Annotated in this window: 49 protein-coding genes (2 of these 49 cut by a window edge); 24 read left to right on the forward strand and 25 right to left on the reverse strand. The window is 71.2% G+C overall.

The genetic code is table 11. The features are described from left to right. From AB0H93_RS07005 to AB0H93_RS07025, 5 genes are all read left to right on the forward strand, one after another. Window positions 1–324, forward strand: the 3' end of a protein-coding gene (locus AB0H93_RS07005) for a thiamine pyrophosphate-binding protein (RefSeq protein WP_358568673.1). It extends 1377 nt beyond the left edge of the window; 324 of the gene's 1701 nt are visible here — the last part of the coding sequence; the start codon falls outside the window, past its left edge; it ends in the stop codon at window positions 322–324. 11 nt (window positions 325–335) lie between these two features. Further along, window positions 336–1562: a formyl-CoA transferase gene (frc, locus tag AB0H93_RS07010; RefSeq protein WP_358568676.1), complete on the forward strand. Its 1227-nt coding sequence runs from the start codon at window positions 336–338 to the stop codon at window positions 1560–1562. A 2-nt stretch (window positions 1563–1564) separates the two neighbouring features. Then, entirely contained in the window at window positions 1565–3694 is a 2130-nt protein-coding gene (locus tag AB0H93_RS07015; protein ID WP_358568679.1) for an acetate--CoA ligase family protein, read from the forward strand. Window positions 3695–3873: 179 nt separating this feature from the next. Further along, entirely contained in the window at window positions 3874–5280 is a 1407-nt protein-coding gene (locus AB0H93_RS07020; RefSeq protein WP_358568682.1) for an Nramp family divalent metal transporter, read from the forward strand. Between the two features lies 1 nt (window position 5281). Then, window positions 5282–5692, forward strand: coding sequence for a hypothetical protein (locus tag AB0H93_RS07025; RefSeq protein ID WP_358568685.1), 411 nt, complete (start codon window positions 5282–5284; stop codon window positions 5690–5692). 13 nt (window positions 5693–5705) lie between these two features. On the opposite strand, the gene AB0H93_RS07030 is transcribed toward AB0H93_RS07025, so the two are convergent. After that, window positions 5706–5873 (reverse strand): hypothetical protein, encoded by a 168-nt coding sequence (locus AB0H93_RS07030; RefSeq protein ID WP_358568688.1) that lies wholly within the window; start codon window positions 5871–5873, stop codon window positions 5706–5708. 93 nt (window positions 5874–5966) lie between these two features. On the opposite strand from AB0H93_RS07030, the gene fdhD reads away from it, so the two are divergent. Together fdhD and AB0H93_RS07040 are read left to right on the forward strand one after the other, a co-directional pair. Then, complete coding sequence (fdhD, locus tag AB0H93_RS07035; protein ID WP_358568691.1) at window positions 5967–6800, forward strand: formate dehydrogenase accessory sulfurtransferase FdhD; 834 nt, start codon at window positions 5967–5969, stop codon at window positions 6798–6800. A gap of 153 nt (window positions 6801–6953) precedes the next feature. Then, window positions 6954–8285, forward strand: a complete 1332-nt coding sequence (locus AB0H93_RS07040; protein ID WP_358568694.1) for an MFS transporter — start codon at window positions 6954–6956, stop codon at window positions 8283–8285. On the opposite strand, the gene AB0H93_RS07045 is transcribed toward AB0H93_RS07040, so the two are convergent. Continuing rightward, window positions 8244–8939 carry a helix-turn-helix domain-containing protein gene (locus tag AB0H93_RS07045; RefSeq protein ID WP_358568697.1) on the reverse strand — a complete coding sequence of 232 codons (696 nt, stop codon included), beginning with the start codon at window positions 8937–8939 and terminating at the stop codon, window positions 8244–8246. The genes AB0H93_RS07040 and AB0H93_RS07045 overlap by 42 nt on opposite strands. Before the next feature lie 129 nt (window positions 8940–9068). Here AB0H93_RS07045 and AB0H93_RS07050 point away from each other — a divergent pair, with 129 nt between their 5' ends. Both AB0H93_RS07050 and hpaB read left to right on the forward strand, forming a co-directional pair. Continuing rightward, window positions 9069–9584, forward strand: a complete 516-nt coding sequence (locus AB0H93_RS07050; RefSeq protein WP_358568700.1) for a flavin reductase family protein — start codon at window positions 9069–9071, stop codon at window positions 9582–9584. Window positions 9585–9684: 100 nt separating this feature from the next. Further along, entirely contained in the window at window positions 9685–11136 is a 1452-nt protein-coding gene (gene hpaB / locus AB0H93_RS07055) for a 4-hydroxyphenylacetate 3-monooxygenase, oxygenase component (protein ID WP_358568703.1), read from the forward strand. A gap of 13 nt (window positions 11137–11149) precedes the next feature. On the opposite strand, the gene AB0H93_RS07060 is transcribed toward hpaB, so the two are convergent. Next, complete coding sequence (locus AB0H93_RS07060; RefSeq protein ID WP_358568706.1) at window positions 11150–11734, reverse strand: TetR/AcrR family transcriptional regulator; 585 nt, start codon at window positions 11732–11734, stop codon at window positions 11150–11152. A 49-nt stretch (window positions 11735–11783) separates the two neighbouring features. Between AB0H93_RS07060 and AB0H93_RS07065 the strand changes: the two genes are divergently transcribed. Continuing rightward, window positions 11784–12611, forward strand: a complete 828-nt coding sequence (locus AB0H93_RS07065) for an alpha/beta hydrolase (RefSeq protein ID WP_358568708.1) — start codon at window positions 11784–11786, stop codon at window positions 12609–12611. Between the two features lie 22 nt (window positions 12612–12633). Here AB0H93_RS07065 and AB0H93_RS07070 read toward each other — a convergent pair whose 3' ends face one another. The 3 genes from AB0H93_RS07070 to AB0H93_RS07080 all read right to left on the reverse strand — a co-directional run bounded on the left by AB0H93_RS07070 (window position 12634) and on the right by AB0H93_RS07080 (window position 15808). Next, window positions 12634–13416, reverse strand: a complete 783-nt coding sequence (locus AB0H93_RS07070; RefSeq protein ID WP_358568711.1) for a DeoR/GlpR family DNA-binding transcription regulator — start codon at window positions 13414–13416, stop codon at window positions 12634–12636. Between the two features lie 209 nt (window positions 13417–13625). Beyond that, a complete protein-coding gene (pdxA, locus tag AB0H93_RS07075) occupies window positions 13626–14618 on the reverse strand; it encodes a 4-hydroxythreonine-4-phosphate dehydrogenase PdxA (RefSeq protein ID WP_358568714.1) in 993 nt (330 codons plus the stop codon). Then, window positions 14615–15808 (reverse strand): four-carbon acid sugar kinase family protein, encoded by a 1194-nt coding sequence (locus AB0H93_RS07080; RefSeq protein WP_358568717.1) that lies wholly within the window; start codon window positions 15806–15808, stop codon window positions 14615–14617. Before AB0H93_RS07080 ends, pdxA begins: the two co-directional genes overlap by 4 nt. A gap of 270 nt (window positions 15809–16078) precedes the next feature. On the opposite strand from AB0H93_RS07080, the gene AB0H93_RS07085 reads away from it, so the two are divergent. From AB0H93_RS07085 to AB0H93_RS07095, 3 genes are all read left to right on the forward strand, one after another. Next, window positions 16079–18055, forward strand: coding sequence for a translation factor GTPase family protein (locus AB0H93_RS07085; RefSeq protein WP_358568720.1), 1977 nt, complete (start codon window positions 16079–16081; stop codon window positions 18053–18055). 310 nt (window positions 18056–18365) lie between these two features. After that, entirely contained in the window at window positions 18366–19937 is a 1572-nt protein-coding gene (locus tag AB0H93_RS07090; protein WP_358568722.1) for a BCCT family transporter, read from the forward strand. A 163-nt stretch (window positions 19938–20100) separates the two neighbouring features. Beyond that, window positions 20101–20226, forward strand: a complete 126-nt coding sequence (locus tag AB0H93_RS07095; protein ID WP_358568725.1) for a hypothetical protein — start codon at window positions 20101–20103, stop codon at window positions 20224–20226. Between the two features lie 3 nt (window positions 20227–20229). On the opposite strand, the gene AB0H93_RS07100 is transcribed toward AB0H93_RS07095, so the two are convergent. The 8 genes from AB0H93_RS07100 to AB0H93_RS07135 form a co-directional block, all read right to left on the reverse strand. After that, entirely contained in the window at window positions 20230–24180 is a 3951-nt protein-coding gene (locus AB0H93_RS07100; protein WP_358568728.1) for a HAMP domain-containing protein, read from the reverse strand. Between the two features lie 17 nt (window positions 24181–24197). After that, window positions 24198–24854, reverse strand: a complete 657-nt coding sequence (locus AB0H93_RS07105) for a response regulator transcription factor (RefSeq protein ID WP_358568731.1) — start codon at window positions 24852–24854, stop codon at window positions 24198–24200. A 133-nt stretch (window positions 24855–24987) separates the two neighbouring features. Beyond that, a complete protein-coding gene (locus AB0H93_RS07110; RefSeq protein ID WP_358568734.1) occupies window positions 24988–25407 on the reverse strand; it encodes a CBS domain-containing protein in 420 nt (139 codons plus the stop codon). 293 nt (window positions 25408–25700) lie between these two features. Next, entirely contained in the window at window positions 25701–26831 is a 1131-nt protein-coding gene (gene solA / locus AB0H93_RS07115; RefSeq protein ID WP_358568737.1) for an N-methyl-L-tryptophan oxidase, read from the reverse strand. A 93-nt stretch (window positions 26832–26924) separates the two neighbouring features. Further along, window positions 26925–27689 carry an amino acid ABC transporter ATP-binding protein gene (locus AB0H93_RS07120; RefSeq protein WP_358568741.1) on the reverse strand — a complete coding sequence of 255 codons (765 nt, stop codon included), beginning with the start codon at window positions 27687–27689 and terminating at the stop codon, window positions 26925–26927. Then, window positions 27686–28543 (reverse strand): amino acid ABC transporter permease, encoded by an 858-nt coding sequence (locus AB0H93_RS07125; protein WP_358568744.1) that lies wholly within the window; start codon window positions 28541–28543, stop codon window positions 27686–27688. Before AB0H93_RS07125 ends, AB0H93_RS07120 begins: the two co-directional genes overlap by 4 nt. 21 nt (window positions 28544–28564) lie before the next feature. Next, window positions 28565–29488, reverse strand: coding sequence for an ABC transporter substrate-binding protein (locus AB0H93_RS07130; RefSeq protein WP_358568747.1), 924 nt, complete (start codon window positions 29486–29488; stop codon window positions 28565–28567). A 184-nt stretch (window positions 29489–29672) separates the two neighbouring features. Next, window positions 29673–29936: a hypothetical protein gene (locus tag AB0H93_RS07135; protein ID WP_358568750.1), complete on the reverse strand. Its 264-nt coding sequence runs from the start codon at window positions 29934–29936 to the stop codon at window positions 29673–29675. Window positions 29937–30073: 137 nt separating this feature from the next. Between AB0H93_RS07135 and AB0H93_RS07140 the strand changes: the two genes are divergently transcribed. Next, window positions 30074–31576 carry a glycosyltransferase family 39 protein gene (locus AB0H93_RS07140; protein ID WP_358568753.1) on the forward strand — a complete coding sequence of 501 codons (1503 nt, stop codon included), beginning with the start codon at window positions 30074–30076 and terminating at the stop codon, window positions 31574–31576. A gap of 3 nt (window positions 31577–31579) precedes the next feature. Here the strand turns inward: AB0H93_RS07140 and AB0H93_RS07145 are convergent, their stop codons facing one another. The 4 genes from AB0H93_RS07145 to AB0H93_RS07160 form a co-directional block, all read right to left on the reverse strand. Further along, the gene (locus tag AB0H93_RS07145; RefSeq protein ID WP_358568756.1) at window positions 31580–32938 is read right to left on the reverse strand and encodes a PrsW family intramembrane metalloprotease; all 1359 of its coding nucleotides are present in this window, start codon (window positions 32936–32938) and stop codon (window positions 31580–31582) included. 157 nt (window positions 32939–33095) lie between these two features. Beyond that, a complete protein-coding gene (locus tag AB0H93_RS07150; protein WP_358568759.1) occupies window positions 33096–34520 on the reverse strand; it encodes an amidase in 1425 nt (474 codons plus the stop codon). A 100-nt stretch (window positions 34521–34620) separates the two neighbouring features. After that, window positions 34621–36114 carry a CoA-acylating methylmalonate-semialdehyde dehydrogenase gene (locus AB0H93_RS07155; RefSeq protein WP_358568762.1) on the reverse strand — a complete coding sequence of 498 codons (1494 nt, stop codon included), beginning with the start codon at window positions 36112–36114 and terminating at the stop codon, window positions 34621–34623. Further along, window positions 36111–37412, reverse strand: coding sequence for an aminotransferase class III-fold pyridoxal phosphate-dependent enzyme (locus AB0H93_RS07160; protein WP_358568765.1), 1302 nt, complete (start codon window positions 37410–37412; stop codon window positions 36111–36113). Before AB0H93_RS07160 ends, AB0H93_RS07155 begins: the two co-directional genes overlap by 4 nt. A 154-nt stretch (window positions 37413–37566) precedes the next feature. Here AB0H93_RS07160 and AB0H93_RS07165 point away from each other — a divergent pair, with 154 nt between their 5' ends. Beyond that, window positions 37567–39189, forward strand: coding sequence for a PucR family transcriptional regulator (locus AB0H93_RS07165; protein ID WP_358568768.1), 1623 nt, complete (start codon window positions 37567–37569; stop codon window positions 39187–39189). Window positions 39190–39194: 5 nt separating this feature from the next. On the opposite strand, the gene AB0H93_RS07170 is transcribed toward AB0H93_RS07165, so the two are convergent. Further along, window positions 39195–39803: a TetR/AcrR family transcriptional regulator gene (locus AB0H93_RS07170; RefSeq protein ID WP_358568770.1), complete on the reverse strand. Its 609-nt coding sequence runs from the start codon at window positions 39801–39803 to the stop codon at window positions 39195–39197. 153 nt (window positions 39804–39956) lie between these two features. Here AB0H93_RS07170 and AB0H93_RS07175 point away from each other — a divergent pair, with 153 nt between their 5' ends. The 3 genes from AB0H93_RS07175 (at window position 39957) to AB0H93_RS07185 (ending at window position 42516) form a co-directional block, all read left to right on the forward strand. Further along, complete coding sequence (locus AB0H93_RS07175) at window positions 39957–41522, forward strand: MFS transporter (protein WP_358568773.1); 1566 nt, start codon at window positions 39957–39959, stop codon at window positions 41520–41522. A gap of 545 nt (window positions 41523–42067) precedes the next feature. After that, on the forward strand, window positions 42068–42286 hold the full coding sequence (locus AB0H93_RS07180) for a zinc finger protein (protein WP_358568776.1): 219 nt from the start codon (window positions 42068–42070) through the stop codon (window positions 42284–42286). Beyond that, window positions 42283–42516, forward strand: a complete 234-nt coding sequence (locus tag AB0H93_RS07185; protein ID WP_358568779.1) for a hypothetical protein — start codon at window positions 42283–42285, stop codon at window positions 42514–42516. Before AB0H93_RS07180 ends, AB0H93_RS07185 begins: the two co-directional genes overlap by 4 nt. A 49-nt stretch (window positions 42517–42565) precedes the next feature. On the opposite strand, the gene AB0H93_RS07190 is transcribed toward AB0H93_RS07185, so the two are convergent. The 5 genes from AB0H93_RS07190 to egtA form a co-directional block, all read right to left on the reverse strand. After that, complete coding sequence (locus AB0H93_RS07190) at window positions 42566–42907, reverse strand: hypothetical protein (RefSeq protein WP_358568782.1); 342 nt, start codon at window positions 42905–42907, stop codon at window positions 42566–42568. Between the two features lie 120 nt (window positions 42908–43027). Then, window positions 43028–43999: an L-histidine N(alpha)-methyltransferase gene (gene egtD, locus AB0H93_RS07195; RefSeq protein ID WP_358568785.1), complete on the reverse strand. Its 972-nt coding sequence runs from the start codon at window positions 43997–43999 to the stop codon at window positions 43028–43030. Continuing rightward, a complete protein-coding gene (gene egtC / locus AB0H93_RS07200; RefSeq protein WP_358568788.1) occupies window positions 43996–44757 on the reverse strand; it encodes an ergothioneine biosynthesis protein EgtC in 762 nt (253 codons plus the stop codon). The genes egtD and egtC overlap by 4 nt, the downstream gene beginning before the upstream one ends. Before the next feature lie 3 nt (window positions 44758–44760). Then, on the reverse strand, window positions 44761–46098 hold the full coding sequence (egtB, locus tag AB0H93_RS07205) for an ergothioneine biosynthesis protein EgtB (protein WP_358568791.1): 1338 nt from the start codon (window positions 46096–46098) through the stop codon (window positions 44761–44763). A gap of 18 nt (window positions 46099–46116) precedes the next feature. Next, window positions 46117–47349, reverse strand: a complete 1233-nt coding sequence (gene egtA / locus AB0H93_RS07210) for an ergothioneine biosynthesis glutamate--cysteine ligase EgtA (RefSeq protein WP_358568794.1) — start codon at window positions 47347–47349, stop codon at window positions 46117–46119. A 268-nt stretch (window positions 47350–47617) separates the two neighbouring features. Here egtA and AB0H93_RS07215 point away from each other — a divergent pair, with 268 nt between their 5' ends. The 4 genes from AB0H93_RS07215 (at window position 47618) to AB0H93_RS07230 (ending at window position 53507) form a co-directional block, all read left to right on the forward strand. Beyond that, window positions 47618–48211: a helix-turn-helix domain-containing protein gene (locus AB0H93_RS07215; RefSeq protein ID WP_358568797.1), complete on the forward strand. Its 594-nt coding sequence runs from the start codon at window positions 47618–47620 to the stop codon at window positions 48209–48211. A gap of 96 nt (window positions 48212–48307) precedes the next feature. After that, window positions 48308–50395 carry an FUSC family protein gene (locus AB0H93_RS07220; protein WP_358568800.1) on the forward strand — a complete coding sequence of 696 codons (2088 nt, stop codon included), beginning with the start codon at window positions 48308–48310 and terminating at the stop codon, window positions 50393–50395. A 117-nt stretch (window positions 50396–50512) separates the two neighbouring features. Next, window positions 50513–51892 carry a pyridoxal-dependent decarboxylase gene (locus AB0H93_RS07225; RefSeq protein ID WP_358568803.1) on the forward strand — a complete coding sequence of 460 codons (1380 nt, stop codon included), beginning with the start codon at window positions 50513–50515 and terminating at the stop codon, window positions 51890–51892. A 103-nt stretch (window positions 51893–51995) separates the two neighbouring features. Next, on the forward strand, window positions 51996–53507 hold the full coding sequence (locus AB0H93_RS07230; protein ID WP_358568806.1) for an alpha/beta hydrolase: 1512 nt from the start codon (window positions 51996–51998) through the stop codon (window positions 53505–53507). Window positions 53508–53555: 48 nt separating this feature from the next. Here AB0H93_RS07230 and AB0H93_RS07235 read toward each other — a convergent pair whose 3' ends face one another. Beyond that, on the reverse strand, window positions 53556–55031 hold the full coding sequence (locus AB0H93_RS07235; RefSeq protein ID WP_358568809.1) for a peptide MFS transporter: 1476 nt from the start codon (window positions 55029–55031) through the stop codon (window positions 53556–53558). A 221-nt stretch (window positions 55032–55252) separates the two neighbouring features. Here AB0H93_RS07235 and AB0H93_RS07240 point away from each other — a divergent pair, with 221 nt between their 5' ends. Both AB0H93_RS07240 and AB0H93_RS07245 read left to right on the forward strand, forming a co-directional pair. Continuing rightward, a complete protein-coding gene (locus AB0H93_RS07240) occupies window positions 55253–55813 on the forward strand; it encodes a TIGR03086 family metal-binding protein (RefSeq protein WP_358568812.1) in 561 nt (186 codons plus the stop codon). 182 nt (window positions 55814–55995) lie between these two features. Next, window positions 55996–56635, forward strand: partial view of a hemolysin family protein gene (locus AB0H93_RS07245; protein ID WP_358568815.1) — the 5' portion only. Its footprint extends 698 nt past the window's final position; 640 of the gene's 1338 nt are visible here — the first part of the coding sequence; it begins with the start codon at window positions 55996–55998; its stop codon lies beyond the right edge, outside the window.

The following is a 56635-nucleotide window of genomic DNA, read 5'->3' on the forward strand; positions in this document are numbered from 1 at the left end:
GGCTGGGACTTCGAGACGATGGTGCGCTTCGGCCTGCCGTTCGTGGGCATCGTCGGCAACAACTCGTCGATGAACCAGATCCGCTACGGCCAGATCGCCAAGTACGGCGAGGACCGCGGCCGGGTCGGCAACACCCTCGGCGACGTCGAGTACAGCAAGTTCGCCCAGATGCTCGGCGGCTACGGCGAAGAGGTCCGCGACCCCGACGAGATCGGCCCGGCCCTGCGCCGCGCGAGGGAGTCGGGCCTGCCGTCGCTGATCAACGTCTGGGTCGATCCCGACGTCTACGCACCCGGAACCATGAACCAGACCATGTACAAATGAGGGGCCTTGACATGACTGCACTCGAAGGTGTCCGGGTGCTGGACATGACGCATGTCCAATCCGGACCGTCCGCGACGCAAATCCTGGCCTGGCTCGGCGCCGACGTGGTGAAGCTGGAGGCGCCGACCGGCGACATCACCCGCCGCCAGCTGCGCGACGTCGACGACGCCGACAGCCTGTACTTCACCATGCTCAACTGCAACAAGCGCAGCATCACGCTGAACATGAAGTCCGAGCGCGGCAAGGAGATCTTCGCGGAACTCGTCGCCGGCTCCGACGTGCTGGTGGAGAACTTCGGGCCCGGCACCGTCGACCGGATGGGCTTCAGCTGGGAGCGGCTGCGCGAGATCAACCCGCGGCTGGTCTACGCCTCCATCAAGGGCTTCGGCGACGGCCCGTACACGCACTACAAGGCCTACGAGGTCGTCGCCCAGGCGATGGGCGGGTCGATGAGCACCACCGGCTTCGAGGACGGGCCGCCGCTGGCCACCGGCGCGCAGATCGGCGACTCCGGCACCGGCATCCACACCGTCGCCGGCATCCTCGCCGCGCTGCTGCAGCGGGCGGAAACCGGCCGGGGGCAACGTGTTTCGGTGGCGATGCAGCACGCCGTGCTCAACCTGTGCCGGGTCAAGCTGCGCGACCAGCAGCGGCTCGCGCACGGCCCGCTGCGGGAGTACCCGAACGCCGCCTTCGGCGACGAGGTGCCGCGCTCGGGCAACGCCTCCGGCGGCGGTCAGCCCGGCTGGGCGGTGCGCTGCAAGCCCGGCGGCCCGAACGACTACATCTACGTCATCGTGCAGCCGCAGGGCTGGGCGCCGATCGCGCGGCTGATCGGGCGGCCCGAGTTGGTCGAGGACCCGGACTGGGCCACGCCGGAGGCACGGCTGTCCAAACTGGACAAGATGTTCAGCATGATCGAGGAGTGGACGCTCGGCCTGGACAAGTGGTCCGTGCTGGCGGCCCTGAACGAGCACAACATCCCGTGCGGGCCGATCCTGTCCACCCAGGAGATCATCGAGGACGCGTCGCTGGCCGCCAACGACATGATCGTCACGGTCGACCACCCGCAGCGCGGCGCGTTCAAGACCGTCGGCTGCCCGATCAAGCTGTCCGATTCCCCGGTGCGGGTCGACCGCTCCCCGCTGCTCGGCGAGCACACCGCCGAGATCTTCCGGGACCGGCTGGGCATCGGCGAAACCGAACTGGCCGAGCTGAAGTCGAACGGGGTGATCTGAGCATGGCTTACGACGGTGCCCGCGTGCGGGAGGTGCTCGACGCGGTCCGGGCGGCAGGCCGGGCGGCGCTCACCGCGCCGGAGGCGAAGGCGCTTTGCGACGCCTACGGCATCCCGACCGCCGGGGAGGGCCTCGCGACCAGCGCCGACGAGGCGGTGTCGCTGGCGCGGGAGTTCGGCGGCCCGGCGGCGTTGAAGATCGTCTCGCCGGACATCCTGCACAAGACCGACGCGGGTTGCGTGCTCGTGGACGTCAACGGCGACGAGGCGGTCCGCGCCGGCTACGCGCAGGTCCTCGCCAATGCGCACGCCTTCACCGACAACCCGGCGATCGCCGGAGTTCAGGTGCAGCAGATGGTCGGCGGCCACGAGGTGATCGTCGGCGCCACGACCGATCCGACCTTCGGCAAGGTCGTCGCGTTCGGCCTCGGCGGGGTGCTCGTCGAGGTCCTCAAGGACGTCACGTTCCGGCTCGCTCCCCTGTCCGCGGAGCAGGCGCGCTCGATGCTCGACGACATCGCCGCCGCCGACGTGCTGCGCGGCGCGCGCGGCAGCGAGCCGGTGGACGCCGACGCCCTGGCCGACGTGCTGCGCCGGGTCTCGGACCTGGTGCACGACTTCCCGGAGATCGCCGAGCTCGACCTCAACCCGGTGTTCGCCACCGCCGCCGGGGCCACCGCCGCCGACGTGCGGATCGTCCTGGCGACCAAGGAGAGCGCCCCGCCGGTCCGGCATTCGCCGGAGGCGATCCTGCATGCGATGCAACGGCTGATGAATCCCCGCAGCGTGGCCGTGATCGGCGCCTCCAACGAGGACGGCAAGATCGGCAACTCGGTAATGAAGAACCTGATCAACGGCGGCTACGCGGGCGAGATCCACCCGGTCAACCCGAAGGCCGACGAGATCCTGGGCCGCAAGGCCCACCGCAGCATCACCGACGTGCCCGGCGAGGTCGACGTCGCGGTGTTCACCGTGCCCGCCAAGTTCGTGGCCGCGGCGCTGGAGGAATGCGGGCAGAAGCAGATCGCCGCCGCCGTGCTGATCCCGTCGGGGTTCGCCGAGACCGGCAACCACGAGCTGCAGGCGGAGGTGGTGGAAGTCGCGCGCAAGCACGGGATCCGGTTGCTGGGGCCGAACATCTACGGCTACTACTACACGCCGCAGAACCTCTGCGCGACGTTCTGCACGCCCTACGACGTGCGCGGCGGCGTGGCCCTGACGTCGCAGAGCGGCGGCATCGGCATGGCCATCCTGGGCTTCAGCCGCACCACCAAGATGGGCGTGTCGGCGATCGTCGGGCTCGGCAACAAGTCCGATGTGGACGAGGACGACCTGCTGACGTTCTTCGAGCAGGACGACAACACGCACTGCGTGGCGATGCACCTGGAGGACCTCAAGGACGGCCGGGCCTTCGTCGAGGCCGCCCAGCGGGTCACCAAGAAGAAGCCGGTCGTGGTGCTCAAGGCCGGGCGCACGGATCTCGGTGCCCGGGCCGCCAGCTCGCACACCGGAGCGCTGGCGGGCAACGACAAGGTCTACGACGACATCCTGCGGCAGTCCGGCGTGGTCCGAGCGCCCGGGCTCAACGAGATGTTGGAGTACGCGCGCGGCATCCCGGTGCTGCCCACGCCGAAGGGCGAGAACGTCGTCATCATCACCGGCGCGGGCGGCTCCGGCGTGCTGCTGTCGGACGCCTGCGTGGCGGCCGGGCTGCGGCTGATGGACATCCCGCCGGACCTCGACGAGGAGTTCCGGCGCTACATCCCGCCGTTCGGGGCGGCGGGCAACCCGATCGACATCACCGGCGGCGAGCCGCCCAGCACCTACGAGGCCACCATCCGGCTGGGCCTGCGGGACCCGCGCATCCACGCGCTGGTCCTCGGCTACTGGCACACCATCGTCACCCCGCCGATGGTGTTCGCGGAACTCGCCGCGCGGGTCGCCGAGGAGGCCCGCGCCGACGGTGTCGACAAGCCCATCGTGGTGTCGCTGGCCGGTGACACGGAGGTCGAGAAGGCCGCCGAATACCTCTTCGACCACGGCATCGTCGCCTACCCCTACACGACCGAGAAGCCCGTCGCGGTGCTGGGCGCCAAGTACCAGTGGGCCCGCGCCGCCGGCCTCCTCGGCTGAGTCCGGTGCAGGTGGGCGATTTCGCGCGAAGTCGCCGCTCCCCTGCGGGCATCGCACCGGCTTGAAGAAGTCCAACCAGGGCAAGGAGGTCCGATGTGGACGCTGAGAGAGCGCCCGGGAGAGATCCAGAACCTGTAATAGGACGGGACGAGGTGTGGCGGGCCGGCGGGCTGGAGCCGATGCCGATCCGCAAGCTGCCCGAGTCGCCGCCGTCGGTCCACCTGCTCGGCCCCACGGTGTTCCTGGTCGCGCTCGGGGTCGGCATGGGCGAGTCGTACATGTGGCCCAGGCTGGTGCTGGTCTTCGGCCCCGAGATCCGCTGGCTGTTCCTCATCGGGGTCACGCTGCAGGCCGTGGTGATGCTGGAGATGGCCCGCTACGCGATGGCCACCGGCGAGAGCATCTTCTCCGGCGCCGCGCGGGTGGCCAAGCCGGTGATGTGGTTCTTCTTCGTCACCGCGATCGCCGTCTACATCTGGCCGGGTCACCTGTCGGCGGGCGCGGCGGCTCTGGAGGAGATCACCGGCGTGCCGTGGGTCGTGTCGGCGTGCGTCGGCCTGCTGCTGGTCGGCGTGGTGTTCACGCTGGCCAAGGTGATCTACAACCTGCTGGAGAACGTGCTGTCGGTGCTGATCGGGCTGCTGGTGGTCGGCACCGCGGTGGTGGCCGCGATGGTCGGCGACCTCTCGGACCTGGCCGCCACCATCACCGGGATGTTCCACTTCGGGTACTTCCCGGCGGAGGCGATGTCGCCGTCGTGGTTCCCGGTCGTGGTGGGCTCGATCGCCTTCGCCGGGCCGTCCGGCATGCAGCAGATGTGGTACACGCTGCACCTGCGTGACAAGGGCGCCGGGATGGGCGCGCACATCCCCCGCATCCGCGGTCTGCGGCACGCGGGCGAGGAGGAGGCGATGCCCTCCCGCGGGTTCATGTTCGACACCACCGATCCCGACGAGATGCGCAAGTGGAAGGGCTGGCGGCGCTGGGTCACCTTCGACGCGCTGCTGCTGTTCTGGGGCATCACCATGCTGGTGACGATCTCGTTCACCGTGCTGGCGCAATCCGCTGCGCGGGAGAACCCCGACGTGCGCGGGCTGATCGAGTCCGGGGAGCGGGAGGCCGCGCTGGGCGCGATGGCCGACGCGTTCTCGGCGGCGGGCGGCCCGGTGCTGGGCTCGGTGTTCCTCGGGTTCATCGCGCTGATCGGGCTGAACGCCACGCTGGGCCTGTTCGACTCGTTCTCGCGCGGCCAGGCCGACATGACCTACCACTTCGTGCCGGGTGCGCGGCGCTTCCGGATGTCGCACCTGTACGCGGCGTTCCTGTGGGGCGTCATCGCCTTCGGCATCCTGATCCTGCTGTTCGGCCCGGCGGACGGGCCCGGCGCGATCCTGGACGTCCTCGCGTTCCTGTCCACCTTCGCGATGGGCGCCTACTGCGTGGTGCTGCTGCTGGTGAACAACCGGATGCTGCCGCGCCCGATCCGGCCGCGGTGGTGGAGCAACGTGATCATCGGCTTCGGCGCGGTGTTCTACCTCGGAATGCTGTTCTACAGCCTCGTCGAGTACGGAGTGGTCGTGAGCTGACATGCCATTCAGCAGCCGGACGTCCGCGCCGGGCCTGGTGATCGGGGCGGTAGCGGGGTTGTTCGCCGGGGCGCTCGTGCTGGCCGGCGGGGCGCCGCCGGGGTGGGCCGCGGTCACCGGCCTGATGCTGGCGTTGCCGCTGGCCGCGCTCGGGACGGGCTGCAGCGCCCTGCGGGAGCACGGCGTGTTGCGCGGCGGCGCTTTCGCCCCGGTGGCGCTGTACTGGGTGATCGCCTTCCCGGTCGCCCGGCTCGTCCAGGACGTGGGCACCCGCCTGGTCCTGGACGAGCGGTTCGACTGGCCGCCGCAGCCGCTGGCCTTCCTGGCGTACCAGGCGTTGATCAGCGTCGGGTTCGCGATCGGGTTCGTGTGGGTGCACGAGCGGCTGCTGCCCCGCGGTGCCCCGAGATGACGGCGCCCGCGGCTCAGCGCTCCCGGGCGACCGGTTCGGACCGCGCGCCGCCGGATCGCTGACGATCCGCGCGGCTGGAATCGATCGCGGCGGACGTGGCCAGCCCCAGCATGCGCCCGTCCGCCGCGTAACCGCGCGGCAGATCGGCGAAATGCCGCAGCACGGAACGAAGTATCCGCATTCAGATGCACCTCCCTTCGTGCATACAGTATCCCGTCATTTGTCCGAATAGTGAAGCTCATGTGATCAGTAGCACCTGGATGGGTGATGCCCGGTGGGCCGCGTGACTAGCAGACGACCTGTCATCAGCCTCCGCGACGGCGCGCGCCGGGCACGCCCGGACACGCTCGTCACCGAGGAGCCGCTGGAGATCCGCCTCGGCGGGCGACCGCTGACGATCACCATGCGCACGCCCGGCGACGACTTCGACCTGGCGGCCGGATTCCTGGTCTCCGAGGGCGCGGTGCGCCGCACCGGCGACCTGCTGGGCATCCGCTACTGCGCGGGCGCGACCAGCGAGGGCGCGAACACCTACAACGTGCTCGACGTGGCGCTCGCGCCCGGCACGGCCCCGCCGGAGATCTCGTTGCAGCGCAACTTCTACACCACTTCTTCCTGCGGCGTCTGCGGGAAGGCGAGCCTCGACGCGGTCCGCACCGTCGCGACCTGGCCGGTCCGCGACGATCCCGCCCCGCTGGACCCGGCCGTGCTGATCGCGCTCCCCGACCGATTGCGCGCCGCGCAAAAGGTTTTCGACCGCACCGGCGGCCTGCACGCCGCCGGCCTTTTCGGCCTCGACGGCGAACTGCTGTGCCTGCGCGAGGACGTCGGGCGGCACAACGCGGTCGACAAGGTCGTCGGCTGGGCGCTGCGCGAGGACCGGTTGCCGCTGTCCGCGACGGTGCTCGTGGTCAGCGGCCGGGCGTCCTTCGAGCTGGTGCAGAAGGCCGTGATGGCCGGAATCCCCGTGCTGGCCGCCGTTTCCGCGCCCTCGTCGCTGGCCGTGGACCTCGCCGCGGAATCCGGCTTGACGCTGGTCGGATTCCTGCGCGGCACCAGCATGAACGTCTACGCCGGGGCGCACCGCTTGAGGCTGGTGCCGGCATGAGAGCCCTGTGTCAACCTCAGCCCTCCTCAACCGCACCCCAGGGGACCGTGACGCAAACCAGCCACGAGAAACCACGTAACGGGAGATTGGGCTGAACGCAACCACCACTGTGAATCGCGGAGAGGCGGACCAGTCATGAGAGGGCGGTGGACGATGATCGGCTTGCACACGCCGAACCTCGAGGTCCGCGACCACCACGGCCGCAGGTACCGGGTGGGCGAAGTGCCACGAGAGCTCATCGGGCGTTCCCGCGCGACGGTGCTGTGGCTGTGCTGGCTGCCGATGCTCCTCGTCGGAGCCATGCAGTACGCCTACGGCGCGGCGGTTCCCGCGCTGGCCGCCGGCGGCCACGACACCGGCAACTTGTTCTGGTCGCTGGCCGGATGGGCGGTTTTCCAGGCGGGCGCCGGATTTCCAGTGGCGCACCTGCGGCAGCGCGACCGCGCCGGCCCGCGCTCGGCGATGATCGCCGGCGCCTTCCTCTGCGCGCTCGGCGTGCTGAGCCTGGCGCACGCGCACGCCTTTCCTGGCCTGCTCGCCGGGTACTCCGTGCTCGGCGGCACGGGCGCCGGGCTGGTCTACGCCGCGTGCACTTCGACGGCGGCCAAGTGGTTCCCCGAGCGCGCCGCCTCGCGGGTCGGGTTCGTCACCGGAGCATTCGCGTACGGATCGGTGCCGTTCGTCCTCGCCCTGCTCACCGGGCCGTGGAACGTGACCGCGGCGCTGGACGTCTTCGCGCTCGTGCTGTTCGCCGCGGTGCTCGGCTGCGGCTTGCTGCTGGCCGACCCGCCGCGGCACTGGTGGCCTGCGCACCTCGATCCCCGCGAATGGGCCCTGGCCCGCACCAGACCACCGGCAGCGCGGCAGTACTCGGCGGCCGAGGCACTGCGCACGCCGGTGCTCCCGGTGATGGCGGCGTGCTTGTTCTGCGCCGCAACGGTTTCACTGTTCAACGCGGCGTTCCTGGTGCTGTTCGCCGCCGCTCTGGCGCCCGCTCCGGCCGCCGCAGCGTTCGTCGCGACCAACGGCGCCGGGCGGGCGCTGGCGATCCCGATCGCCGACCGGATCGGCTGCCGGCGCACGCTGCGCTGGGTGGTAACGGTCCAGGCCATCGGTCAGGTCCTGCTGCTGGCAGCGGTTTCGCAGGAATCGGTCGCGCTGGTGATCGCCGGTGCGACGGCGGCGGGGATCGGCGGCGGCGCGTTCTACCCGCTGTTCGCCGCGCTGGCCCGCGAGTACTTCGGCGAGCAGCGCAGCGCCGAGGTGCACGGGCTGGTCTACAGCGCGAAGGCGCTCAGCGGCGTGGTCGGCATCGGTCTGGCCGCCATCGTCGTCGCGCAGTGGGGATCCCCGGCCGCACTGCTGGCCGCAGCGGTGCTTTCGCTGATCGCTTCGGCCTTGTGCGCAGCGCTGCGCCGCCCCGGCCTGCCGAAGACGCTGCCGTCACCCGACCTGGGCACCGATCGCGTTCGCGGCGGCCTGTAGCCGCTCCGCCAGCTCGTCGGGCTCCCGGTCGCTCGACACGTAGACCACGGCCACGGCCGCGCAGGAACCGCGCGACGGGATCGGGACGGCCACCGAGGAAAGGCCCGGGATCACCTCGTCCCGGCTCGTCGCGTACCCCCGCCGACGGGCCTCGGCCACGCGCGCCGCGACGTCCTCGCCCAGCCCCTCCGCCCCCAGCAGCACGAGCAGCGCGACACCCGGCGCGCCGTGCTCCAGCGGATGCCGGGTGCCCGGGTGCTCGGCCACGGTCCCGGCCGCGCGCCGGGGTTCGACGCTGGCGAGCGTGATGCACTCGCCGTGGTCGTGCACCACCACGAAGCTGGTCATCGCCAAATCCGCTGCCACGGCGGCGAGTTCGGGCACCGCGACGCTCTGCAGGTCGCGGGCGACGCCGTGCGCCAGCACCGCCAGTCCCGCGCCCGGCGCGCAACGCCCGGCGGAATCCCGCGCCACCAGGCGGTGATCCTCGAGGGTGCGCACGATCCGGTAGACGATCGAGCGGTGCACGCCGAGGTCCGCGGCGATTTCGTCGATGCTGCGCGGTCGTTCCGCCGCGGCGAGCAGCTCCAGCACCTGGATGCCGCGCGACAGCGTCTGGGACCGCGCCCCGTCGTTCTTCGCCCGTTCGACCATGTCGGCGAACATAGCCGCCCACCCCTTGTGCCGCCGCTCACACGCCACTAGCGTTCCAATAGGGAACATCGAATTCGATTATAGAACACTACGCTTCGGAACGCGGTCGAGCACGAGGTGGTGGTCGAGATGCCAAGACCGGAAACGGCGCGTTCACCCGACGATGTCCACCACCGCCGATTCCGCTCCTGCCTCGGGAGGTTCGCCACCGGCGTCGCGGTGGTCGCCTTCGACGGCGCGACCGGGCGGCACGGCTTCACCGCCAACTCATTCACCTCCGTGTCGATGGACCCGCCGCTGGTGCTCGTGAGCGTTGCGCGCGCCGCCAAGGCGCACGGCGAGCTGCCCGGCCGGCCGTTCACCATCAACGTGCTCGGCGCGGAGCAGCAGGCGCTGGCCATGCACTTCGCCGGGCGGCCGCAACTGGAACCTGCTTGGCTGGACGCGGGCGCGGCCCCGCGACTGGCGGGCGCGCTGGCCCACTTCGAGTGCCACCCGTGGCAGACCTGCGAAGCGGGCGACCACACGTTGCACATCGGCGAGGTCGTCGACTTCGACTACCGCGGCGGCGACCTGCTCGGCTTCGCGGCCGGCCGCTTCGTCACCATCGCCGAACCCTCCCTCGGCCTGGAACACCTGCTCTGAACAGATTTCTCGTAGCGGTGCGAGTGGCGGCTCCCCTGCGGGAGTTGCAGACACCGCCTGCACCGCGGGAACCCCGACTCACGCATGACCTGGAGGAACCATGGGCGCTCGTTCAGGACGGCAGTACCTCGACGACCTCGCGCGGCGGCGCATCCACGTCCAGATCGACGGCGACACCACCATCGGCGGCACCCCGGACCACCCCGCGTTCGCCGGCGTCGCCCGCAGCTACGCCGAACTGTTCGACATGCAGGTCAGCCCCGAGTTCCGGGACGTGCTCACCTACCCGTCGCCGACCTCCGGCGACCGGGTGGGCACCTCGTTCCTGGTGCCCGAGAACGCCGCGGACCTCGCCAGGCGACGCGAGGCGTTCCGCACCTGGGCGAACCGCTCCTTCGGCATGCTCGGCCGCACCGGCGACTACCTGAACAGCTCGCTGATGGCGCTCGGCCGGGCGAAATCCTGGTTCGCGCAGGCCGATCCCGCCTTCGGCGAGAACATCGAGCGCTACTACCAGCAGGTCCGCGAGGAAGACCTGCTGCTCACCCACACGCTGATCCCGCCGCAGATCAACCGGAGCGTCAGCGGCGGCCAGCAGGGCGGCGGCGCGCTGATGGCGCACGTGGTGCGCGAGGACGACAACGGCATCGTCGTGCGCGGCGCACGGATGCTGGCCACCATCGCCCCGATCTCCGACGAGCTGCTGGTGTTCCCGTCCACCGTGCTGCGCGGCACCCCCGAGGACGAGCCCTACTCGTTCGCCTTCGCCATCCCCACCGACACCCCGGGCCTGCGCTTCGTGGCGCGCCAACCGCTGCACGGCAACCGCAGCGCGTTCGACGAGCCGCTGGCGTCCCGGTTCGAGGAGAGCGACTGCGTCGTGGTCTTCGACGACGTGCACGTGCCCTACGAGCGGGTGTTCGTGCTGCGCGATCCCGAGCTGTGCAACGGTTTCTACTCGCGGACCGGCGCGACCACCCACATGACGCACCAGGTGGTGACGCGGACGGTGGCCAAGAGCGAGTTCTTCCTGGGGCTGCTCTCGGAACTGGCCGACGCCATCGGCATCGACGGCTTCCAGCACATCCAGCAGGACATCGCCGAGGTGATCAGCGCGGTGGAGATCGGCAAGGCCCTGCTGCAGTCGGCGGAGTCCCAGGCGACGACGAACGAATTCGGCGTGCACACCCCGCTGTGGGCGCCGCTGAACACGGCCCGCAACTGGTACCCGAAGGCGTCGCAGCGGTTCCCGGAGATCGTCCGCAAGTTCGCCGCCAGCGGCCTGATGGCGCTACCGGGCGAGCAGGACGTCTTCGGCGCGGCGGCGGCGGACGTGCAGAAGTACTTGCAGGGCAAGGCGATCGACGGCCCGGAGCGGGTCCGCCTGTTCAAGCTGGCCTTCGACGCCAGCGCCTCGTCCTTCGCCGGCCGCCAGAACCTCTACGAGCACTTCTTCTTCGGCGACCCGGTCCGGATGGCGGGAGCCCTGGTGAGCACCTACGACCGAACGGACCTCCGCAAGCGGATCCAGGACTTCCTGCACCGCGACTGACGCGCGGGCCGGCCTACCCGTCCGCCGCGGCCGCCACCGGCAGCGACGCCACGTACGCGGCCATGGCGCGACCCGCGGCGAGCAGGGGCTCGGTGCTGCGCTGCCCCCTGGCCAGGAGGAATCCGCCTTCCAACGCGGACAGCAGCGCGTACATCGCGGCGCGGGCGTCGGCATCGGACAGCCCCCTGCTCGCCAGGTAGCGGCCGCCCTCGTCGATCCACGAGGCGATCACCTCGTCCGCGACCTCGCGCAGCTGCGGCTCGACGTCCGCGATCTCGCCGGTGACGGTGCCGACCGGGCACATGTTGGCCCAGCCCGTCTGCGCGAGGTCTTCGGCCGCGGCGGCGAACGCCGCCTCGATCCCGGTGGCCAGGTCGGCGTGCCGGTCCAGCAGGAGCGGCAGCAGCTCGATGTAGGTGGCGCCGGTCTGGCGCAGCGCGGCGGCCGCGACGTCGCGCTTGCCGCCCTTGAAGAAGTGGTAGATCGAACCGGTGGGCGCCCCCGATGCCTTGGCCAGTTGCTGGATCCCGGTGGCGGCGTAGCCCTGCACCCGCAACAGCTCCGCCATCGCGTTCACGATTCGCTGGTCCGTCTTCACCCCAGCATGGTAGAACGGTCTCTCTAGAATGACCATTCTAGGAGGCGGCATGCGCAGCATCGAGATACCGGCGGGCACGGTCGAGTACGACGAGACGGGATCCGGGCCGCCGGTGGTCCTGCTGCACGGGCTGCTGATGGACCACACCGTGTGGGATCGCGTGCTCCCGCTCCTGCCCGGCGGCCTGCGGATCGTGCGGCCGGTCCTGCCGCTCGGCGCACACCGGCGGCCGATGAACCCGGGCGCGGACCTGACCCTGGCCGGGCAGGTGCGGGTGGTGGCCGACTTCCTCGAAGCGCTGGACCTGGACGACGTGACGCTCGTGCACAGCGACTGGGGAGGCGCTCTGCTGCTGACCGCGCGCGGCCTCGACCACCGCGTGGCGCGACAGGTCTTCCTGCCGTGCGAGGCGTTCGACAACTTCCCGCCCGGGCTGCCGGGCGCGATGGTGAAGCTCGCGAGCCGGGTGCCCGGTGGCCTGCGGTTCGCGGCGCGCCAACTCCGGGTGGGCTGGTTGCGCGGGCTTCCGCCGCTGTTCGGCCAGATGGCGCGGCGCCCCGTACCGGACGACCTCGTCCGACGCTGGACCGATCCCCTGCTGCGCGACCCAGGAGTGCGTCGCGACCTCCTCGCCTACTGCCGGGGCTCGTTCGACGGGCCGAGCCTCATCCGGGACACCGAGGCGTTGAGCCGGTTCCGGGGCGAAGCGCTCGTGCTGTGGTCGCCGGACAACCGCGTCATGCCCCCGGAGCACGGCCGCCGCCTCGCCGCCCGCATGCCCCGCGCCCGCTACGCGGAGGTGCCCGGCGCGTACGTGCTCTCGATGCTCGACGAGCCCGAAGCGGTCGCCCGCGAGCTCGGCGAGTTCCTCATCTGACTCATTGCCAACGGTTTCCGCCTCACACCACGACGATCTCGGCGCCCGGCAACGCCCGGAACGGCGCCAGGTCGTCGTCGGTCGCGCCGTCGTCCGTCACCAGCGTCCACATCGCCGGCAGCGGGGCCCAGGCGTTGAACGGCGCCGCACCCAGCTTGCTGCTGTCGGCGAGCACGAAGACCTCGCGGGCGCGGGCCATCATCTGCTCCTTCAGGCGGGTCTGCAGGAGGCTCGCCTCGCAGATGCCCAGCCGCGGATCGAGGCCGTCCGCGCCGAGGAAGACCTTGTCGGCCGTCAGCCGGGACAGGGTGAGCTCCGCCAGCGGTCCGACGAAGCCCTGGCTGATGTGCCGCATCTCCCCCGCCAGCGCGATCACCTGCACCGCGTCGGCGTCGGCCAGCTCCGTGAGCACCGGGATGCCGTTGGTGATCACCGTCAGCCCGGCGCGGTCGCGCAGGTGGTGGGCGAGGCGGCCGGTGGTCGTCCCGGCGTCCAGCAGCACCGTGTCCGGCGCGCCGATGCGCGCCGCCGCCCACCGCGCGATGCGGTCCTTCTCCGCGGTGGCCAGCGCGGTGCGCTGACCGAGCGACGGTTCGGTCGCCGTCGCGGGCATCGCGCCGCCGTAGGTGCGGGCCAGCTTGCCCTGCTCGGTCAGCAGCGAGAGGTCGCGGCGGATGGTGGACTGGGTGACCGCCAGGGATGCCGCGAGCTCCTCCACCTGCACCGCGCCCTGCTCGGTCACCAGCCGCTCGATCAACGCGCGACGCTGGCCCGCGGACATCCGCTGCCCGAAATCAGTGCTCACCCCGCCATCCTTTCAAAAAGGAAGTTCTTGGTAGTAATCCGCGTAGCGGTGCAGGTAGCGGAACCTCAGAGGCCTTCTCGCTCCGGGATCCCCGACTCATGCATGCCCAGCTGGGGCTGTCCTCGCCAGAAGACCTCTGAGAACCCGCGGCGGTGCAAGCTGGGTCCCACGCTGCAAGCGGCTACCGCCGCTTGCAAAACAGACCAAGGTCAGGGGCGGCGGGCGAGTGCCGCGCCCTGGCGCAGGGCCTCGACCAGGCTGCCCGCCTCGGCTCGGCCGGTGCCCGCGATGTCGAAGGCGGTGCCGTGGTCCACCGAGGTGCGGATGACCGGCAGGCCTACCGTGATGTTCACCCCGGCCTCCAGCCCGAGGATCTTCACCGGCCCGTGCCCCTGGTCGTGGTACATGGCCACCACCAGGTCGAAATCCCCCCGGCCGGCGCGGAAGAACACCGTGTCGGCGGGCAGCGGCCCCTGCGCGTCGATGCCGTCCGCGCGGCAGGACTCCAGCGCCGGGACGATCTTCTCCTCCTCCTCGCCGCGACCGAACAGCCCGTTCTCCCCGGCGTGCGGGTTGATCCCGCACACCGCGATCTTCGGCTCCGCGATGCCGGAATCGACCATCGTGCGGTGCCCGCGGCGGACGGTGCGCTCCACCAGGCCCGGATCGATGCGCTCGATGGCGTCGACCAGCCCGATGTGGGTGGTCACGTGGATGACCCGCACCTTGCCGGTGGACAGCATCATCGACACCTCCGGAACGCCGCACAGCTCGGCGAGCAGCTCGGTGTGCCCGGGATAGCGATGCCCCGCGGCGTGCAGCGCCGCCTTGTTCAGCGGCGCCGTGCAGATCGCCTGCACCTCCCCGGCCATCGCCAGCTCGGCGGCCTTGGCCACGTACCGGAAGGCGCCCTCACCGGCCACTTCGGACAGTTCGCCGAACGGCAGGTCCGCCGGGATGATCCCGAGGTCCAGCACGTCGATCACGCCCGTCTCGCCGGTCGCCTCCGCCGGCGAGCCGACGGTCTTGAACCGCACGTCGATGCCGCAGATCTCGGCGGCCCTCGCCAGACGCGCGGCGTCGCCGACCACCACGCAGCGGGCCAGCCCGCGCACCTCGGGCTCCACGAGCGCGCGCACGACCACTTCGGGTCCGACGCCGGCCGCATCGCCCATCGTGACGGCAATGGTGGGCAGGTTCATCCGAGTCCCCTTCCGGAACGCACCGCCGTGATGGCCCGGTGCAGCGTCTCCGGCGTGCCGAAGCCGCCGGCCTTGGTGATGACGTAGCCGGGCTGCGGCTCGGTGCGCGCGAGCACCACGCCCGGTTCCAGTTCGTTGAGCAGCCGCAGGCCTGTGACGCCGCGCCTGCTGAGCACCGCGCGAGCGGTCTCGCCGCCGGTGAGCACGAGCAGCTCGGCGTGTTCCGACGCCGGTGCGCAGACTTCGGCCAGGGCGGTGTTGACGCGGCGGGCCGAGCCGGCGTCGACCGGGCCGTCCACGGTGACGACGACGTCGCCGGTGGCCAGCTCGTCGCGCAGCTGCTCGGCCATCCGCGCCAGTGCGGCGGCGTTCGCGTCGAGCAGGTTCCGGACCGGTAATCGGCGGGTGTGCGGGACCCGCTCGGCCAGGAAGTCCGCCTGTTCGCGGGAGACGTCGTTGGCGCTGCCGACCACCGCCAGCACGCGGCCGCCGACCGGCGGCGGGGGCTCGACCTCGCGGCCCGGCCGCAGCTGCTCGGCCAGCGCATCCGCCAGCCCCGCCGAGCCCACCCAGTACGGCAGGCGACCGCCGGCCGTCCCGGCCGTCACCACGGCCCGCAGGTCGTTCTCGGCCACGGCATCGCAGATCACGACGTCGGCCTCGGCGAGCAGTTCGGCGAGCTTCGCCCGCAGCGCCGCCGCGTTGCCGCGGATCGACGCGAGTGCCACGTGCCGCACCGCCAGCGGCTTGAGCGCCGAGGCGATGTCCACGGGCGGATCGGTGACCTCCGCGGCCCAGGAATTGGTGTGGTGCAACGCGATTCCGCCGATGTGGACGACACCGCCCAGCACCGTGCGCCCGGTCGCCGGGGACGCCGGGCACAGCAGCACCCCGGCGCCGTCGGCGTGCTCGACGAGCGCGCCGATCTCGGCGGCGAGGTTCCCGCGCAGCGTCGAGTCGATCTTCTTGAACACCACCCGCCCGGCTGCGTGCCCGCGCAGCGCCGCCGCGACGCGCTCGGCCGCCTGCACCGGTTCGAGGTGTCGGCTGTCGGTGTCGGCGACGAACACCTCGGCGTCACCGGTGTCATCGAGGGCCAGCAGTGTGCGCATTTCACGCAACGCGAAGGGAACGCCGGAATCACCGGCACCGCTGAGGTCATCGGCCACGACCAAGACTCGCGATCCCATGATCACCTGCTCTTCCGTTCGCCGGAACACATCCGGCCGCCCGTCGCGCGGCCGGCGCCGCGAGCTACACGATAGTGATCGCTGCGCGAATCACGCAATAGTGCGCAGGAATGATGAGCGCAACGCGCAGGACATCGAAAATCGATTGCCGCGCGGTCCTGCCCTCTGCTGCAATCCCGGCGAACCGAGACGAAGGAGAGACCCACATGCGCCGAGCTGCCGTGGCCACCCACCCGGTAATGGCCATCCACGCAGAGGACATGAAGCTCAGTGCACACTTTGAACCTGGGGATCCTGGCGCACATCGACGCGGGTAAGACGAGCCTGACCGAACGGCTGCTGCATTCCGCCGGCGTCATCGACGAGATCGGCAGCGTCGACGACGGCAGCACGCAGACCGACTCGCTCGCGCTGGAGCGGCAGCGCGGCATCACGATCAAGTCCGCGGTCGTCTCGTTCGTCGTCGACGACATCGCGGTCAACCTGATCGACACACCCGGTCACCCGGACTTCATCGCCGAGGTGGAACGCGTGCTGGGCGTGCTCGACGGGGCCGTGCTCGTGGTCTCCGCCGTCGAGGGCGTGCAGGCCCAAACCCGCATCCTGCTGCGAACCCTGCGTCGGCTCGGCATTCCGACGCTCATCTTCGCGAACAAGATCGACCGCCGCGGCGCGACGTACGACCAAGTGCTGCAAGGCATTTCCGCGAAGCTCACGCCGGCGACCGTCCCCATGGGACGCTTGCGCGATCCCGGCACTCCCGGCGCCGAGTTCGCGCCGTTTGACGGCGCGGACGCCGAATTCACCGCCAGGTCGACCGAAGTGCTCGCGGATCACGACGACGACTTCCTGGCCGAGTGGCTCGACGCCGGAACGGCCCTGCCCTACCCGCGGATCCGCCGGGAACTCGCCGCGCAGACCAAGCGGGCGCTGGTGCATCCGGTGTACTTCGGCTCCGCGGCCACCGGCGCGGGCGTGGGCCCGCTGATCGCCGGGGTCCGGGAGTTACTCCCGACGGCCGATGGCGCCGCAGACGGGCCGCTTTCCGGCACTGTGTTCAAGGTCGAGCGCGGCCCCGCCGGGGAGAAGCTCGCTTACGTGCGGATGTTCTCCGGGACGCTGAACACGCGCGACCGGCTGCGGTTCCGCGGCGGCGACGCGGCGAAGGTGACCGCCATCAACGTCTTCGACCGGGGCGGCGCGGCCCGCCGGGCATCGGTCGCGGCCGGTGAGATCGGCGTGCTCCGGGGGCTCGCCGATGTCCGGATCGGCGACGCGGTCGGCGAACCCCGAGCCGGGACGAACCACCGGTTCGCGCCGCCGACGCTGGAAACGGTGATCTTCCCACGCCGCAGGGCCGACCTCGGGGCGCTGCACCTCGCGCTCACCCAGCTCGCCGAGCAGGACCCGCTGATCGACCTGCGGCAGGACGACGTGCGGCAGGAGATCTCCGTCTCGCTCTACGGCGAGGTCCAGAAGGAGGTCATCCAGTCGACGCTGGCCGACGAGTACGGCATCGACGTCGGATTCCGGGAAACGACCACGATCTGCATCGAGCGCCCCACCGGCGCCGGCACGGCGGTCGAGATGATCGGCAAGGGCGGCAACCCGTTCCTCGCGGGGATCGGGCTGCGGGTGCAGCCGCACCCGGGCGTGGACTTCCGGCTGGAGATCGAGCTCGGGTCGCTGCCGTCGGCGTTCATCAAGGCCGTGGAGGAATCCGCGCGCGAGACGCTGCTCCAGGGCATCCACGGGTGGCAGGTGACCGACTGCCTGGTCGCCATGACGTACTCGCACTACCTGGCCCGGCAGAGCCACTCCCACGGCACCTTCGACAAGTCGATGTCCAGCACCGCGGGTGACTTCCGCAACCTGACCCCGCTGGTGCTGATGAGCGCGCTGCAGGACGGCGGCACGGAGGTGTCCGAGCCGCTGCACCAGTTCCACCTGGAGCTCCCGGCCGACGCGCTCGGCACGGTGCTGCCCGTGCTCGCGCGACTACGCGCCGCGCCCGGGACGACGACGATGCGCGGTTCGTCGTGCTTGCTGGAGGGCGAGATCCCAGCGGCGCGGGTGTACGAGCTGCAGCAGCAGCTGCCGGGACTGACGCGCGGCGAAGGTGTGCTCGATTCCGCTTTCGACCGCTACGAACCGGTCCGCGGCGAGATCCCGACCCGCCCCAGGACGGACCGAAATCCATTGGATCGCAAGGAATATCTGCTGCGGCTGCGCGTGGCGGGACGCTGACGACCGGCCGTGTGCTCCGCCACACGGCCGGTCGCCTCCACTGTGGTCGCACCCGGGTGCGGTATAGTTCTCGTTTCGGCGGCGGGCTTTTTCCGCGCGGCAGTTGCCCGGGCCGCCAGCATCGAGGTCCGACGGGACCTCCGGCCGCGATCTCCGACAGGAAGAGCCTCCGCAAAGCCTCCACCTCTGCGCCCGCCGTCGCACGCGCTCCGCGCGTCCGGGGTGCTTCCCCTCACTCTTCCCGCTCGGGTCGCTGCGCCGGATGCGCGCGCCCGGGCCGGGTCCGAACCTTTCCACTGGAGTCGACCTCATGGCACGAGCCAGCACGCCCCCGGCCAACCGGCTGGGCGCGGTCTTCTACACATCGGTGGCGCTCTGCGCCCTGTTCGTCTGCTGGGCCACCCTGTTCACCGACAGCCTCGACGCGGTCACCGGCGCCGCGCTGAACTGGATCACCGGCTCGTTCGGCTGGGTCTACCTGGTCGCCAGCCTGGCGATGCTGGGCTTCCTGGTGGTGCTGGCCACCACGCGCTACGGCCGCATCCGGCTGGGCGCCGACACCGACCGGCCGGAGTTCAGCACGCTGAGCTGGCTGGCCATGATCCTCGCCGCGGTGATGGGCATCGGCCTGGTCTCCTACGGGGTGTCCGAGCCGATCAGCCACTTCGTGACGCCGCCGCACGGGCTGGCGCAGCCGGGCACCAAGCACGCGGCAGTGGTCGCGATGCAGTACTCGTTCTTCGACTGGGGCCTGCACGCCTGGGCGATCTTCGCGGTGTTCGGCATCGCGCTGGGCTACTCCACCCACCGCAAGGGCCGCAAGGGCCTGGTCAGCCCGATGCTGCGGCCGCTGCTCGGCGACCGCGTCGAGGGCCCGCTCGGCAAGGCCATCGACGTGCTGGCGATCTTCGCGACGCTGTTCGGCACGACCACGTCGCTGGGGCTCGGTGCGCTGCAGATCAACGGCGGGCTGTCCAGGCTATTCGGCATCCCGGGCGGCACCGGCACGCAGATCCTGATCATCGCGGTCGTCACGCTGCTGTTCACCATCTCCGCGATCACCGGGCTGCACAAGGGAATCCGGTTCCTCAGCGAGACCAGCATGGGCCTGGCGGTGCTGCTGTTCGGCTTCGTGCTGCTGCTCGGGCCGACCGGTTTCGTGCTCAACCTGCTGGTGGAGTCGCTCGGCCAGTACGCAGGCGACTTCATCCCGATGAGCCTGCGCACCGGGATCTTCGGCGAGCTGGAGTGGATGCAGAGCTGGACCTACTTCATGCTCGCCTGGTGGATCTCCTGGGGCGCGTTCGTCGGCGTGTTCCTGGCCCGCATCTCGAAGGGCCGCACCATCCGCGAGTTCGTGATCGCCGTGCTCGGCGTGCCCAGCGCGGTGTTCTTCCTCTGGTTCACCGCCTTCGGCGGTACGGCGATCTTCGAGGACGCCTTCCGCGGCGGGCAGGTGGCGCAGGCCGCCGCGGCGGACTCCAACAACGCGATCTTCGCGATGCTGGAGACGCTGCCGTGGCCGACGATCACGTCGCTGATCGCGATGGCGCTGGTGCTGCTGTTCTTCGTCTCCGGCGCGGACGCCAACACCTTCGTGCTGAGCATGCTGTCCTCCGACGGGCACGCCCGGCCGCGGACGTCGGTGCTGGCGTTGTGGGGCGGGCTCACCGGCGTGACCGCGATCGTGCTGCTGGTCGCCGGCGGGCTCGACGCGCTGCAGAACACGGTGATCGTCACGGCCGCGCCGTTCGTGCTGGTGATGCTCGCGCTGGCGGTCTCGCTGTGGCGGGAGCTGCGTCAGGACCCGCTGATCGCAGCGGCGCCGGAGAAGAAGGAACCGGTGGCGGTCGGGACAGTGCCGAAAGACCCGGAAGTGTGACGTTCGTCGGCCGCCAGGGGCCCTGGAACGCCCCTGGCGGCACACCGGCAACAGCCGCCCCGGCCGTTGCCCGGTAGGACGGCCCCGGGCCGTCGGCCGGTCTTCCACCTGCGGTTATGGTGGTCGGCAACAGCCTGCGAGCTATCAGAGTTGGGACACCGCCATGGCTGATCCACACGGCATCGATCACTTCGACGCGACGTTCGCGCGCGACCTCGCCTGGGCCCAGCGGCTCCGCGAGCAGCTCGCCGAAATGCCGACGATCGAAGAACCGGAGCAGGTCGACTGACCCTCAGCCCTCGGTTTCGGGGGCGCGGCCGGCCGGTAGGTGCTCGGCCAGCAGCTCCAGGAGCCTGCCGACGTCGACCGGCTTGCTCAGGCACTCGTTGGCGCCCGCCGCGATGCTCGCCTCCCGGTCGCCCTTCATCGCCTTCGCCGTGATCGCGACGATCGCCAGGTCCCGGTGGCGCGGCATCTCCCGGATGATCCGGATGGTGGCGTTGCCGTCCATCTCCGGCATCATCACGTCCATCAGCACGATCACGATGTCGCCGTGCTGCTGCAGGGCGTTCAGCCCGGCCAGCGCGTTGTCCGCGTGCACCACCTGCAGGCCGTGCTGCTCCAGCAGCAGCGTCATCGCCTGCACGCTCCGGTAGTCGTCGTCGACGACCAGCACCTTCTCCCCGTTGAACTGCAGTGACGCGTGTTCCTCCGGCTCGTCGGTGTGCAGCATGTGCTGGTGGCCCTCCTGCCGGATCAGCTCGGTGGACCGCATCGGCGGGTCGATGCCCTCGGCCGACACGTCCAGGCTGCTCTCCGCCGCGCTCGGCACGTGGGGGCGCGGCAGGCGTTCCGGCTCCACCCGTTCGACGAGCTCCGCGGGCCTGCCCAGCGGCGGCTCGACCGGCAGGTACAGCGTGAAGGTGCTGCCCTCGCCGGGCTCGCTCTGCACCTGGAGTTCGCCGCCGAGCAGCGTGGTCAGCTCGCGGCTGATGGACAGGCCCAGGCCGGTGCCGCCGTACTTGCGCACCGTCGTGCCGTCCACCTGCTGGAACGCCTCGAAGATCAGGTTCAGCTTGTCCGCCGGGATGCCGATCCCGGTGTCGCGCACCGAGAACGCCAGCCGCTGCCGGGCGTGGCGCAGTGCCTGGGTGTGCACCTCGGAGGGCTGCGCCGGGCGGATCCGCAGCTCGACACCTCCCCGGTCGGTGAACTTGACCGCGTTGGACAGCAGGTTCCGCACGATCTGCTCCAGCCGGTTGCGGTCGGTGCGCAGGGTCTGCTGCACCGACGGAGCCACGGAAACCCGGAAGTCCAGGCCCTTGTCCGCCGCCAGCGGCCGGTACAGCGACTCCACGTGCGCGGCCAGATCGGCCAGCTCGACGTCCTCCGGCAGCAGGTGCATCTGACCGGCTTCCACTTTGGACAGGTCCAGCACGTCGTTGATCAGCTGCAGCAGATCGGTGCCCGCCTGGTGCACGGTCTTGGCCAGGTCCACCTGCTGCGAGGTGAGGTTGCCCTCCATGTTGTCGGCCAGCAGCTTGGCCAGGATCAGCACGCTGTTCAGCGGGGTGCGCAGCTCGTGCGACATGTTGGCCAGGAACTCCGACTTGTAGGCGGAGGCCTGCGACAGCTGCCGGGCCCGCTCCTCCAGCTCCTGCCGGGCCTGCTCGATCTCGATGTTCTTCAGCTCGATGTCCCGGTTGCGACTGGCCAGCAGCGCCGCCTTCTCCTCCAGTTCGGTGTTGGAGCGCTGCAGCTCGGTCTGCTGCTGCTGCAACTGCTCGGACCGCGCCTGCAGCTCCTTGGCCAGGTGCTGGGACTCGGCCAGCAGCGCCTCGGTGCGCGAGTTCACCACGATCGTGTTGACGTCGACGCCGATGGTCTCCTTCAACCGTTCCAGCAGGTCCAGGTGCACCGGGGTGAACGCGTTGACCGATCCCAGCTCGATCACCGCCAGCACCTCGCCCTCGAACAGCACCGGCACGATCGCCACGTTGGTGGGCGCGCTGCCGCCGAGCCCGGAGCTGATCCGGATGTAGCCCGGCGGCGCGTCGCTGACCAGGATCGACTTGCGGTCGGCCGCGACCTGCCCGACCAGCGACTCGCCCAGCTCGAAACGCAGCGGCGGGCGGCCGTTGCGGTCGCTGGGGCGGCCGTAGGCGGCGGTGCGCTCCAGGATGCTGCGGCCGTCCTCCCCCGCTCGCCGCAGGAAGAACGCGCCGTACTGGGCCGACACCAGCGGCGCCAGCTCGGTCATGATCAGCTGGGCGAGCGCGTCCAGGTCGTGCTGGCCCTGCATCAGCGCCGAGATCCGGGCCAGGTTCGTCTTCAGCCAGTCCTGCTCCTGGTTGTCCTTGGTGGTCTCCTTGAGGTTGCTGATCATCGCGTTGATGTTGTCCTTGAGCTCCGCGACCTCGCCGGAGGCGTCCACGGTGATCTGCCGGGTCAGATCGCCCTCGGTGACCGCGGTGGCCACCTGCGCGATGGCGCGCACCTGGGTGGTGAGGTTGAGGGCCAGCCGGTTGACGCTCTCGGTCAGCCGCCGCCAGGTGCCGGAGACATCGGCGACCTCGGCCTGGCCGCCGAGCTTGCCCTCGGTGCCGACCTCGCGGGCCACCCGGGTGACCTCGGCGGCGAACGCCGACAGCTGGTCGACCATCGTGTTGATGGTGGTCTTGAGCTCCAGGATCTCGCCGCGGGCGTCGACGTCGATCTTCTTCGACAGGTCGCCGCCGGCCACCGCGGTGGTCACCTGGGCGATGTTGCGCACCTGGTTGGTCAGGTTGCGGGCCATGATGTTGACGTTGTCGGTGAGGTCCTTCCAGGTGCCCGCCACGTTGGGCACCCTCGCCTGGCCGCCGAGGATGCCCTCGGTGCCGACCTCGCGGGCGACGAGCGTGACCTGCTCGGCGAACGCGCGCAGCGTCTCGACCATCCCGTTGATCGTCTCGGCCAGCGCGGCGACCTCGCCCTTGGCCTCCACCATGATCTTCTTCGACAGGTCGCCGCGCGCCACCGCGGTGGTCACCTGCGCGATGTTGCGCACCTGGATGGTCAGGTTGTCGGCCATGATGTTGACGTTGTCGGTGAGGTCCTTCCAGGTGCCCGCCACGCCGTGCACCCGCGCCTGGCCGCCGAGCTTGCCCTCGGTGCCGACCTCGCGAGCCACCCGGGTGACCTCGTCGGCGAACGCCGACAGCTGGTCGACCATCGTGTTGAGGGTGTTCTTCAGCTGCAGGATCTCGCCGCGGGCGTCCACGTCGATCTTCTGCGTCAGGTCGCCCCGGGCGACCGCGGTGGCGACCTGCGCGATGTTGCGGACCTGCACGGTGAGGTTGTTGGCCATGAAGTTCACCGAGTCGACCAGCCCGCGCCAGGTGCCGGCCGCGCCGGGCACCTCGGCCTGACCGCCCAGCCTGCCCTCGCTGGCCACCTCCCGGGCCACCCGGGTGACCTCCTCGCCGAACGCCGACAGCTGGTCGACCATCGTGTTGATGGTCTCCTTGAGCTCGCGCGTCTCGCCGGAGACCTCGACGGTGATCTTGCGGGTCAGGTCGCCGGCGGCGACCGCCTTCGCGACGTGCGAGATGTCGCGCAGCTGGCCGGTGAGGTCGGCGGCCATCGCGTTGACCGTGTCGGCCAGGTCCCGCCAGGTCCCCACCAGGCCCGGCACCTGCGCCTGGCCGCCGAGCTTGCCCTCGGTGCCGATCTCCCGCGCGACCCTGGTGATCTCCTGGGCGAACAGCGACAGCTGGTCCAGCATGTCGTTGACGGCCCCGCTGAGGCCGGCGAGCTCGCCGGGCAGGGCGGCGTCCGCGGCGCGGCGCGGCATCCGCTGCGACAGGTCGCCGCGGGTCAGCGCCCCCAGCACCCGGTTCAGCTCGGCCATCGGCGCCAGCAGGGTGCTGATCATCCCGTTCACCGAGTTCGCGGCGACCGTCCAGCCGCCGTGCGAGGAGCCGTCGAAGTCGATCTGCGGGATCGGCCAGTCGCCCCGCTCCGCGGCGACGCCGACCCGCTGCAGCTCGCCGGCCAGGAACTGGTTGCGCTCGGCGAGCTCGTTGAACACCGTGGCGATCTCGGTCGCCAGGCCGCCACCGGAGAACACCAGGCGGCGGCGGAAGTTGCCGTCCCGCAGCTCGCGCAGCCCGATCAGCAGGCGCGTCAGCAGCACTTCATCGCTCTCCTGCCCGGCGAGGGCGAGCTCCGCGGACGGGACGTTCGACGGCTGTGACGACATGACGGCCTCCGCCCCGCTCAGCGCTTGCCGCGCGAATCGCGGTCCAGCCGCAGCTCGGTGGCCAGGACCGCGGCCTCGCTGCGGTGCCGCATGGCCAGCTTCGCCAGCATCTGGGACACGTAGTTCTTGATGGTCTTCTCGGCGAGGAACATGCGGCTGGCGATCTCCCGGTTGGTGAGCCCCTCGCCGATCAGTTCCAGCACCTGCCGCTCGCGGGCGGTCAGCTCGCGCAGCGGGTCGGTCTGCTCCTGCTCGCGGCGCAGCCAGGCCAGCATCGCCTCGGTCTTCTTGGGGCTCAGCAGCGACTCCCCGGCCCCGGCGGTGCGGATGGCGGTGACCAGCTCCTCGCTGACCACGCCTTTGAGCACGAACCCGGCGGCGCCGGCCATGATCGCGTCCATCAGGGCGTCGTGGTCGTCGAAGGAGGTCAGCATCAGGCAGCGCAGCTCGGGCAGCTGCGACTGCAGTTCGCGGCACAGCTCGACGCCGTTGCCGTCGGGCAGCCGCACGTCCAGGACGGCGACCTGCGGCTGCGCCCTCGGTACCCAGGCCAGCGCCTCGGCGACCGTCGCGGCCTCGCCGACCAGCTCCAGGTCGTCCTCCGCTGCCACCAGCGCGGCGATTCCCCGCCGGATCACATCGTGGTCGTCGACCACGAAGACGCGTGTGGTCATCTGGTATCCCCGCCCCCTTCGCGCCGAACTCCTAGGGAGGGCACTGACCAGGATAAATAGCTCGTCTGCGGGGCGCTGGCCGGAACGCGCCGGAGCCGGCGCCCGGCCGCGACCGGGCGCCGGGCGAGGGAGCTCACTTCATCGCGTAGACGCTCTCCACGAAGTGCGCCAGCTGCTCGTCGGTCAGGTGCCGGGCGAGGTCGGCCTCGCTGATCATGCCGACCAGCCGGTGGTCGGCGATCACCGGCAACCGCCGGATCTGGTGCTCCTCCATCATCGAGAGCACCTTGCCGACGTCGGAGGCGGCGTCGACCCAGTACGGCTTGCCCTGGGCCAGCTCGCCGGCCTTCATCCCGGCGGGGTCGCGGCCTTCGGCGCAGCAGCGCAGGACGATGTCGCGGTCGGTGATGATGCCGTGCAGCCGGTCGTCCCGGCCGCAGATCGGCAGCGACCCGACATTCAGGTCGCGCATCATCTGCGCGGCCTTGTACAGGCTGTCGTCCTCACCGATGCATTGAGCCCCCGCATGCATGATGTCGCGCGCAGTGGTCATGGCTGATCCTTTCGACTGCGGTGCTGGGCTGCCCTCGCACTACCCGCCCCGGTCCCCGGCGAAACCGCCGCCCGCTCCGTCCCGCTGCCACAGGTCAGGCGGAATGCCCGGAGCACGCGGGTCGTCTGCGGTGTCCCCGCCCGACCGGCACCCGCGGTACCTCGGAGGTGACCGCCAGGTCCGCGCGGCCCGGGCTCCGAACGTCGCGGAGCACGAACCGGCGCCCGGCCGATGCGCCCGGAGCCAGGAGGAGGCGACCGCTGTCGGCTGCCCGTTGCATGCGGGGCACGGCCTCAGAACCGTTCCGGCGCAAGGAATTCCGGTAGGCCGGCCTTGCCGGTCACCGCGTCGGTCACCATCGCGGCGATGCCGGGCGCGTACTTGAAGCCGCGCCCGGAGTGCCCGGTGGCCAGCACGACCCGTCCATCGCCGATGCGGCCGACCAGCGGCTTGCCGTCGGTGGTGAACAGGTCGGTGAACGCGTCCGTCCGCACCGGCTCCGGGTGCAGGCCCGGCAGCATCTGCCGGACCGCGCCCGCGATGGTGCGGATCTCGGGGAGGCTGTGCCGCCGGTCGACCGCCGCCGGTTCCGGCACCGGGTGCGAGGTGACCGCCCCGGCGACCTTCACCATGACACCGTCCACTGTGGGCGTTCCGTAGACGTGCACGTCGCCGTCGTGGTGGATGAAGATCGGGAAGCGCTCCGGCCGGTAGTCGTCGATGGCCTCGGTCCCGAACCAGGAGAGCAAGACCCGCCGGGGCTCCACCGCCGCGGCCAGCGCCCCGGGCAGGAACCGCGATGCCCACGAGCCCGCGCACACCACGACTTCACCGACCCGATGCGTGCCACCCGTGGTGTGCACCAGAACGCTGTCGCCGTCCTCGGCGATGTTGGTGACCTCCGTGTAGCGCAGCACCTCCGCCCCTGCCCCTTCCGCTACCCGGGTGGCGCTCAGCACCGCCTGCTCGCAGCGAAGGAAACCGGCCTGCTCGTCGAGCACCGCGACCTCGCCGTCGCGCAGCCGGTGCTGCGGATACCGTTGGGCGGCTTCGTCCCTCGACAGCACCTCGACCGCGACCCCGGTCTCGCGAGCGCTCTCGACCAGCCCGGAGATGTAGTCCTCCGCGGGGTCGCCGATCGCCAGACCGCCGCACTGCGTGAGGATGCCGTCCCCCGACTCCGCTTCGAGTTCCCGCCACAGCCGCAGCGAATCGCGCAGCAGTGGCACGTACTGCGCGCCTTCGGCGTAGGCGAGCCGGAACAGACGGGTCTCGCCGCCCACCGCGCCGCGGTCGTGGCCGGGCGAGAACTGCTCGAAGGCCAGCACGTCGACTCCGCGGCGCGCCAGCTGCCAGGCGAGCATGCTGCCGATCGTGCCGGTCCCGATGATGCCGACCTGGGCGTCCAGGTTGCTTGCGGTCATTCTCTCAGCCCCTGTCCGTGAATTTGCACCGGATGGTCGAACCCCGCGATTCCGATGGAGATCAGAGGTCCGATTTCAATGGAGATCGCAGGGTCAAAGCACCTTCGACAGGAACGACCTGGTGCGTTCGTGGCTCGGGGCGGCGATGATCTCGCGCGGGTCGCCGTGTTCGACGATGGTGCCCTCGTCCATGAAGACCAGCGTGCTGCCGACCTCGCGGGCGAAGCCGATCTCGTGGGTGACCAGCAGCATCGTCATCCCGTCGGCGGCCAGGTCGCGCATGGTCGCCAGCACCTCGCCGACCAGCTCGGGGTCCAGCGCCGAGGTCGGCTCGTCGAACAGCATCACCTTGGGGCGCATGGCCAACGCCCGGGCGATCGCCACCCGCTGCTGCTGCCCGCCGGAGAGCTGGCCCGGGTAGGCGTCCTCCCGGGCCGCCAACCCGACCCGTCCCAGCAGCTCGCGGGCGCGCTCGCGCACTTCCTCGCGCGGTTCCCGCTTGACCCGGCACGGCGCCTCCAGCAGGTTCTCCAGCACCGTCATGTGCGGGAAGAGGTTGAAGCGCTGGAAGACCATGCCGATGTCGGCGCGCTGCCGGGCGATATCGCGCTCCGGCAGCTCGATCAGCCGGTTGCCCGACCGCCGGTAGCCGATCCGGGCGCCGTCGACCTGCACCTCGCCACCGTCCACCCGCTCCAGGTGGTTGATGCAGCGCAGCAGCGTCGACTTGCCGCAACCGCTGGGGCCGATGATGCAGCACACCTCGCCGGAGTCGACCTCCAGGTCGATGCCGCGCAGCACCTCCACCGAACCGAACGACTTGCGCACGTCCCTGAGCTTCACCAGCGGGGTGCTCACGCGACGGTCCCCTTCCCGTAGTGCCGTTCGACGTAGTGCTGCGCCACGGTGAGCACCGATGTCATCGCGAGGTACCACAGCGCGGCGACGATGAGCAGCGGCATCGTCTGGTATGTGCGGGAGTAGATGACCTGCGCGCTGTGCATCAGGTCCATCGCGCCGAGCACGCTGACCAGCGAGGTGTTCTTCAGCGTGGCCACCGTCTGGTTCGCCGTCGGCGGGATGATGATCCGCATCGCCTGCGGCAGCACGATCCGGCGCAGGATGTGCAGCTTGCCCATGCCCAGCGCCTGCGCGGCCTCGGTCTGCCCGCGGTCCACGCCGAGCAGGCCGCCGCGCACGATCTCGGCCATGTAGGCGGCCTCGTTGAGCGCCAGCCCGAGCACCGCGGCGACGAACGGGGTGATGAACACGTTGGCGTTGCCGGAGATCAGCACCGGGCCGAACGGGATCTTCAGCTCCAGCACCGGGTACAGGGCCGAGAGGTTGAACCAGAAGATGAGCTGGATCAGCAGCGGGGTGCCGCGGAAGAACCAGATGTAACCGGCCGCGGCGCCACTGATCAGCTTGCTCTGCGACTGCCGCATCACGGCCAGCACGATGCCCAGCAGCAGCCCGGCGACCATGGTGATCGCGGTCAGCTCCACGGTCAGCAGCGCACCTCCGGCGATGGACCGCGCCGTGAGGTACTCCGCGACGACGTCCCACTTGTACTGCTCGTTGGTCACCAGGCTGGTCAGCAGCGCCGCGCCCAGCAGCACCAGGACCGCTGTCCCGACGATTCGCCACGGCCTCGGGCGCTTGACGATCACCAGCCGGCCGGCCTCGCCGACCGCTGCGTCCACTGTGGTCATGAGCGGGGTTCTCCTCGCTGGTCAGGAAGCCGGGGTTTCCACGACGGGGTCGACGATCGCGTTGGCGTCCATCCCCCAGCGGTGGAAGATGCGCCGGTAGCCGTCGTTCTCCATCAGCGTGCGCAGCGCGGCCTGCACCGCCGGGGTGAGGTCGGAGTCCTTGGGCAGCCCGATGGTGATCGCGCTGACGTTCAGCTCGCCGATCAGCTCGAACGAGTCCGGCGCCTGCGTCTGGGCGTAGGCCAGCACCGGCGTGTCGGCGAACACCGCGTCGACCCGGCCGCTGTCCAACTGCAGCAGCGCATCGTTCTGGCTGGGCAGGATGACCGGCTCGATCGGGTCGGTACCCTTGCAGGTCCGCTCGCTGAGCTCGGGCAGCCGCTGGGACTCCTGGATCGAGCCCTGCTGCACGGCGACCTTGAAGCCGCACAGCCGCTCGGTGGACAGGCCCAGCGGATTGCGGGTCTTGACCGCCAGTCCACTGCCCCAAGAGCCGTAGCGGACCATGTCGAGCGTCTCCAGGCGCTTGGCCGTGGGCGACATGCTGGAGATCGTGAAGTCGTAGCGCTTCGCCTGCAGTCCCGGGATGATCCCGTCCAGCGGCACGTTGTGCAGCGTCACGGGGATCCCGAACAGGCGTCCCATCGCCCGCGCCAGGTCGGGGTTCAGCCCGACGATCGTCGTGTTGTCCTCGGCGTAGAACTTGGTCGGCGCGCTGGAGACGTTCATGACCACGTTGAGCGTCCCGGCCTCGCGGATCCGCGCCGGCAGCAACGCGGCGACGGCCGGATCGGCGGCGAGACCGTCGAACGTCTCGTACTTGGGCCCGTCCGCGGTGCCCGTGACGTTCTCGTCGGGGTTCGTGCAGCCGACGGCGGTCAGCGACACCACCAGCGCGCCGACGACGAGCTGCCGCAGTCGGCGGGCGGCGGGCAGTGAGGGCATGCGCACTCCAGATGGCTGCATCGGCGAAGATCCCGGCTGGCGGGTGCGGCCCGGCTCGGCGGGAGTGGAACGTATATTGAATCCAACTCCGGTTTGGCCGCAAGACCTCCAGCGCGAGTCATCGCGCCCGCGGGCGACAGGAAGACTTGCGCTCGAACCCAGATTTCCCTTGTGGACGGTTGCGTCAGTACTCGTGCATGTACCGGTCGAACGCGACGTTGGCCGCCGCCCACTCGTGGGTGATCAGCTCGGTCGGCACGTCCGGCCGCGGCTCGGCGTCCACGGTGACGACGAACCCCGGCTCGGAGACCCGGCGGCGCAGCTGCACCAGGCACCCGCCTGCCGAGCGGCCGAACCGCTCCCCGTTGTCCTTGGACTCGACCTGGCCCGGCTGCAGGCGGACAGGTCGTCGTTCGGGTTTTCCGCCATGTGCCCGTTTGTAGCCCAATCCGGCAATCCCGGCACGCCGTCGCCTGCCGGTTCGAACAGGCGTGCCCTCGCCGCGCGCGGGAACCCGAGATCGGCACCGCGGCCCGGTACCGCAACTAAACTGCGTCGCGAAACGCGCGATGTCAGGGGGGGCAGATGAGCGCGAGTTCCGGCACCGCCGCCGCGGAGACCACCGACCGCATCCCCCGCGCCCTCCCGCCGTTCGCCCGCGCCGCGGTGCCGGTCGTCGCCGCGGCGACCCTCGCGCTCCTGCTCGCCCTGACGACCCGCTACGACTACGTCACCGACGAGCTCTACTTCCTGGCCGCCGGGAGGTACTACCCCGACTGGGGGTACATGGACCAGCAGCCGCTGGTCCCGCTCCTCGCCGCGTTCCTGGACCGGGCGTTCCCCGGTTCCCTGTTCGCCTTCCGGCTCCTCCCGGCCGTCGCCACGGCGCTCGGCGCGATCGTCACGGCGCTCATGGCGCGGGAGCTGGGCGGGAGCCGGCGGGCCCAGGTCCTCGCCGCGGCGGCGTATCCGCTCTCGCCGTGGATCCTGCTCAACGGCCACTGGCTCACGGCGTCCACAATGGAGCTGCTCCAGTGGACGACCATCCTCTGGTTGCTGACTCGCTGGGCGAGGCTCCGGCACGGCGGCGTCGACCGCGACCGGCTGCTGCTCGGCATCGGCCTGATCACCGCCCTGGCGGTGCAGACGAAGTTCCAGGTGCTCGTGCTGATCGCGGCGCTGCTGGTGAGCATCGCGATCAGCGGCCCGAGATCCCTCTTCGCCCGGCCGGCGCTGTGGCTCGCCGCGGCGATCCCGCTGGTCACGGCGGTCCCGACGCTGTGGTGGCAGGCCCGCCACGGCTGGCCCGCCCTGGCGATGGGCACCGCGGTGAACAACGAGAACGACCGGCTGCTCATGGTGCCGACCGCGCTGTTCTACGCGGGCCTGCTGGTGGGCGCCGCGTGCTGCTGCTACGGCGCCCTCCGGCTCCTGCGGGCTCCGGAGCTGCGGTCGTTCCGGTTCCTCGGCTGGGCCGCGATCTCGGTGTTCCTGTTCTTCCTGGCCGCCGGCGGCCGGCCGAACTACGTCGCGGGCCTGTTCGGGCTGCTGTTCGCCGCGGCGGCCACCGGCTTGCAACGCCGCACCGGAAAGCTGCTGTGGCCCGCCTACCTGCTCTCGGCGGTCCTGCCGCTGTCGCTGCTGCCGGTCTACCCGCTGGGCTTCCTGGCCCGCCATCCCGAGCTGCCGAGCTACGTCCGCCTCTACGAGACCGGCTGGCCCGAACTCACCGAAGCGGTGGCCCGCGCCTACCGAGCGCTCCCGGCCGAGCAGCAGCGCCGCACGGCGATCGTCGCCGAGAACTACTACCTGGCGGGGGCGCTCGACGTCCTCGGCCGGAAAGCGGGCCTGCCCCGCGTCTACAGCCCGCATCGCGGCTACTGGTTCTTCGGCGCACCACCGGAAACCGCTGACTCCGTGCTCTACGTCGGGAGCAGGAACCCGCTTTCGGTCCACTTCGGACGATCGCGGGAACTCGGCGAGGTCGAGACGGGCCTGGTGAACGTGGCGGAGGGCAACACGATCACGCTCTACCAGGACCCGTTGCAGCCGTGGCCCGCGCTGTGGCCGCGAATCCGCACGATCTGACGCTCACCTCGGGCCCCAGGGACCGCCGGGCCGCGGGCCGTTCGGCCCCGGCGGCTGCGGCGGACGCCCCGGCGGCCGGTGCCCGCCGGGCGGGAACCCGCCGGGCGGCTGCGGGCCGCGGGCGGCCGGTGGGCGCGGCTGGTAGGCAGGCAGCTGGCCCGCCGCGAGCTGCGCGGGCGGGGCGAAGAAGCCCGACCGCTCCTGGCGGGCCCACGGCGGCGGTGGCGCCTGCGGCAGCCGCCGGAAGAAGGCGTCCCGCGCAGCACGCATCAACCCCAAGATCGCCTCCCGCCTGGCGAAGAACTTCTCCGGCGGGATCGTCTCCTTCTCGGCGTGCGCGTGCAAGAGTGCGAGTTCGGTGGCCGCCAGCTGGTAGTCGCCCATCGCCCGCGCCCCGGTCGCGCCCGCCTGCGCGCGCGCCCAGTGCCGCGCCTGCCGGCGACCGGCGAGGCTGCCGAGCATCTGCACGTCGCGCGGCTGCACCAGGCCGCTCGGGATGTAGGCGGGCAGGTACTTGCCGATCAGGTGAACCAGCCGCTTGCGGTCCAGCACCACGATCACGACCAACGCGATCAGCACCAGGAACTGCACCAGGTACGCCACCACCATGCCCAGGAAGCCGGCGAACGTCAGGCTGCCGTTCCACAGCGCGTGCAGGAAGACCGCCCCGCACCAACCGCCGACCACGGCGAAGAACCGGCCCACGCCCCGGTGCGTCGCGGCGTAGGCGACGCCGAGCCCGGTCATCGCGGTGTACATCGGGTGCCCCAGCGGCGCGATCACGCCGCGGATCAGCACCGTCACCCAGATCTCGCCGGTCTCGGCGCCCAAGCCCTGCATGTAGTAGAGGACGTTCTCGACCAGCGCGAAGCCCAGCCCGCACATCCCGGCGTAGACGATCCCGTCGGTCGGCCCGTCGATCTCGTGCCGCCGCACCCACAGCAGGTACAGCAGCAGCGCACCCTTGAAGCTCTCCTCCACCACCGGCGCGACGATCGACACCGTGACCACCGAGGCGGCCTCCACGCCCAGCACCGGAGCCATCAGGATCTCGCTGCCGGTGTTCACGACCAGCGCGCCGATGATGGCCACCCCGGCGCCCCAGCCGAACGCCAGCCACAGGTTGAGCTGCGGCTCCGGCTCCAGCCGGTCGATGAGCAGGATCAGGCCGATCAGCACGACGGCGGTCGGCAGCGCCAGCGCGGTGCCGATCACCACGTTCACCGGCCCGCCCTGCAGCAGGTAGAAGGCCAGCGCCAGCAGCAGGCAGAAACCGGACACGACCAGGCCGATGATCAGCGGTATCGGCGCGCGGTTGGTGCTGCGGCCTTCCAGGACGGACCGAGGACTGAGTGCGGGCATGCCCGCGAGCGTAGGAGATGCCCCGAGCCCCCCGCCCCGGGTACCGCGATCTCGCCGGAAATCACCGGTTGCCGATCGTCCCGGACGGGGCTCGACTCGTTCCGACCGATCCGCCCGGCAAGGCCGGCAGCGCCTCCTCCGAGCGGTCGGCGTCGCGCTAGAGCGCCGGGCGGTGGCTTTCCGTGTACGCCCACGGCCGGACCCGCTCCAGTTCCTTGCCCAGCCGGAACACCGTGGCGTCGTCGTAGGTGTGGCCGACGATCTGCACACCGGTGGGCACGCCGTTGTCGCCGTGACCGCTGGGCACCGCGAGCACGGGGCACCGGTTGTTGATGTTGAACGGGGTCGTCAGGGTCGCGTCGGAGAACCGGGCGAAGCGGTGACCGTCCACTTCGAACTCGCCGATCAGGTCGTCACCGGCCGGCAGCGCCGGAATCGCCGCGGTCGGGCACAGCAGGGCGTCGAAACCGGACATCGCCTCGGCGAGCTCGCGCTGCATGCGGGTCTCGATCCGCAACCCGTCGAGGAAGCCGCCCCGGTCCACGGCCTTCGCCGCCCAGCCCAGGAACGCCGCGGTGTAGGGCGCGACGAGGTCGTGCCGGTCGCCGACGACGTCCTGGACCAGCGCTCCGAAGATGGTGCCGAAGTGCATTCCGGTGGCCCGGCCGATCTCCGCGCGGGTCCAGGGCAGTTCGATCTCCTCCACGACCACACCGGCCTGCGCCAGTGCGTCGGCGACCGCGCGGGTGTTGCGCTCGACGTCCGGCTTGACGTCGTAGTCACCGAGGCGCACGCACAGCGCCACCCGCATCCCGGCGGCCGGTTCGTACTCGGTGGGCAGCGCGATGCGGGGCCGCAACGACGTGTGGTCGCGCGGGTCCGGGCCGATCAGCGTGTTGGCGAACAGGATCGTGTCGTCGACGGTGCGGGCCAGCGTGCCGTCGCCGCGGTAGAAGTCCATCGACAGCGGCGGAGTGCCGGGAATCCGGCCGTAGGGGGCCTTGAACCCGACGGTTCCGGTGAAGGCGGCGGGAATCCGGGTGGAGCCGCCGATGTCGGAGGCCGTGGCCAGCAGCGCCGTGCCGGCGGCGAGCGCGGCGGCGGACCCGCCGGAGGAGCCGCCGGGCGTGTATTCCGGGTTCCACGGGTTGCGGGTGACGCCCCACATCGGCGTGTGGGTGAACGTGGAGATGCTGAACTCCGGCGTGGTGGTGCGGGCGTGGATGATGCCGCCCGCATCCAGGACGCGGTCGATGACCGGGGCGTTCTCGGCGGCCACGTTGCCCTTGTTGATCAAGGATCCCTCGGTCAGCGAACGGCCCGCGATGGCGTGCTTCTCCTTGGCGGCGACCGGGATTCCCTCCAGCGGCCGGGGCGCGGGCCCCTTGCCCAGGTACCGGGCCTCGGCCTGCGCGGCGGCCGCCAGGGCCTCGTCGAAGAGCCGCTCGGTGAACGCGTTCACCTCGGGCTCGACCTGCTCGGCGCGCTCGATCAGCGCCTGCAGCAGCTCCACCGGTGACAACGCGCGCTTGGCGAACAGCGCTCGCGCTTCGGTCGCACTGAGGTAGATCAGCTCCGACATGCCACTCCTTTATTCAGCTGTTGCACCGTTGTCGCGCAGGTGTCGTGAGTGGCGATCACCGCCACTCACGGCACCTCCGGGGTGGGCGCGCGGCCCGACCTCAGCTGTTCTGCGGGAACCCGAGGTTGACGCCGCCGTGGGACGGGTCCGGCCACCGCGTGGTGACCACCTTCGTGCGGGTGTAGAACTGGATGCCGTCCGGGCCGTAGGCGTGCGCGTCGCCGAACAGCGAGTCCTTCCAGCCGCCGAACGAGTAGTACGACACCGGCACCGGGATCGGCACGTTCACGCCGATCATGCCGACCTCGACCTCCTCGCAGAACTGCCGCGCGGCGCCGCCGTTCTCGGTGAACACCGCCGTGCCGTTGCCGTACGGGTTGTTGTTGAGCACCTCGATCGCCGAGTCGTAGCCGGGCACCCGGAGCACCGACAGGACGGGGCCGAAGATCTCGTCGGTGTAGATCGACATGTCGGTGCCCACGCGGTCGAACAGCGTCGGCCCCAGCCAGAACCCGTCGTCCCCGCCGTCGACCCGCACGCCGCGCCCGTCCACCACCAGGTCCGCGCCCGCTTCGACGCCGGCGTCCACATAGGACGTCACGCGGTCCCGGTGGGCGGCGGTGACCAGCGGGCCCATGTCGCAGCCGCGGCGCCCGTCGCCGACGCTGAGCTTGGCCATCCGTTCCGCGATCTTGGCGACGAGCTCGTCGCCGACCGGGTCGACGGCGACGACCGCGGAGATCGCCATGCACCGCTCCCCCGCCGAGCCGAACCCGGCCGACACCGCGGCGTCCGCAGCGAGGTCGAGGTCGGCGTCGGGCAGCACCACCATGTGGTTCTTCGCCCCGCCGAGGGCCTGCACCCGCTTGCCGTTGCCGGTGCCGGTCTCGTAGACGTAGCGCGCCACCGGCGTGGAGCCGACGAACGACACCGCCTTCACCACCGGGTGCGCCAGCAGCGCGTCGACCGCGACCTTGTCGCCGTGCACCACGTTGAACACGCCGTCGGGCAGCCCGGCCTCCTGCCACAGCCCCGCGATGAAGTTCGCCGCAGACGGGTCCTTCTCGCTGGGCTTGAGCACCACGGCATTGCCGCAAGCGATGGCGCCCGGCACGAACCACAGCGGCACCATGGCCGGGAAGTTGAACGGCGAGATCACCCCGACGACGCCCACCGGCTGCCGCACCGAGTGCACGTCCACGCTCGTCGAGGCGTTCTCCGAGAAGCCGCCTTTGAGCAGGTTGGGGATGCCGCAGGCGTACTCGACGTTCTCCAGGCCGCGCTGCACCTCGCCGGCGGCATCGGACACGACCTTGCCGTGCTCGGCGGTGATGATCTCGGCCAGCTCGCCCTTGCGCTGGTTGAGCAGCTCGCGGAAGGCGAACAGAACGTTGGACCGCTTCGCCAGCGACGCGCGCCGCCAGCTCTTGAGCGCTTCTGCGGCCGCCGTGACCGCGGCGTCCACATCGGACTCCGCGGCGAACGCGACCCGCTTGGTCACCTGCCCGGTGGCGGGGTCGAAGACCTCCCCGCTGCGCTGCGGGGCCGCGTCGGCGGGCTTGCCCGCGATCCAGTGCCTGATCAGTTCTGTCATGCGTGGAGCTCCTGCTCGGCCAGCGAGATTGTTTCGGTGAGGATCTGCAGCGCCTGCGCCGCTTCCTCCTCGGTCAGCGTCATCGGCGGCGCCAGGCGCAGGACGTTCCCGTGCAGCCCGCCCTTGCCTACCAACAGCCCATGCCGCTTCGCCAGCTCCATCACCCGCGTGGCCGACGCGGCGGCGGGCGTGCGGGTGCCGGGTTCGACGAGCTCGACGCCGATCATCAGGCCCTTGCCCCGCACGTCGCCGATCAGCGGGCACCGCTGGGCGTGCGCCCGGAGGCCGTCGAGCAGCCGGGTGCCGAGCTTCGCGGCGTTGCCCTGCAGGTCGTGGTCGAGCAGGTAGGCCAGGGCGGCCCCGGCGCCGGCGGTGGAGATCGGGTTGCCGCCGAAGGTGGAGATCGAGTTCGCGGTCAGGCAGTCCATCAGCTCCGCGTCGGCGACCACCCCGCCGATGGCCAGCCCGTTGCCCAGGCCCTTGGCGAAGGTCATCGCCACAGGCACCACGCCGTGCGCCTGGATGCCCCAGAAGTGCTCGCCGGTGCGGCCCCAGCCGGTCTGCACCTCGTCGGAGATCAGCAGGATCCCGTACTCCTCCAGGACCTCGGCGAAGGCGCCGAACAGCCCGTCCGGCGGGGTGGCGAAGCCGCCGACGCCCTGGATCGGCTCGGCGATCATGCAGGCCACGTCACCGGCGGTGGTGGTCTCGATGACCTCGCGCAGGTCGTCGACGCAGGCGGCGATGTAGCCGGCGTCGGAGAGGTCCCGGAACGGGCTGCGGTAGCGGTATCCGCCGTGCACGTAGCTGACCTTCACCGGCGACAGCGAGCTGGCCGACCAGCCGCGGTTGCCGGTCACGCCGAGGGTCCCGAAGGCGCGCCCGTGGTAGGAGTTGCGCAGCGCGAGGACCTGGTTGCTGCGCCGGTACTGGGTGGCCAGCATGAGCGCGGTCTCGTTCGCCTCGGTGCCGGAGCCGGTGAAGAACACCTTGGGGTTGGTCATCCCGGACAGCTCGCCGATCCGCTCGGCCAGCTCCACCTGCTGCCGGATCAGGTAGAGCGTCGAGGTGTGCAGGATGCCGGTGTCGACCTGGCGGCGGATCGCGTCGCTGATCTCGGCGACGTCGTAGCCGATGGCGTTGGTCAGGATCCCGGCGAAGAAGTCCAGGTAGGTGTTGCCGTCGGCGTCGGTGACGTGCCGTCCCTCGCCTGCGACGATCTCGATGGGCTCGTCGTAGTAGAGCGCCAGCCAGCCGGGCATGGCGGCGCGGTGCCTGGCCAACAAGGATTCCGTCATCAGCGTCCTCTTCCCTTCAGGGGCGGCCGGTTGCTCCGCGGCGGTCGTGCGTGCCGCTGCGGCCAGTCTTGTCGGCCGCGGCAGCCGCTTCCACGGACAACCTGTACTCATTTGGCGCCGTGGGCATTACGGTTTGTGCACCATGGATGCCGCGATGAAACCGACCTCGCCGGACGTGCTGGCGCTGCCGACCGTGTCCGAGGTGCTGGAGCTGCCGGTCCTTCGGCGCGGCAAGCCGCGGGTGGTGGCCGGCGCCTCCGGCCTGGACGGGCGGGTGCGCTGGGTGCACGTCGCGGAGATCGCCGACATCGCCCCGCTGCTCAGCGGCGGCGAGCTGGTGCTGACCACCGGCATCGCGCTCCCCGAGGAGCCCGCGCAGCTGGTGCGCTACGTCGACGAGCTCGCCGCGGTCGGGGCGTGCGGACTGGTCGTGGAGCTGGTGCGCCGGTGGCGCGACCGGGTGCCGACGGCGCTGGTGGACGCGGCGCACCGGCACGACCTGCCGCTGGTGACGCTGTCGGAGGAGACGAAGTTCGTGGCCGTCACCGAGGCGGTGATCGCCCGGATCCGCGACGCCCAGCTGGCCGAGCTGCGCGCGACGCACGCCATCCACGAGACGTTCACCGCGCTGACCACATCGGGCGCCGAACCCGCGTCGGTGCTGCGGGAAGCGGCGCGGATCGCCGGCCGCCCGGTGGTGCTGGAGACGCTCGCCCACCAGGTGCTCGCCTACGACTCGGCCGGCCAGGACCCGGTGGCGCTGCTGGCGGAGTGGGCGGAGCGGTCCCGCTCGGTGGTGCAGTCCGGCCGCACCTCCTACGACCCGGACCAGCGGTGGCTGACCACCGTGGTCGGGGCTCGCGGCGACGACTGGGGGCGGCTGGTGATGCTCGGGCCGGAGCCGCCGCACCGGCACGTCGTGGTCGCCGAGCGGGCGGCGTCGGCGCTGGCGGTGAACCGGCTGGCGACCCGCGACCGGGAGAGCCTGGAGCGCCAGACGCACCGCACGCTGATCACCGAACTGCTCGCGGGCAACGCCGATACCGCCGATCTGGCGGCCCGGTCCGCGGGCGTCGGCGTGCCGCTCGACGGTCCGCTGGTGGGCATCGCGGTCCGCCCGCACACCACGACGACGGTCGCGCCGGCGCTGGAAACCCAGCAGGTGCTGCGGGATCTCGCCGAGGCGACGGCGCTCGCCGCGCGCAAGGCGAAGCTGCCGGTGCTGGTGGGCGTCGTCGACGACGTCACCGTCCAAGCCCTGGTGTCGCTGCGAACGCCCGAAGCCGACGCCGTGCTGACCCGCTTGGCCGCGGAGGTCCGCCGGTCCGCGGGCACGCATTCGCTGCAGGTGGTGGTGGCGGTCGGCAGCGTCGTCGGCTCGATCACCGGGGCGCGCCGGACGCTGACCGAGGCCGCGCAGGTCGCGGAGGCGGCGCTGCACATCGACGACGGCGGCCGCGAGTTCCACCGCCTGGACGACGTGCGGCTGCGCGGGCTTTTGCACCTGCTGCGCGGCGACGAGCGGCTGATCGCGTTCGCGGAACGGGAGCTCGGGCCGATCATGTCCAACGAACGGCTGCTGGACGCATTGCGATCGCTGTGCCGCCACGGCGGGAACAAGTCCGCGGCAGCGGCGGCGGCGCACCTCTCCCGGACCGCCTACTACGCCCAGCTGGCGCGCATCGAGCAGCTGCTGGGCGTGTCGCTGAGCGCGCCGGAATCCCTGGTGTCACTGCACGTCGCGCTCCTGGCACGGGACCTGCACAGCGGATCGTGAACCCCTCAGGGCCGGGGGCTCAGGGTTCGGCGGGTCAGGTCCTGGGTCCGCTTCGTCAGGTCCGCGACGTCGATCTCGGCCCCGGTGGCGATCAGCTCGTCGAGGAGGCCGTCCACGCCGTGGTAGACGATCCGGAACGCCGTGGGCGCGTCCGGCGCGAAGGTGCCGTCGGGCACGCCGTCGGCGACGAAGTCGCCGATGCGGTCGATCACCCGGCGGTTGATGTCCTTGCACAGCTCCAGGGCCTTGGCGTTGGCCGAACCGTAGACCGTGCGGTGCAGTTCGGCGTTGCGCACCGCGTGGTCCAGCAGCGCCGCCCACAGCTCGTCCAATGTGGACCACCTCGACCCGTCGCCGGCGAGCACCCGGTCGGTGATCTCCAGGATGCCTTCGACGTAGCGCTCCCAGACGGCGGCGAGCAGGTGTTCCTTCGACTCGAAGTAGAGGTAGATGGTGCCCTGGGCGATCCCGCCCGCCCGGGCGACCTCCGCCATCGTCGCCCGCGCGAAACCCGTGGTCGAGAAGACCTCGGTCCCGGCCTGCAGGATCGCTTCGCGCCGGTCCTCCGGGCTCATCGTCACCCGGCGGCGACGTGCCGGCGTTCGTGCGGACATCTCGGCGACCTTCCTGCTGTGCGGCGGGCGCCAGCATAGCACCCGACTGAACGACGCTCACTGAGCCGCGCTCATTGACTGACTGAGCGTCATTCAGTTAGCGTTCGCGGCGGCGCGCTCGCGCCGTCCGATCACTCCGCGAGGTTCTCCCGAATGCCGAATTCCCCTGTCCCCGAACGTCATCCACGACTGCTGCTGGCGCTGATCAGCAGCGGCGTCTTCCTGGTCCAGCTCGACGCGACGATCGTGGCCATCGCCCTACCGGACGTGCAGGCGCACCTCGGCGTCGGCGTCGGCGATCTGCAGTGGATCGTCGCCGGCTACACGCTCATGCTCGCCGGGCTGCTGCTCACCGCGGGCACCCTCGGCGACCGCTTCGGCCACCGGCGGCTCTTCCTCGGCGGGCTCGTCGCGTTCACCGCCGTCTCCGCGCTCTGCGCGCTCGCGCCGACCTTCGAGGCATTGCTGGCGGCACGAATCCTGCAGGGCGCCGCGGGATCCGTGCTCATCCCGGTGTCGTTGGCGCTGATCAGCACGGTGTTCCCGGATCCACGAGCGCGCGCGAAGGCCATCGGCACCTGGGCCGGCATCGGCGGGCTGGCACTCGCGGTCGGGCCGCTGCTCGGCGGCGTGCTGGTCGAAGCCTTCGGCTGGCCGAGCATCTTCTGGGTGAACATCCCGGTCGGCGTCGCCGCCGCGCTCGCCCTCCGACACCTCCTCCCGACACACCGTCCACAAGGGACTCGTTCGCTCGATCCGCTGGGACAGCTGCTCTTCGCCGCGTCGATCGCCACGCTCACCTACGCGCTGATCGAAGGCGGGCGCGACTGGACGGCCACGCCCGTCGTGGCCGCGCTCGTGGGCGCCGCAGCGGGGTTCGTCGTCTTCGTGCGCTGGGAGCTGCGGCATCCCGACCCGATGGTGCCGATCCGGCTGTTCCGCAGCCCGGTGGTGCTGGTCGCCGGGGCGGTCAACCTGTTCGGCCTGCTCGGCCTCTACGGCGGCATCTTCCTGCTGACGCTCTACCTGCAGCAGGTGAACCGGCTCAGCGCGGCTGCGGCCGGACTGCGGTTCCTGGCGCTGAACCTGGCGATCATGATCTTCTCGTACCTGGCCAGCGTGCTGGCCGCGAAGCTGGGGCCGCGGCCGCCGATCGTCGCCGGTTCTGCGCTGACCGCCATCGGCCTGTTGGCCCTGACCGGGCTCGGCGTCGGCACCGGATACGGGCAGTACTGGTGGGCGCTCGCGCTGCTCGGCGCCGGGGTCTCGCTGGTCGGCGCGCCCGCCACCGTGGCGCTGCTGAGCGCGGTTCCGCCCGAGCAAGCCGGTGCCGCATCGGGAATTTCCAACACCTTCCGGCAGCTGGGCAGCGTGTTCGGCGTCGCGGTCTGCGGCACGCTGCTCGTCTCGCACCTGCGGGCGGAACTGCCCGCCCGGCTGCCGGCGCTCCCGGCGGCCGCGATCGACCCGCTGTCCAGCGGAGATCTGTCGATCATCGACCGGCTCCCGATCGACCTCCGGCAACCGGCCTTCGACGTCAGCGCACGGCTGCTCGCCGAGGGGCTACACCTGGGCGCCCTGACGGCCGCCGTCTGCGCGCTACTCGCCGGAGCGGCCGCCCTGCTGTTCCTGCCCCGAAGCGGCGCGATCCGGCCGCTTTCCCAGTCCCAGCCACAAGTTCGCGCCCGCCGGAGAAGGACACCGCGGCGCCGGGTGTAGCCTTGGGCCGCTGGCCGCGCACTGACGGCACCTCCCCCCAGTGGCTGTCGGTGCGCGGCCGGCCCAAAGCCCGATTCGCCGCCACAGCACCGAAAACCGGCCTTCGCCGTTCCCCGCACCGCGATCGGAGCCCGCGCCCCTCCCCGCGAAACGAAGCACCCCCGGCGCCAACGGCCCCCAAACCGATCATGACGGTCCCGACGGCCCTCACCGACGCAATCAAACAGACCCCACTGCCCGACCCCGGGCGCCGGTGCCCGGTGCCCGGTGCCCGGTGCCCGGTGCCGCAATTTCAATGGAAATCGAAGGTCCGATTTCCATTGAAATTGCGGAAGACCGGGCCGGACGCCTGCACCTGGCGGGAGCGCCGCCGTCGGCCGCACCCGATTTGACCACTGTGCGTGCACGCCGACCCCGGTTCGCCCGCCGTTCGGGTGAATGGTCGATCATTGCCGCAGGAGGACATTGGGCCGAACGGGTCATTGCCCATCCACCGGGCGTCACGCGTCCCCTGCGTGCCAGTCCCGTCCGCGGAGGTGGGGAAGATGTTTCGACCGAAGCACCACTGGCAACCTGCCGAGCAGCAGCGGCACGCCGTCGCGGGAGCGCTGCCGGGCGGGCAGCGCCATCGGGACGGGGAATCCATCAACGCACTTTGCGAACGGACCGTTTCCACGGCCGGGCGCACCGAACTGGACTGGCTGTGGCCGACCTGCCCGGACTGTCTTCAGGCGGCCGAGCGGCTCAACGGAATCCCGTCATGACCCGCACCGTGGTGGTCCGCTTCGCCTTCGGGATCGTCAGCGAAGCCAGCCGCCAAGCACACCTCGCCGTCGCCCCCGAGGCCGGCATCCCGGAGCGCTGGCTCACGTACTGCGGCGTGGAGATCCCCGCGAACGTCGCCGAGGTGTCCGCGCAACCGTCCGGCATGCCGTGCATGGGCTGTCTCAGCGCCCCCGGCGGCCCGGCGAGACCGCGACTCGGCTCCGGATAGCAGAACCGCACCCGCCCGGAGGCCGGGCGGGTGCGGTCGGCTGCGACGATCAGCGCGAGAAGGTCACGGAACGCACCGCGACGTCGCGCGGGGCCTGCTGCCCCGGCCGCAGGACGTAGTAGTACACGTCGCTGGAGCAGTTCGAGTCCAGGAAGACGATCGCCGTTGCGTCGGTGTTGTTGCGCACCCCGTAGGCCGGGGCTCCCGGGTTCGGCAGTTCGAGCCGGTGGCAGAGCCGCCCGGCCGGGTCGAGGAGCGCGCGCTGGTGGTACGCGTTGGCCCCCTCGACCCAGTAGCTGAATTCGCCGTCCGCGGCGAGCGCAGAACCGGGCAGCGACAGCAGCAGACCGGCCGCACCGAGTGCGGCGGCGACAGTTGCGCGTAGACGCATCGAAACCGTCCCTTTCTGGGAAAATCGGACGCTGACACCGCAATACTCGTGATCCCGCCCGCGCGCGCCACCGCGATCACCCGCCGGTGGGGTGATCACCGCCTGATTCACCGATCGGCTCTACCGCGCCGCGGCCAGCGACAGCGCGAAGTCCTCGGCGTCGTCCAGCCACCAGTGGCGCAGGTCGAATCCGGCCACCGCCAGCTCGTCGCGAACCCTGCCGTGCCGGAACTTCGCCGAGATCTCGGTGCGGATCTCCTCTCCCTCGGCGAAGTCCACGCCCAGGCCGAGCTCCGGCAGCTGGACGTGCATCGGCCGACCGGCCCGCAGTCGCATCTCGATCCACTCCTGCTCGGCGTTCCACAGGGCCACGTGCCGGAACCGCTCGGGCGCGAAGTCGGCGCCGAGTTCCCGGTTGAGCACCCGCAGCACGTTGCGGTTGAACTCCGCGGTCACGCCCTGCGCGTCGTCGTAGGCACGCACCAGCCGCCCCGGATCCTTCACGAGGTCGGTGCCCAGCAGCAGCCACTCACCCGGCCGCAGCGCCGCGCGCACCGCGGCGAAGAAACCCGCGCGCTCGGCCGGCAACAGGTTCCCGATCGTGCCGCCCAGGAACGCGACCAGCCGGCCCGCCCCCGCGTCCAGCGCGGACACGCCGCTGGTGAAGTCGTCGACGACGCCGCGCACCCGGACTTCCGGGTAGTCCAGCGCGATGGACTCCACGGCGGCGCGCAGCGCCGACCCGGACACGTCCAGCGGCACGAACCGCTCCAGGGTTTCGGTCTTGCGCAGCGCGTCCAGCAGCAGCCTGGTCTTCTCCGACGACCCGGACCCGAGCTCGACCAGGGTGGCCGCGCCGGTGATCTCGGCGATCTCCAGCGCGCGCCGCTGCAGGATCTGCTGCTCGGCGCGGGTCTGGTAGTACTCCGGCAGGGTCGTGATCCGCTCGAAGAGGTCGCTGCCCGCCGCGTCGTAGAACCACTTGGGCGACAACCACTTCGGGCTGTCCGTCAGTCCCTCGCGGGCATCGGTGCGCAGCGCCCGGGCCGCGTCTTCCTCGGTGAATCGGACGAGAAGTTCCGGCTCGCTCATCGCTCCCCCATCGACAACTCCGACAACGACGTCACCCGCGCATCCGCGGTGTCCGCGACGAGCAGGCACCGGTCCGGGACCTCCACCCACCCGGCTTCCGGGCCGAACGGCTCCGACGCCACCGCCACCGACGCCTCCGCCCGGCGCACCCACAGCGCGTGCGTCCAGGTGGTGGCGATCAGCCGGGCACCGTCGGAGAGCAGCAGGTTCAGCCGCGAATCCGGTGCGGCGGCGACGATCTCGCACACCAGCTCCCGCACCGCCCGGTCCGGCTCCTCGCCGTCGGCCAGCCGCTGCCGCAGCAGCGCCCACAGCAGCGCCGAGTCGGTGGCCGCCTCCAGCGTCAGCAGGTCCACGACCTCCAGCCGGGCGGCGAGCTTCGCCAGCGAATCCGGCCAGCCGGTGACCCGGCCGTTGTGGCTGAACAGCCAGGTGCCATCGGTGAACGGCGCGCATGCGCCTGGCGTCACCGGCATGCCGACGGTCGCCGAGCGGACCGCCGCGACCACCGCGCCGCTGCGCACGTCCGCGGCCATCTGCCGGAACGATTCGTCCGTCCACATCGGAACGGCGGCCCGGTAGCGGGCGACCGCGCCGTCCGGCCGGTACCAGCCGACGCCGAAGCCGTCGACGTTGATCGTGCCGCCGCCGCGCATGTCGTTGGGCGCCCACGTCTGCTCCAGCAGCGAATGGGCCGGTTCGAGCAGCAGTTCCGCCAGCGACACGGCTGGCCCCAGGTATCCCACGTGCCGGCACATCGGTCAGTCGCACTCCCCTCGTCGGGGCGTCCGGGCGCACCGGAATCCGGCGAAGATCTGCCGCCGGATCGGGTAGTCCCAGTTCCGGAAGGTGCCGCGGCACGCAGTGGCGTCGGTGCCGAACGAGCCGCCGCGCAGCACTTTGTAGTCGGGCCCGAAGAACACCTCGGAGTACTCGCGGTACGGGAACGCCGAGAATCCCGGGTACGGCGAGAAGTCCGTCGACGTCCACTCCCAGACGTCGCCGATGAGCTGCCGCGCGCCGCACGGCGCCGCCCCGTCCGGATACGCCCCGGCGGGCGCCGGTCGCAGGTGCCGCTGCCCCAGGTTGGCGTGCTCGGGACGCGGGTCGGCGTCGCCCCACGGATACCGCCGGGACCGGCCGCTCGCGGGGTCGAACCGCGCGGCCTTCTCCCACTCGGCCTCGGTGGGCAGCCGCTTGCCCGCCCACGCCGCGTACGCCTCGGCCTCGTGGAAGCTGACGTGCACCACCGGCTCCTCCGGCGGCACCGGCTCGACGTGGCCGAACCGGCGGCGCAGCCACCGGTCGCCCTCCAGCCACCAGAATCGCGGCGCCCGCAGGCCGGCCCGCTGCCGGTGCGCCCAGCCCGCGTCGCTCCACCAGCGCGGGTCGTCGTAGCCGCCGGCGTCGATGAACGCCAGGTACGCGCCGTTGGTGACCGGGGTGCTGTCGAGGTAGAAGTCGTCGACGTGGACCTGGTGCGCCGGGCGCTCGTTGTCCAGCGCCCAGGGTTCCGCGGAGGTGCCCATGGTGAACGGCCCGCCGGGCACGAACACCTCGGGCGGCAGCACGTCCACATCGGACGGTGGCGGCTCGGCCGCGAGGGCCGGTGGCCCGTCCCGCAGCTGGTGGGTGGCCAGCATCGTCTCGTCGTGCTGCTGCTCGTGCTGCACGATCATGCCGAAGGCGAACGCCTGCTGGACCAGCCGCCGCCCCTCCAGCGGGACGCGGTCGACCAGGTCGAAGACCTTCGAGCGCACCGTTGCGACGTACTCGCGCGCCTCGGCCGGGCCCAGCAGCGGCAGCTGCGGGCGGTCGGCCCTGGCGTGCTGGAACGCGTCGTAGAGGTCGTCGATCTCCGGGCGGATCGCCGGCGCGCCGCCGACGTCGCGCACCAGCCACAACTCCTCCTGGCTGCCGACGTGCGCCAGGTCCCAGACCAGCGGCGACATCAGCGGCGAATGCTGCTTCACGAGGTCCTCGTCGTCGACCGAATCGGTCAGCTCGGCGCTGCGCTGCCGGGTGCGCGCGAGTTCCGCGGCCACGTGCGCGCGCAGGTCGGCGATCCCCAGATCCACCAGATCTTGCGTGCTTTCCACCGGTCACCTCCGGTTTCGTCAGCGGTCGGCGGGCGCGGCGAGCCGTCGCGCCACGAAGTCGGCCAGCCGCCCGGCCAGTCCGGCCGGGCTGTCCGGCTCCTCCTCCAGGTGCCGGCACGCCAGCTCGAACACGTCGCGGGCGCTGCGCGCCAACGCCGGGTCCAGCAGCCCGTGCCGGGCGGCCTGCACCCACCGGCCGACCGCCGGGGACGTCATCGCCAGCACCTTGTCCACAGTGGATTCGTCGCGGAACAGCGCGATCAGCGCGCCCGCGGGCAGCATCCAGTCCTGGCCGGGCTGCGCGTCGAGGTAGCGGACCTCGAAGTAGCCGCGCGGCCGGACCGGCGGGAAAACCGTGGACAGGTGGTAGTCGAGGTCGTCGCGGGTGGGCGGGTGCGGCAGCGCGCCGTGGATCCACTCCGCGAAGCTGATGCCGCTGGGCGCAGTCCAGTCCCCGCCGTCGCGGCGCAGGCACACGATCGCGGTGTCGAGCACCCGCTTGGCCCAGCTGGTCGCCGGGTCGACGGTGATCGGGCCGGGCCGGGTGCGCGGCGGATCGGTGCGCAGCAGCGCACGGGTGCGGGTGGACACCCAGCCGGTGCGTTCGCCGAAGAGCATCGGCGAATTCGCGAACGTCGCCATCATCACCGGCCCCAGCGCGTGCAGCGCCGCCCAGCGAGCGGCCACCCGGTCCGGTTCGCCGGCGTCGAGGCAGACCTGCACGCCTGCGGTGCTGCACATCATCAACCGGCCGTCCAGGCCGATGCGGTCGAATGCGGTTTCCATCGCGGCGTAGCGCGGCACCCGCAGGATCCGGTTCGGGTACCGCCACGGGTCGGTGCCCTGCTCGCCGAGCACCAGGCCGGCGGCGCGCAGCCGGCGCTCGACGTACTCGGCGTCGGTGGCGACGACGCTGAACAGCGACCGCATGGACGTGGTGGGAAGACTGGAGATCTCGACCTGGCCGCCGGGTTCGACGGTGAGCACCGAGCCGTTGGGCAGTTCGCGGTGCGGGCTGTCCGGGACCAGGGAGCGCGGGGCGTGCGGGCCGAGCGCGGCGATCAGAGTCGCGGCGTCGAGCGTTCGGCCCGGGTCGTCGGAGTGGTGCACGGTCCATTCGAGTTCGATGCCCAGCAGTCGCGGCGGACCGTGCTTGAAGCACACCGACGCGACGTAGGCCTCTGCCTCGGCCCTGGTGCGGACCCGGGAGGCCGGGAAGTCGGCGGCGGCGGGGTCGGTCGTAGTGGGCAATTTGATCACCCCCTGTAATTGGCCGGTTACCGACGCTACCGCTCCCCCCTGACGCCCGCGACCCTTGTTCTTGATCCGGAGAACTGGTACTAGCGAAACGGGAAACCCGTTCCCCCACCCGCTTTTCCCGGATCTCGACCGCCACGCGGGTAACGGTTCCGCCGGTCCCGGCGACCATATGGTCGGAGGTCGCCCATCGGTTGGGACATGCGCAGCAAAACGTACGTACGGATTGCAATGTGGCGACCGCACCTGGGACGATCAGAGCATGCCTCGGGTCAGCCAAGACCACCTCGACGCCCGGCGCCGTCAAATCCTCGACGGCTCCCGGTCGTGCTTCGCGCGCTTCGGCTACGAAGGCGCCACCGTGCGGCGGCTGGAAGAAGCGACCGGCCTGTCCCGGGGTGCGATCTTCCACCACTTCAAGGACAAGGAGTCGCTGTTCCTCGCGCTGGCCGAGGACGACGCGACCCGGATGGCCGACGTGGTGGCCGAGCAGGGCCTGGTGCAGGTGATGCGCGACCTGCTCGCCGAGCCCGCCGGCGGCGCCAGCAGCGCGCCCGGCGCGGACTGGCTGGGCACCCGCCTGGAGGTGTCGCGCCGGCTGCGCACGGACGAGGAGTTCCGGGCGCGCTGGGCGCAGCGCTCCGAGCAGCTGACCGCCGCCACCCGAGCCCGGCTGAAGTGGCAGCGCGACGCCGGCAACCTCCGCGACGACGTCGACGTCGACGTGCTGACCGCCTACCTGGAGCTGGTGCTGGAGGGACTCGTGTCCCACCTGGCGATGGGCCTGCCCGCGGAACACCTCCCCGCGGTGCTGGACGTCGTCGAGGAGAGCGTCCGCCGCCACCGCGGTAGCTGACCCGCGCGGCCCGCCCGGGTAATCTCGCTACCGCGAACGGCCGAGCCCCAGCAGGACCATCCGGCTCGGCGCACACCCCGAAGGAGCGCGCGGCGCATGTGGAGCGAGTGGTGGAACCGCTTCCTCGCCTCGGACCCGGCGCTGCGCCGCCTGCGCACCGCTGCCCGGGTGACGCTGTCGGTCGCGCTCTCGCTCGTGGTGGTGCTGCCGCTGCTGGCGTGGTGGGGGCAGCCGCTGCCGCTGGCCATGCTGGCCGCGGTGGTGGCGATCAACTCCTCGCTCGGCATCAACGACCCGGACCGGCGGCAGCAGAAGATCACCAACCTGCTGATGCCGCTGCCCGCGGTGCTCGCGCTGCTGCTGTCGATCCTCACCTCGCCGTGGCCGCTGCCGCACAGCCTGCTGTTCCTCGTGGTGATCTTCACCGCCACCTACATCCGCCGGTTCGGGCCGCGGTTCTTCCCGCTGGGGATGGTCGCGTTCATGGGCTACTTCTTCGCGATGTTCCTGCGCCCCCAGCTGCCGCAGCTCCCCGCGCTGATCGCGGCGGCGGTGGTCGGGGCGCTGGCCGCGTTCGCGATGCGGTTCCTCGTGCTGCGGGACGATCCCGAAGGCGTGCTCGAACGCGGCCGCCACACGCTGCGCGCCCAGGTGCACGGGCTCCTGCACGCGGCGCGCGACGTCGCCGAGCACCCGGATTCGACGCAGCGGCGACGCGAACTGCACAACCGCTCGGTGCGGCTCAACGAGACCTCGCTGATGCTGGAGAACACCGTCGGCCAGCTCGACGACCTCGACGAGGCCGGCCGCGAGCTGCTCCGGCAGCGCATCCTCGACGTCGAACTCGCGGCCGAGAATCTGCTCACCCCGCTGATGCGGCTCGTCGACCATCCCAGCGGCGGCGCCACCGTGCCGCACGCGATCACCGCGCTGCTCGCGGTGCTCAACACCGAGCCGCGGGAGGTCCGGGAGGCCACGCGGCTGGTCGCCGAGGGGATCGAGCAGCAGGGCTCGGTGGAGATCGCGATGGCGGTGCGGCGGCTCGGCGTCGGGCTCGCGGAGCTGGCCGACGCGACCGGCGAGCTCGGCGGGGAACGCCGGGAGGAGGCGCCGCCGGAACCGGCCGGCGAGCCGGAGCCGGCCGAGGATGACGAGACCGGGTTGCGGCGGCCCGAGCTGCGGATGGCGATCCAGGTGACCTGCGCGACCGCGCTGGCGATCATGCTGGGCCAGCTGGTCTCGCCGAACCGGTGGTACTGGGCGGTGATCACCGCGTTCGTCGTGTTCATCAGCACCAACAGCCGCGGCGAGCTGCTGGTGCGGGCGTGGCAGCGCACCGCGGGCACCATGCTTGGCGTGGTCGCGGGCATCCTGGTCGCCGCGCAGATCTCCGGCAACACCCCTGCCGAGATCGCCATGATCCTGACCTGCGTGTTCCTGGGCTTCTACTTCGCCGGCTACTCGTACGCGGTGATGACGTTCTTCATCACCGCCTTGCTCGGCGCGCTCTACGGGATGCTCGGCACCTTCGACGAGGCCGTCCTGGAGACGCGGCTGTGGGAGACCGCGGTCGGCGCGGCGGCGGGCGTGCTGGCGGCGGTGTTCGTGCTGCCCACCCGCACGCGCTTCCTGGTGCGCACCAACATCCAGGACTTCCTGCTGACGCTGCGGGACTTCCTGCGCGGCACCGGCACCGAGATCAGCGAGCACGGCACGGTCGCCGGGCTGCAGGAGTCGATGCGCGACCTCGACGACGGGCTGCAGCGCGTGATCACCAGCGCGAAGCCGCTGACCAGCTACCGGCTGCGCTCCCGGCGCAGCCAGGTCCAGCGGTCGGTGGCGATGCTCAGCGGCTGCGCCTACTACGTGCGCAACCTGGCGGTCGCGCTGTCCTCCACTGTGGACATGGTCGACGAGGACACCCGCAACCGGCTGGCCGAGCTGCTGTGGGCGCTGGCCGACGCGGTGGAGTCGCTGACCGACGAGGCCCAGGTCAGCTTCGAGGCGGCGCTCGCCTCGGCGCACCGCACGGCCGACGCGCTGCACGACATCGCCGAATCGCTGACCGACGGCCCGACTTCCCTGCACCGCACCATCCGCTGGCTGGATCGCACGACCCAGGTCGTCGAAGACCTGGCCCGCGAACTCCCCGCGGCCACGCCCGAGAAGCAACCCGCCGCTTGAGCTGCCGGGCAGTCCAGTCGATCCAGATTGGACCGCGCCTCGGCGCGCCTGCTTCGTTACGGTCGTGAGTGAGTTTTCCGGTTCTTACCGGATCAAACGCTCACGAAGGATGTCGCATTGCACCCGAAGCTCTCCGAAGACCTCGCCCGGCTGCCCGAGCTGCTCGACATCGCCCGGCGATGCGCCGTCGAGGCGCTGTCCGGGATCGCGGACCGGCCGACCGCCGTGCCGCCCGCACCACCGAATCCTGAGTCGCTGCCCGATTCCGGCGTCGGCGCCGAAGCCGCCCTAGAACGGTTCCAGAGCCGCTGGGCGCCGGGCTTCTCCGGCAGCGCGGGGCCCCGCTACCTCGGGTTCGTGACCGGTGGCGCAACCCCGGCTGCCGTGGCAGGCGACTGGCTGACGAGCACGTTCGACCAGAACGCGGCTGCCGGCGGCGACTCGTCGGCGCTGGACCTGGAACGCGAAGCGACCGGCTGGCTGCGCGAGCTGTTCGGCCTCGGCGCGGCGCACGAAGGCGCGTTCGTCAGCGGCGCGACGATGTCGAACTTCGTCGGGCTGGCGATCGGCCGCGAATGGGTCGGTGAGCAGCTCGGCGTGTCCGTGGCGCAAGACGGCGTTGCAGCGCTCGGGAACGTCCCGGTGCTTTCCGGCAGTCCGCATTCCAGCGTCTACAAGGCACTCTCGATGCTCGGCCTGGGCCGCGGTTGCGTTCGCGAGGTGGCCACGTTGCCGGAGCGGGAGGCGGTCGACGTCGATCGGCTTTCCGCGGAACTCGCCGCGCTCGACGGGCGGCCCGCGATCGTGGTGGCCAATGCGGGAACGGTCAACACCGTGGACTTCGACGACCTGAGGGCGATCGCCGAACTGCGCCGGCGCTTCCCGTTCTGGCTGCACGTCGACGCCGCCTTCGGGGGCTTCGCCGGGCTGTCCCCGCGGCACGCCGAGCTGGTCGCCGGCCTGGACGAGGCCGACTCGGTGTGCGCGGACCTGCACAAGTGGCTCAACGTGCCCTACGACAGCGCGATCCAGTTCACCCGGCGCCGGGACCTGCAGGTCCGGGTGTTCCAGAACGCGGCCGCGTACCTGGGCCGGATCACCGAGGACCCGGACTTCGTCCACCTCACGCCGGAGAACTCGCGCCGCCTGCGCGCCCTGCCGGCCTGGTTCACGCTCGCCGCCTACGGGCGGCAGGGGCACCGCGAGATCGTCGAGCGGGACATCGCGCTGGCCCGCGACCTCGGCGACCGGATCGCCGGGATGCCGCACCTGCGGCTGCTCGCACCGGTGCGCCTCAACGTCGTCTGCTTCACCCTCGCCGACGATCCCACCGCCGAGCGGGTCGGCGCACTCGCCCGCTCCGTCGCCGGATCCGGGGAAGCGTTCCTCACCCCGACCGTCTACAAGGGAACGCCCGGTCTGCGCGCGGCCTTCAGCAATTGGCGCACCACCGGGGCGGATGTCGGGCGCGTCGCCGCCGCCCTGCGGGCCGGCTGAACCGGAATCGGCCGGGGGACACGGACTTTCGCTGCCGGGTGTGGAACCTGGCCACCGATTACGCTCCGCCCTGAACCAGGTTCCACTCCACGAGGAGACGCCCGTGAAGCGTTCGATCGCGCTCGGTCTCGCCGGGGCCGCGGTGCTGGCCGGCACCGCGGCGCCGGGAGCGGCCGCCCAGGCCGCGCCCGGCCTGCAGTTCGGCGCGTGCCCGCAGGACATCAGCCAGCCCCACCCGCAGCTGCAGTGCGCCAACCTCGACGTGCCGCTGGATTACGCCGCGCCGAACGGCGAGAAGCTGCAGCTGCTGATCGCGAAGTCGCCGGCGCGCAAGCCCGAGGCCCGGCGCGGCTCGCTGCTGATCAACCCCGGCGGCCCGGGCGGGCCGGGGGTGGCCTTCGCCGGCACGCTGGCCGGCCGGCTGCCCGCCGAGGTGCTCGACACCTACGACCTGATCGGGTTCGACACCCGCAACTCCGCGCACAGCACCCCGATCAGCTGCGTCGACCCGGCCACCTACTGGCGGCAGCCGCTGCCCGACCCGGACTCGCCGCAGACCCGCGAGCAGAACTGGCAGCGCGCCCAGGAGTACGCCGACGGGTGCGCGCAGCGGGCCGGCAAGTACCTGCCGCACCTGAACACGCCGACCAACGCCCAGGACATGGACCGCATCCGGGACGCGCTCGGCGAGCAGAAGATCAGCTACCTCGGCTACTCCTACGGCACCTACCTCGGCGCGGTGTACGGCCGGCTGTTCCCGGAGCGCGTGGACCGGATGGTCCTGGACAGCGCGGTCAACCCGGACACCTCCGAGGTCTGGTACCGCAACAACCTCAACCAGGACATCGCCGGGCAGCGGCGGCTGGGCGGCTACTTCGACTGGATCGCCCAGCACGACCAGGTGTTCCACCTCGGTACCGACCGCGGCCAGGTGCAGGCCGCCTGGGACGGCGTCCGGGCCGAGCTCCGCAAGGGGGCGCGCGGCGCGCTCGGGCCGTCGGAGCTCACCGACATCACCTTCGGCGCCCTCTACAGCGAGAGCAACTGGGAAGACCTCGCCGAGGCGGTCGCCGACTTCCGCCTCCGCGGCGACGACCGCAAGCTCGTCGCGCAGGTGTCGGCGAAGGACGCGGCGGCGGAGAACAGCAACGCCATCTACAACGCCGTGGAGTGCGCGGACGCCCCGTGGCCGACCCGCCGCAGCGAGTGGGAGCGCGACTCCGAAGAGCTGGCCGCCGACTACCCGCTGGCCGCCTGGTACAACAGCTGGACCGTCGCGCCCTGCCGGGTGTGGCACGCTCCCCGGCAGCAGCCGCTCAAGATCACCGGCGAGGGGCTGCCGCCGATGCTGGTGATCAACTCGGAGCACGACGTCGCGACCCCGTACGCGGGCGCGGTGGAGATGCACCGGTCGCTGCCGTCGTCGGTGCTGGTCACCGAGAAGGACGCGGGCAAGCACGGCGTGTGGGCGATGGCCGGCAACGCCGAGGTGGACCGGATCGGCACCGACTACCTCGTCCGGGGCGTGCTGCCGAGCGGGAACGTCACGGTCGCGGGCCACGCGAACCCGGACCCGGCGGCCCCGGAGAAACCCCGCACCCTCGACCTGCGCTGAGAAGAGGCCGGCCCCGGGATCACCGGGGCCGGCCTCTTCTCGTTCACATCAGTTCACGCCGTGCATGTAGCGCTTGATGCTCTTGGAGCCGAGCAGGAGGAGCACCGCGCAGCCGATCGTGGCCGCGCCGACGATGCCGAAGTAGACCGGCTGGTTGTCCACCGAGTACAGCTTCACCACCTGGGCGCCGAGGCCCTGCCCCATCGCCGGGGCCAGGAAGTACAGGCCCATGGTCTGGGAGGCGAAGACCTTCGGCGCCAGCTTGGTGCTCGCCGACAGGCCGACCGGCGAGAGCATCAGCTCACCGAAGGTCATGATCACGAACACCAGCGCGAGCATGATCGGCAGGTGCTTGCCGTCGCCGGCGACGAACTTCGACACCACGACCCACAGGAACGAGACGCCGACGAAGAACAGGCCGCCGACGAACTTCTGCGGGGTCGACGGCTGCCGCTCCCCCAGCTTCGTCCACAGCAACGCCATCAGCGGCGCCAGCACGATGATCGCCAGCGAGTTGATGGACTGGAACCACGACGCCGGGATCACGAACCCGAGGATGTTCAGGTCGGTGTCCGCCTCGGCGATGTTGGCCAGCGAGTTCGGCTGCTGCTCGAAGAGCAGGAAGAACAGCGCGGTCGCCAGGAACAGCGGGATGTAGGCGATCAGCCGGTCGCGCTCGATCTTGGTGATCTGCTTGCTGGAGAGCATCACCGCGAAGTAGATGACCGGCAGCACCGCGGAGATCAGGCTGATCACGTTGACCAGGCCGTCGAGGCCCATCACGCCGCTCACCGACAGGCCGACCAGGACCGCGATGAACACCAGGCCGATGCCGATCGCGCGCCCCAGCACGCGGCCCTTGTGCCCGGCGGGCAGCGGGTTGACCGGAACCAGCCCGGCCGAGCCCAGGTTCTTGCGCCCGAACTGGTACTGGATCAGGCCGATCGCCATGCCGACGGCCGCCGCGCCGAACCCGACGTGCCAGCTGACCTTCTCGCCGAGGGTGCCGACGACGAACGGCGCCAGGAACCCGCCGAGGTTGATGCCCATGTAGTAGATCGAGAACCCGGCGTCGCGGCGCGTGTCGTGTTCGCCGTAGAGCCCGCCGACGAGGCCGGAGATGTTCGGCTTCAGCAGCCCGGTGCCGATCACCAGCAGCACGAGCCCGAGCACCACCGTGGCGATGCCGCCGGGCAGGGCCAGGCTGATGTGGCCGAGCATGATCACGCAGCCGCCGTAGAACACCGCACGTTGCGCGCCGACGACCCGGTCGGCGAGCCAGCCGCCGAGGATGCCGGTCATGTAGACGGAGGCGCCGTAGACGCCGACCACCGACAGCGCCGTCGACTCGGGGATCCCCAGGCCGCCCTCGGCGACCGCGAAGTACAGGTAGTACCCGAGGATCGCCCGCATGCCGTAGTAGGAGAACCGCTCCCACATCTCGGTGAAGAACAGCGTCGACAAGCCGCGGGGGTGGCCGAAGAAGCCCCTCTGCGGTGCGTCCGCAACCGTGGGTGTGCTCACGATCACGTCCTCTCGTGTGTGACCTGGCGGCGGTAGCCGCTCGACGAAACCTGCGGCAGGTTACGTCTCGCCCCAGTGGCCCAGACCACCGGGGCGTAAACCCGCCTCGCCGCGGATGCCACGAGCGCCCCCGACCAGCCACACTGGACGCGCGGCCAGGGATTCCGCCGTCACCTCCGGGCGCCCCGTGACCGATTTCACAACGCTCATCGGGAGAAATCATGCAGCTGCTGGACGCCCACCGCAGGGCCATGGCCGAGTTCGACACCAGGGTGGGGCACATCGGCGACGACCAGTGGGACGCGCCGACGCCGTGCACGCGGTGGAGCGTCCGGGACCTGCTCGGCCACCTGGTGTCCGAGCAGCTGTGGGTGCCGTGGCTGCTCGACGGCGCCACCTTGGACGAGGTCGGCGACCGCTTCGACGGTGACGTCCTGGGCGCCGACCCGGTCGGCGCGTGGCGGGAGGCCGCCGCGGCGGCCCGGCGGGCGTGGGACGAACCGGGCGCGACCGATGGCGAGGTCAACGTGACCGGCGGCGTGATCCCGGCGCAGGACTACGGCTGGCAGATGACGCTGGACCTGGCGGTGCACGCCTGGGACCTGGCCCGCGGCATCGGCGCCGACGACCGGCTGGACCCGGCGCTGGTGTCCGCGGTGCACATCGTGTTCGCGCCGCAGATCCCGGCCTGGGCGGACATGGGGATCTTCGCCCCGCCGCGCCCGGTGGCCGCCGACGCCGATGAGCAGGCCAAGCTCCTGGCCCTGCTCGGACGATCGTGATGATGTTCGCGCGGCCGGACCGGTCCGGACCCCGTATACTGGCGTCGTATTTTTCCGAATTTCTGTCTAGGAGTGACGTCTTCAGTGCCTGCGGCACAATCCCCCGAGGGCAGTACCGAGCCGGGACATAGTCCCGGCTTTCCGAATCTGATGGCCGGTTTCCCCGCCCGGGGTGATCGGTGATGGAGATCCTGCTGGCCGTTCTCGGCCTCGTTTTCGTCGGCATCCTCACGCTGGGCACCGGATTGGCGGTCGCCGCGGAGTTCTCGCTGACCTCCCTGGAACGCAGCACGGTGGACGCGCACGTCCGCCAGGTCGGCGACCGGCGCGCGCGGGCCGTGCAGAAGGCGCACCGGACGCTGTCGTTCCAGCTCTCCGGCGCTCAGGTCGCGATCACGCTGACGACCCTGATCACGGGTTATGTCGCCGAGCCCTTGATCGGTGAGCTGATCCGGCCGGCGCTGATCGCGCTTGGGCTGCCCGGCGACGCCGCCGGAGCGGTGTCGCTGACGCTGGCGATCCTGCTGGCCACCACGCTGTCGATGGTCTTCGGCGAGATGGTGCCCAAGAACCTCGCGATCGCCCGGCCGTTGCCGACCGCGCGCGCGGTTTCCGGCTACCACGCCGGGTTCTCGCAGGTCTTCCGCTGGCTGATCGACGCCATGAACAACAGCGCCAACTGGGTCGTGCGCCGCTTCGGCATCGAGCCCCAGGAGGAACTCCGGTCGGCGCGTTCGCCCGACGAGCTCGGCTCGATCGTGCGCTCCAGCGCCGAGCACGGAACGCTGGACTCCGCGACCGCCCAGCTGATGGACCGGTCGC

This window comes from Saccharopolyspora sp. NPDC050642 (genome assembly GCF_040654735.1).
Classification (GTDB): Bacteria; Actinomycetota; Actinomycetes; order Mycobacteriales; family Pseudonocardiaceae; genus Saccharopolyspora; species Saccharopolyspora elongata.

What these genes read in the sequence shown, in the direction of transcription:
- AB0H93_RS07105 (WP_358568731.1), bottom strand. Translation starts at nt 24,854, where the DNA reads ATGACCACACGCGTCTTCGTGGTCGACGACCACGATGTGATCCGGCGG.
- AB0H93_RS07050 (WP_358568700.1), top strand. Translation starts at nt 9,069, where the DNA reads ATGCCAAGACCGGAAACGGCGCGTTCACCCGACGATGTCCACCACCGC.
- AB0H93_RS07020 (WP_358568682.1), top strand. Translation starts at nt 3,874, where the DNA reads ATGCCGATCCGCAAGCTGCCCGAGTCGCCGCCGTCGGTCCACCTGCTC.
- AB0H93_RS07100 (WP_358568728.1), bottom strand. Translation starts at nt 24,180, where the DNA reads ATGTCGTCACAGCCGTCGAACGTCCCGTCCGCGGAGCTCGCCCTCGCC.
- egtC (WP_358568788.1), bottom strand. Translation starts at nt 44,757, where the DNA reads ATGTGCCGGCACGTGGGATACCTGGGGCCAGCCGTGTCGCTGGCGGAA.
- AB0H93_RS07015 (WP_358568679.1), top strand. Translation starts at nt 1,565, where the DNA reads ATGGCTTACGACGGTGCCCGCGTGCGGGAGGTGCTCGACGCGGTCCGG.
- hpaB (WP_358568703.1), top strand. Translation starts at nt 9,685, where the DNA reads ATGGGCGCTCGTTCAGGACGGCAGTACCTCGACGACCTCGCGCGGCGG.
- AB0H93_RS07190 (WP_358568782.1), bottom strand. Translation starts at nt 42,907, where the DNA reads ATGCGTCTACGCGCAACTGTCGCCGCCGCACTCGGTGCGGCCGGTCTG.
- AB0H93_RS07125 (WP_358568744.1), bottom strand. Translation starts at nt 28,543, where the DNA reads ATGACCACAGTGGACGCAGCGGTCGGCGAGGCCGGCCGGCTGGTGATC.
- AB0H93_RS07110 (WP_358568734.1), bottom strand. Translation starts at nt 25,407, where the DNA reads ATGACCACTGCGCGCGACATCATGCATGCGGGGGCTCAATGCATCGGT.
- AB0H93_RS07165 (WP_358568768.1), top strand. Translation starts at nt 37,567, where the DNA reads ATGAAACCGACCTCGCCGGACGTGCTGGCGCTGCCGACCGTGTCCGAG.
- AB0H93_RS07040 (WP_358568694.1), top strand. Translation starts at nt 6,954, where the DNA reads ATGATCGGCTTGCACACGCCGAACCTCGAGGTCCGCGACCACCACGGC.
- AB0H93_RS07185 (WP_358568779.1), top strand. Translation starts at nt 42,283, where the DNA reads ATGACCCGCACCGTGGTGGTCCGCTTCGCCTTCGGGATCGTCAGCGAA.
- AB0H93_RS07220 (WP_358568800.1), top strand. Translation starts at nt 48,308, where the DNA reads ATGTGGAGCGAGTGGTGGAACCGCTTCCTCGCCTCGGACCCGGCGCTG.
- AB0H93_RS07145 (WP_358568756.1), bottom strand. Translation starts at nt 32,938, where the DNA reads ATGCCCGCACTCAGTCCTCGGTCCGTCCTGGAAGGCCGCAGCACCAAC.
- AB0H93_RS07045 (WP_358568697.1), bottom strand. Translation starts at nt 8,939, where the DNA reads ATGGTCGAACGGGCGAAGAACGACGGGGCGCGGTCCCAGACGCTGTCG.
- AB0H93_RS07140 (WP_358568753.1), top strand. Translation starts at nt 30,074, where the DNA reads ATGAGCGCGAGTTCCGGCACCGCCGCCGCGGAGACCACCGACCGCATC.
- AB0H93_RS07095 (WP_358568725.1), top strand. Translation starts at nt 20,101, where the DNA reads ATGGCTGATCCACACGGCATCGATCACTTCGACGCGACGTTCGCGCGC.
- AB0H93_RS07025 (WP_358568685.1), top strand. Translation starts at nt 5,282, where the DNA reads ATGCCATTCAGCAGCCGGACGTCCGCGCCGGGCCTGGTGATCGGGGCG.
- AB0H93_RS07170 (WP_358568770.1), bottom strand. Translation starts at nt 39,803, where the DNA reads ATGTCCGCACGAACGCCGGCACGTCGCCGCCGGGTGACGATGAGCCCG.
- AB0H93_RS07130 (WP_358568747.1), bottom strand. Translation starts at nt 29,488, where the DNA reads ATGCCCTCACTGCCCGCCGCCCGCCGACTGCGGCAGCTCGTCGTCGGC.
- AB0H93_RS07155 (WP_358568762.1), bottom strand. Translation starts at nt 36,114, where the DNA reads ATGACAGAACTGATCAGGCACTGGATCGCGGGCAAGCCCGCCGACGCG.
- AB0H93_RS07160 (WP_358568765.1), bottom strand. Translation starts at nt 37,412, where the DNA reads ATGACGGAATCCTTGTTGGCCAGGCACCGCGCCGCCATGCCCGGCTGG.
- egtD (WP_358568785.1), bottom strand. Translation starts at nt 43,999, where the DNA reads ATGAGCGAGCCGGAACTTCTCGTCCGATTCACCGAGGAAGACGCGGCC.
- AB0H93_RS07150 (WP_358568759.1), bottom strand. Translation starts at nt 34,520, where the DNA reads ATGTCGGAGCTGATCTACCTCAGTGCGACCGAAGCGCGAGCGCTGTTC.
- AB0H93_RS07240 (WP_358568812.1), top strand. Translation starts at nt 55,253, where the DNA reads ATGCAGCTGCTGGACGCCCACCGCAGGGCCATGGCCGAGTTCGACACC.
- frc (WP_358568676.1), top strand. Translation starts at nt 336, where the DNA reads ATGACTGCACTCGAAGGTGTCCGGGTGCTGGACATGACGCATGTCCAA.
- AB0H93_RS07030 (WP_358568688.1), bottom strand. Translation starts at nt 5,873, where the DNA reads ATGCGGATACTTCGTTCCGTGCTGCGGCATTTCGCCGATCTGCCGCGC.
- AB0H93_RS07065 (WP_358568708.1), top strand. Translation starts at nt 11,784, where the DNA reads ATGCGCAGCATCGAGATACCGGCGGGCACGGTCGAGTACGACGAGACG.
- AB0H93_RS07175 (WP_358568773.1), top strand. Translation starts at nt 39,957, where the DNA reads ATGCCGAATTCCCCTGTCCCCGAACGTCATCCACGACTGCTGCTGGCG.
- AB0H93_RS07215 (WP_358568797.1), top strand. Translation starts at nt 47,618, where the DNA reads ATGCCTCGGGTCAGCCAAGACCACCTCGACGCCCGGCGCCGTCAAATC.
- AB0H93_RS07080 (WP_358568717.1), bottom strand. Translation starts at nt 15,808, where the DNA reads ATGGGATCGCGAGTCTTGGTCGTGGCCGATGACCTCAGCGGTGCCGGT.
- AB0H93_RS07180 (WP_358568776.1), top strand. Translation starts at nt 42,068, where the DNA reads ATGTTTCGACCGAAGCACCACTGGCAACCTGCCGAGCAGCAGCGGCAC.
- solA (WP_358568737.1), bottom strand. Translation starts at nt 26,831, where the DNA reads ATGACCGCAAGCAACCTGGACGCCCAGGTCGGCATCATCGGGACCGGC.
- pdxA (WP_358568714.1), bottom strand. Translation starts at nt 14,618, where the DNA reads ATGAACCTGCCCACCATTGCCGTCACGATGGGCGATGCGGCCGGCGTC.
- AB0H93_RS07090 (WP_358568722.1), top strand. Translation starts at nt 18,366, where the DNA reads ATGGCACGAGCCAGCACGCCCCCGGCCAACCGGCTGGGCGCGGTCTTC.